General features: G+C 69.7%; 43 protein-coding genes, 1 tRNA gene, 2 rRNA genes and 2 pseudogenes (2 of these 48 cut by a window edge). 26 read left to right on the forward strand and 22 right to left on the reverse strand.

Going from position 1 to position 57,671, the window contains the following annotated elements; genetic code table 11:
• The 4 genes from BFN33_RS20630 to BFN33_RS20645 form a co-directional block, all read left to right on the forward strand.
• Positions 1 to 2,935 (forward strand): 23S ribosomal RNA (locus tag BFN33_RS20630); it begins 1,146 nt to the left of the window's first position.
• Positions 2,936 to 3,108: 173 nt separating this feature from the next.
• Positions 3,109 to 3,225 (forward strand): 5S ribosomal RNA (rrf, locus tag BFN33_RS20635).
• A 114-nt stretch (positions 3,226 to 3,339) separates the two neighbouring features.
• The gene (locus BFN33_RS20640; RefSeq protein WP_069761543.1) at positions 3,340 to 4,002 is read left to right on the forward strand and encodes a DegT/DnrJ/EryC1/StrS family aminotransferase; all 663 of its coding nucleotides are present in this window, start codon (positions 3,340 to 3,342) and stop codon (positions 4,000 to 4,002) included.
• Between the two features lie 75 nt (positions 4,003 to 4,077).
• Positions 4,078 to 4,153, forward strand: a tRNA-Thr gene (locus BFN33_RS20645).
• A 47-nt stretch (positions 4,154 to 4,200) separates the two neighbouring features.
• On the opposite strand, the gene BFN33_RS20650 is transcribed toward BFN33_RS20645, so the two are convergent.
• Entirely contained in the window at positions 4,201 to 6,954 is a 2,754-nt protein-coding gene (locus BFN33_RS20650; RefSeq protein ID WP_069761544.1) for a SpoIIE family protein phosphatase, read from the reverse strand.
• Positions 6,955 to 8,019: 1,065 nt separating this feature from the next.
• Between BFN33_RS20650 and BFN33_RS55515 the strand changes: the two are divergent.
• Positions 8,020 to 11,112: pseudogene (locus BFN33_RS55515) on the forward strand (HAMP domain-containing protein); the annotation flags it as partial.
• Positions 11,113 to 11,242: 130 nt separating this feature from the next.
• On the opposite strand, the gene BFN33_RS55520 reads toward BFN33_RS55515, so the two are convergent.
• Positions 11,243 to 11,473, reverse strand: coding sequence for a CxxxxCH/CxxCH domain-containing protein (locus BFN33_RS55520; RefSeq protein ID WP_370743304.1), 231 nt, complete (start codon positions 11,471 to 11,473; stop codon positions 11,243 to 11,245).
• A gap of 17 nt (positions 11,474 to 11,490) precedes the next feature.
• Between BFN33_RS55520 and BFN33_RS55525 the strand changes: the two are divergent.
• The 9 genes and pseudogenes from BFN33_RS55525 to BFN33_RS54370 all read left to right on the forward strand — a co-directional run.
• Positions 11,491 to 12,822: pseudogene (locus tag BFN33_RS55525) on the forward strand (ATP-binding protein); the annotation flags it as partial.
• A gap of 244 nt (positions 12,823 to 13,066) precedes the next feature.
• Positions 13,067 to 13,750, forward strand: coding sequence for a two-component system response regulator (locus BFN33_RS20660; protein WP_062035833.1), 684 nt, complete (start codon positions 13,067 to 13,069; stop codon positions 13,748 to 13,750).
• Positions 13,751 to 13,868: 118 nt separating this feature from the next.
• Complete coding sequence (locus BFN33_RS20665) at positions 13,869 to 16,592, forward strand: DNA translocase FtsK (protein ID WP_069761888.1); 2,724 nt, start codon at positions 13,869 to 13,871, stop codon at positions 16,590 to 16,592.
• Positions 16,593 to 16,837: 245 nt separating this feature from the next.
• Positions 16,838 to 17,680, forward strand: coding sequence for a helix-turn-helix domain-containing protein (locus tag BFN33_RS20670; protein WP_069761546.1), 843 nt, complete (start codon positions 16,838 to 16,840; stop codon positions 17,678 to 17,680).
• A gap of 90 nt (positions 17,681 to 17,770) precedes the next feature.
• A complete protein-coding gene (rimO, locus tag BFN33_RS20675; RefSeq protein ID WP_069761547.1) occupies positions 17,771 to 19,267 on the forward strand; it encodes a 30S ribosomal protein S12 methylthiotransferase RimO in 1,497 nt (498 codons plus the stop codon).
• Positions 19,264 to 20,103, forward strand: a complete 840-nt coding sequence (pgsA, locus tag BFN33_RS20680; RefSeq protein ID WP_069761548.1) for a CDP-diacylglycerol--glycerol-3-phosphate 3-phosphatidyltransferase — start codon at positions 19,264 to 19,266, stop codon at positions 20,101 to 20,103. The genes rimO and pgsA overlap by 4 nt, the downstream gene beginning before the upstream one ends.
• Positions 20,100 to 20,645: a CinA family protein gene (locus BFN33_RS20685; RefSeq protein WP_069761549.1), complete on the forward strand. Its 546-nt coding sequence runs from the start codon at positions 20,100 to 20,102 to the stop codon at positions 20,643 to 20,645. Before pgsA ends, BFN33_RS20685 begins: the two co-directional genes overlap by 4 nt.
• A 109-nt stretch (positions 20,646 to 20,754) precedes the next feature.
• Positions 20,755 to 21,135, forward strand: coding sequence for a helix-turn-helix domain-containing protein (locus tag BFN33_RS20690; RefSeq protein ID WP_057613316.1), 381 nt, complete (start codon positions 20,755 to 20,757; stop codon positions 21,133 to 21,135).
• A 208-nt stretch (positions 21,136 to 21,343) separates the two neighbouring features.
• Complete coding sequence (locus BFN33_RS54370) at positions 21,344 to 21,658, forward strand: hypothetical protein (protein ID WP_079140900.1); 315 nt, start codon at positions 21,344 to 21,346, stop codon at positions 21,656 to 21,658.
• Here the strand turns inward: BFN33_RS54370 and BFN33_RS20695 are convergent.
• The 3 genes from BFN33_RS20695 to BFN33_RS20705 all read right to left on the reverse strand — a co-directional run bounded on the left by BFN33_RS20695 (position 21,606) and on the right by BFN33_RS20705 (position 28,583).
• Positions 21,606 to 22,370: an SDR family NAD(P)-dependent oxidoreductase gene (locus BFN33_RS20695; RefSeq protein WP_069761550.1), complete on the reverse strand. Its 765-nt coding sequence runs from the start codon at positions 22,368 to 22,370 to the stop codon at positions 21,606 to 21,608. The two genes, BFN33_RS54370 and BFN33_RS20695, sit on opposite strands and share 53 nt — an antisense overlap.
• Before the next feature lie 32 nt (positions 22,371 to 22,402).
• Positions 22,403 to 23,257 carry an Fpg/Nei family DNA glycosylase gene (locus BFN33_RS20700; protein ID WP_069761551.1) on the reverse strand — a complete coding sequence of 285 codons (855 nt, stop codon included), beginning with the start codon at positions 23,255 to 23,257 and terminating at the stop codon, positions 22,403 to 22,405.
• Positions 23,258 to 23,642: 385 nt separating this feature from the next.
• Entirely contained in the window at positions 23,643 to 28,583 is a 4,941-nt protein-coding gene (locus BFN33_RS20705) for an ATP-dependent helicase (RefSeq protein ID WP_069761552.1), read from the reverse strand.
• Between the two features lie 177 nt (positions 28,584 to 28,760).
• Between BFN33_RS20705 and BFN33_RS20710 the strand changes: the two genes are divergently transcribed.
• From BFN33_RS20710 to BFN33_RS20720, 3 genes are read left to right on the forward strand one after another with little or no spacing between them, the layout of a single operon-like run.
• Entirely contained in the window at positions 28,761 to 29,612 is an 852-nt protein-coding gene (locus tag BFN33_RS20710; protein ID WP_069761553.1) for an AraC family transcriptional regulator, read from the forward strand.
• Between the two features lie 10 nt (positions 29,613 to 29,622).
• On the forward strand, positions 29,623 to 30,357 hold the full coding sequence (locus BFN33_RS20715) for an AzlC family ABC transporter permease (protein WP_069761554.1): 735 nt from the start codon (positions 29,623 to 29,625) through the stop codon (positions 30,355 to 30,357).
• On the forward strand, positions 30,354 to 30,662 hold the full coding sequence (locus BFN33_RS20720; RefSeq protein ID WP_069761555.1) for an AzlD domain-containing protein: 309 nt from the start codon (positions 30,354 to 30,356) through the stop codon (positions 30,660 to 30,662). Before BFN33_RS20715 ends, BFN33_RS20720 begins: the two co-directional genes overlap by 4 nt.
• Positions 30,663 to 31,363: 701 nt before the next feature.
• On the opposite strand, the gene BFN33_RS20725 is transcribed toward BFN33_RS20720, so the two are convergent.
• Positions 31,364 to 32,308, reverse strand: a complete 945-nt coding sequence (locus tag BFN33_RS20725) for a hypothetical protein (RefSeq protein ID WP_079140901.1) — start codon at positions 32,306 to 32,308, stop codon at positions 31,364 to 31,366.
• A gap of 80 nt (positions 32,309 to 32,388) precedes the next feature.
• Between BFN33_RS20725 and BFN33_RS20730 the strand changes: the two genes are divergently transcribed.
• Positions 32,389 to 32,583 (forward strand): DUF3046 domain-containing protein, encoded by a 195-nt coding sequence (locus BFN33_RS20730; RefSeq protein WP_069761557.1) that lies wholly within the window; start codon positions 32,389 to 32,391, stop codon positions 32,581 to 32,583.
• A 124-nt stretch (positions 32,584 to 32,707) separates the two neighbouring features.
• Positions 32,708 to 33,973 (forward strand): AI-2E family transporter, encoded by a 1,266-nt coding sequence (locus tag BFN33_RS20735; protein ID WP_079140936.1) that lies wholly within the window; start codon positions 32,708 to 32,710, stop codon positions 33,971 to 33,973.
• 11 nt (positions 33,974 to 33,984) lie between these two features.
• Here BFN33_RS20735 and BFN33_RS20740 read toward each other — a convergent pair whose 3' ends face one another.
• Together BFN33_RS20740 and BFN33_RS20745 are read right to left on the reverse strand one after the other, a co-directional pair.
• Positions 33,985 to 34,785, reverse strand: coding sequence for a hypothetical protein (locus BFN33_RS20740; RefSeq protein ID WP_069761559.1), 801 nt, complete (start codon positions 34,783 to 34,785; stop codon positions 33,985 to 33,987).
• Positions 34,785 to 35,189 carry a hypothetical protein gene (locus BFN33_RS20745; RefSeq protein ID WP_069761560.1) on the reverse strand — a complete coding sequence of 135 codons (405 nt, stop codon included), beginning with the start codon at positions 35,187 to 35,189 and terminating at the stop codon, positions 34,785 to 34,787. The genes BFN33_RS20740 and BFN33_RS20745 overlap by 1 nt, the downstream gene beginning before the upstream one ends.
• Positions 35,190 to 35,521: 332 nt before the next feature.
• Here BFN33_RS20745 and recA point away from each other — a divergent pair, with 332 nt between their 5' ends.
• Both recA and recX read left to right on the forward strand, forming a co-directional pair.
• Positions 35,522 to 36,646 (forward strand): recombinase RecA, encoded by a 1,125-nt coding sequence (gene recA / locus BFN33_RS20750; protein WP_069761561.1) that lies wholly within the window; start codon positions 35,522 to 35,524, stop codon positions 36,644 to 36,646.
• A gap of 4 nt (positions 36,647 to 36,650) precedes the next feature.
• Positions 36,651 to 37,625, forward strand: coding sequence for a recombination regulator RecX (gene recX / locus BFN33_RS20755; protein ID WP_069761562.1), 975 nt, complete (start codon positions 36,651 to 36,653; stop codon positions 37,623 to 37,625).
• A 232-nt stretch (positions 37,626 to 37,857) separates the two neighbouring features.
• Here the strand turns inward: recX and BFN33_RS20760 are convergent, their stop codons facing one another.
• The 8 genes from BFN33_RS20760 to BFN33_RS20790 all read right to left on the reverse strand — a co-directional run bounded on the left by BFN33_RS20760 (position 37,858) and on the right by BFN33_RS20790 (position 44,308).
• Positions 37,858 to 38,334, reverse strand: a complete 477-nt coding sequence (locus tag BFN33_RS20760) for a rhodanese-like domain-containing protein (RefSeq protein ID WP_069761563.1) — start codon at positions 38,332 to 38,334, stop codon at positions 37,858 to 37,860.
• Positions 38,331 to 38,864 (reverse strand): cysteine dioxygenase, encoded by a 534-nt coding sequence (locus tag BFN33_RS20765; RefSeq protein ID WP_069761564.1) that lies wholly within the window; start codon positions 38,862 to 38,864, stop codon positions 38,331 to 38,333. The genes BFN33_RS20760 and BFN33_RS20765 overlap by 4 nt, the downstream gene beginning before the upstream one ends.
• 76 nt (positions 38,865 to 38,940) lie before the next feature.
• Positions 38,941 to 38,988 carry a hypothetical protein gene (locus tag BFN33_RS55530; RefSeq protein WP_309506048.1) on the reverse strand — a complete coding sequence of 16 codons (48 nt, stop codon included), beginning with the start codon at positions 38,986 to 38,988 and terminating at the stop codon, positions 38,941 to 38,943.
• 116 nt (positions 38,989 to 39,104) lie between these two features.
• A complete protein-coding gene (locus tag BFN33_RS20770; protein ID WP_069761565.1) occupies positions 39,105 to 40,709 on the reverse strand; it encodes an FAD-dependent monooxygenase in 1,605 nt (534 codons plus the stop codon).
• Positions 40,710 to 40,886: 177 nt separating this feature from the next.
• Positions 40,887 to 41,789, reverse strand: coding sequence for an amino acid ABC transporter permease (locus tag BFN33_RS20775; protein ID WP_069761566.1), 903 nt, complete (start codon positions 41,787 to 41,789; stop codon positions 40,887 to 40,889).
• Positions 41,786 to 42,454 carry an amino acid ABC transporter permease gene (locus tag BFN33_RS20780; RefSeq protein ID WP_069761567.1) on the reverse strand — a complete coding sequence of 223 codons (669 nt, stop codon included), beginning with the start codon at positions 42,452 to 42,454 and terminating at the stop codon, positions 41,786 to 41,788. The genes BFN33_RS20775 and BFN33_RS20780 overlap by 4 nt, the downstream gene beginning before the upstream one ends.
• 108 nt (positions 42,455 to 42,562) lie before the next feature.
• Positions 42,563 to 43,411, reverse strand: a complete 849-nt coding sequence (locus tag BFN33_RS20785; RefSeq protein ID WP_069761568.1) for a glutamate ABC transporter substrate-binding protein — start codon at positions 43,409 to 43,411, stop codon at positions 42,563 to 42,565.
• Between the two features lie 120 nt (positions 43,412 to 43,531).
• Positions 43,532 to 44,308: an amino acid ABC transporter ATP-binding protein gene (locus BFN33_RS20790; RefSeq protein ID WP_069761569.1), complete on the reverse strand. Its 777-nt coding sequence runs from the start codon at positions 44,306 to 44,308 to the stop codon at positions 43,532 to 43,534.
• 301 nt (positions 44,309 to 44,609) lie between these two features.
• On the opposite strand from BFN33_RS20790, the gene BFN33_RS20795 reads away from it, so the two are divergent.
• Positions 44,610 to 45,296, forward strand: a complete 687-nt coding sequence (locus BFN33_RS20795; protein WP_069761570.1) for a response regulator transcription factor — start codon at positions 44,610 to 44,612, stop codon at positions 45,294 to 45,296.
• Positions 45,297 to 46,073: 777 nt separating this feature from the next.
• Positions 46,074 to 47,456, forward strand: a complete 1,383-nt coding sequence (locus BFN33_RS20800) for a HAMP domain-containing sensor histidine kinase (protein ID WP_069761889.1) — start codon at positions 46,074 to 46,076, stop codon at positions 47,454 to 47,456.
• Here BFN33_RS20800 and BFN33_RS20805 read toward each other — a convergent pair.
• The 3 genes from BFN33_RS20805 to BFN33_RS20815 all read right to left on the reverse strand — a co-directional run bounded on the left by BFN33_RS20805 (position 47,446) and on the right by BFN33_RS20815 (position 50,720).
• Positions 47,446 to 48,441 (reverse strand): TAXI family TRAP transporter solute-binding subunit, encoded by a 996-nt coding sequence (locus tag BFN33_RS20805; RefSeq protein ID WP_069761571.1) that lies wholly within the window; start codon positions 48,439 to 48,441, stop codon positions 47,446 to 47,448. The genes BFN33_RS20800 and BFN33_RS20805 overlap by 11 nt on opposite strands.
• Positions 48,442 to 49,009: 568 nt before the next feature.
• A complete protein-coding gene (locus tag BFN33_RS20810; protein WP_069761572.1) occupies positions 49,010 to 50,230 on the reverse strand; it encodes a cation:proton antiporter in 1,221 nt (406 codons plus the stop codon).
• 4 nt (positions 50,231 to 50,234) lie between these two features.
• Complete coding sequence (locus BFN33_RS20815) at positions 50,235 to 50,720, reverse strand: cation:proton antiporter regulatory subunit (RefSeq protein WP_069761573.1); 486 nt, start codon at positions 50,718 to 50,720, stop codon at positions 50,235 to 50,237.
• 161 nt (positions 50,721 to 50,881) lie between these two features.
• Between BFN33_RS20815 and BFN33_RS20820 the strand changes: the two genes are divergently transcribed.
• Positions 50,882 to 51,829: a HAMP domain-containing sensor histidine kinase gene (locus tag BFN33_RS20820; protein ID WP_176742427.1), complete on the forward strand. Its 948-nt coding sequence runs from the start codon at positions 50,882 to 50,884 to the stop codon at positions 51,827 to 51,829.
• On the forward strand, positions 51,829 to 52,482 hold the full coding sequence (locus BFN33_RS20825; protein WP_069761575.1) for a response regulator transcription factor: 654 nt from the start codon (positions 51,829 to 51,831) through the stop codon (positions 52,480 to 52,482). The genes BFN33_RS20820 and BFN33_RS20825 overlap by 1 nt, the downstream gene beginning before the upstream one ends.
• Here BFN33_RS20825 and BFN33_RS20830 read toward each other — a convergent pair.
• Both BFN33_RS20830 and BFN33_RS20835 read right to left on the reverse strand, forming a co-directional pair.
• Complete coding sequence (locus tag BFN33_RS20830) at positions 52,469 to 52,903, reverse strand: hypothetical protein (RefSeq protein WP_069761576.1); 435 nt, start codon at positions 52,901 to 52,903, stop codon at positions 52,469 to 52,471. The genes BFN33_RS20825 and BFN33_RS20830 overlap by 14 nt on opposite strands.
• Positions 52,904 to 53,004: 101 nt before the next feature.
• Complete coding sequence (locus BFN33_RS20835; protein ID WP_069761577.1) at positions 53,005 to 55,893, reverse strand: SpoIIE family protein phosphatase; 2,889 nt, start codon at positions 55,891 to 55,893, stop codon at positions 53,005 to 53,007.
• 169 nt (positions 55,894 to 56,062) lie between these two features.
• On the opposite strand from BFN33_RS20835, the gene rutA reads away from it, so the two are divergent.
• On the forward strand, positions 56,063 to 57,136 hold the full coding sequence (gene rutA, locus BFN33_RS20840) for a pyrimidine utilization protein A (protein WP_069761578.1): 1,074 nt from the start codon (positions 56,063 to 56,065) through the stop codon (positions 57,134 to 57,136).
• A 60-nt stretch (positions 57,137 to 57,196) separates the two neighbouring features.
• On the opposite strand, the gene argG is transcribed toward rutA, so the two are convergent.
• Positions 57,197 to 57,671, reverse strand: the 3' end of a protein-coding gene (gene argG / locus BFN33_RS20845) for an argininosuccinate synthase (RefSeq protein ID WP_062035887.1). 980 nt of this gene lie beyond the right edge of the window; only the last 475 of its 1,455 coding nucleotides appear in the window; the start codon falls outside the window, past its right edge; the stop codon is at positions 57,197 to 57,199.

The raw sequence follows: 57,671 nt of genomic DNA on the forward strand, positions 1-57,671 counted from the left end.
GTAAGACTTCGTGGAGGACCGAACCCACCAGGGTTGAAAACCTGGGGGATGACCTGTGGTTAGGGGTGAAAGGCCAATCANTCGTGACTGCGTGCCTTTTGAAGAATGAGCCTGCGAGTTTGCGGTGTGTTGCGAGGTTAACCCGGGTGGGGTAGCCGTAGCGAAAGCGAGTCCTAATAGGGCGTTTGAGTAGCACGCTCAAGACCCGAAGCGGAGTGATCTAGCCATGGGCAGGTTGAAGCGGAGGTAAGACTTCGTGGAGGACCGAACCCACCAGGGTTGAAAACCTGGGGGATGACCTGTGGTTAGGGGTGAAAGGCCAATCAAACTCCGTGATAGCTGGTTCTCCCCGAAATGCATTTAGGTGCAGCGTCGTGTGTTTCTTGCCGGAGGTAGAGCACTGGATAGGCGATGGGCCCTACCGGGTTACTGACCTTAGCCAAACTCCGAATGCCGGTAAGTGAGAGCGCGGCAGTGAGACTGTGGGGGATAAGCTCCATGGTCGAGAGGGAAACAGCCCAGAGCATCGACTAAGGCCCCTAAGCGTACGCTAAGTGGGAAAGGATGTGGAGTCGCAGAGACAACCAGGAGGTTGGCTTAGAAGCAGCCACCCTTGAAAGAGTGCGTAATAGCTCACTGGTCTAGTGATTCCGCGCCGACAATGTAGCGGGGCTCAAGCGTACCGCCGAAGTCGTGTCATTCATACACATAGGGCCAACGCCTGTATGGATGGGTAGGGGAGCGTCGTGTGCCGGGTGAAGCCGCGCCGGAAGGCAGTGGTGGACGGTTCACGAGTGAGAATGCAGGCATGAGTAGCGATACACACGTGGGAAACGTGTGCGCCGATTGACTAAGGGTTCCTGGGTCAAGCTGATCTGCCCAGGGTAAGTCGGGTGCCGGTAAGTGAGAGCGCGGCAGTGAGACTGTGGGGGATAAGCTCCATGGTCGAGAGGGAAACAGCCCAGAGCATCGACTAAGGCCCCTAAGCGTACGCTAAGTGGGAAAGGATGTGGAGTCGCAGAGACAACCAGGAGGTTGGCTTAGAAGCAGCCACCCTTGAAAGAGTGCGTAATAGCTCACTGGTCTAGTGATTCCGCGCCGACAATGTAGCGGGGCTCAAGCGTACCGCCGAAGTCGTGTCATTGCAGCAATACGCCCAACGGCGGCTGTGATGGGTAGGGGAGCGTCGTGTGCCGGGTGAAGCCGCGCCGGAAGGCAGTGGTGGACGGTTCACGAGTGAGAATGCAGGCATGAGTAGCGATACACACGTGGGAAACGTGTGCGCCGATTGACTAAGGGTTCCTGGGTCAAGCTGATCTGCCCAGGGTAAGTCGGGACCTAAGGCGAGGCCGACAGGCGTAGTCGATGGATAACCGGTTGATATTCCGGTACCCGCTGTGAAGCGTCAAACACCGAACCTATTGATGCTAAGGCCGTGAAGCCGTTCCGGACCCTTCGGGGAAAGGAAAGTGGTGGAGCCGCCGGACCAAGGTGGTAGTAGGTGAGTGATGGGGTGACGCAGGAAGGTAGTCCAGCCCGGGCGGTGGTTGTCCCGGGGTAAGGGTGTAGGCCGTGCGGTAGGTAAATCCGTCGCACACAAGGCTGAGACCTGATGCCGAGCCGATTGTGGTGAAGTGGATGATCCTATGCTGTCGAGAAAAGCCTCTAGCGAGTTTCATGGCGGCCCGTACCCTAAACCGACTCAGGTGGTCAGGTAGAGAATACCGAGGCGTTCGGGTGAACTAAGAGGACTTGCTCCTCGAGCTGGGGGTGGCCGCAGAGACCAGCGAGAAGCGACTGTTTACTAAAAACACAGGTCCGTGCGAAGCCGTAAGGCGATGTATACGGACTGACGCCTGCCCGGTGCTGGAACGTTAAGGGGACCGGTTAGTCCGATTTCGGTCGGGCGAAGCTGAGAACTTAAGCGCCAGTAAACGGCGGTGGTAACTATAACCATCCTAAGGTAGCGAAATTCCTTGTCGGGTAAGTTCCGACCTGCACGAATGGCGTAACGACTTCTCGACTGTCTCAACCATAGGCCCGGTGAAATTGCACTACGAGTAAAGATGCTCGTTTCGCGCAGCAGGACGGAAAGACCCCGGGACCTTTACTACAGTTTGATATTGGTGTTCGGTTCGGCTTGTGTAGGATAGCTGGGAGACTTTGAAGCTTGGACGCCAGTKSWKGTGGAGTCGTCGTTGAAATACCAGTCTGGTCGTGCTGGATGTCTAACCTGGGTCCGTGATCCGGATCAGGGACAGTGTCTGATGGGTAGTTTAACTGGGGCGGTTGCCTCCTAAAGAGTAACGGAGGCGCCCAAAGGTTCCCTCAGCCTGGTTGGCAATCAGGGTGTTGAGTGTAAGTGCACAAGGGAGCTTGACTGTGAGACCGACGGGTCGAGCAGGGACGAAAGTCGGGACTAGTGATCCGGCGGTGGCTTGTGGAAGCGCCGTCGCTCAACGGATAAAAGGTACCCCGGGGATAACAGGCTGATCTTCCCCAAGAGTCCATATCGACGGGATGGTTTGGCACCTCGATGTCGGCTCGTCGCATCCTGGGGCTGGAGTCGGTCCCAAGGGTTGGGCTGTTCGCCCATTAAAGCGGTACGCGAGCTGGGTTTAGAACGTCGTGAGACAGTTCGGTCCCTATCCGCTGCGCGCGCAGGAATATTGAGAAGGGCTGTCCCTAGTACGAGAGGACCGGGACGGACGAACCTCTGGTGTGCCAGTTGTTCTGCCAAGGGCATGGCTGGTTGGCTACGTTCGGGAGGGATAACCGCTGAAAGCATCTAAGCGGGAAGCCTGCTTCGAGATGAGTATTCCCACCCCCTTTGAGGGGTTAAGGCTCCCAGTAGACGACTGGGTTGATAGGCCGGATCTGGAAGCCCAGTAATGGGTGGAGGTGACCGGTACTAATAGGCCGAGGGCTTGTCCATATTTGCTCGCGTCCACTGTGTTAGTTCTGAGGCAACGACCGTTCTGGAAGCCCAGTAATGGGTGGAGGTGACCGGTACTAATAGGCCGAGGGCTTGTCCATATTTGCTCGCGTCCACTGTGTTAGTTCTGAGGCAACGACCGTGTCGTGTTTCCGGTCGTAACTTCATAGTGTTTCGGTGGTCATAGCGTGAGGGAAACGCCCGGTTACATTCCGAACCCGGAAGCTAAGCCTTACAGCGCCGATGGTACTGCAGGGGGGACCCTGTGGGAGAGTAGGACACCGCCGAACAATTATTCAAAGGGTTGGATCCTGAACTTCGGTTCGGGGTCCAACCCTTTTTTGTTGTGCGTCACTTGAAGTTCACGTTGCGCAACCACCATCCGAGGCATGGGTACTGCTGCAATGCTCAGGGCCGCCGGCGTCGGAGTCGGTGACGAGGTCGTGGTGCCGGCCTTCGGGAACGTCGAGGTCGCCGAGGCGGTGACACTCGCGGGTGCGCTTCCGGTGTTCGCGGACATACATCCGGTCAGCTACTGCCTTGACGCCTCCGCTGTCGAAGCGGCGGTAACTCCGCGGACGGCGGCCGTCGTTGTCGTACACCGATTCGGTCGACCGGCCGACATGGCGCGGCTGCTCGCGCTCGGTGAGCGGCACGGGCTGCTGGTGCTGCAGGAGGGCGAGTCCGAGGCGCCGTACGACGAGATCGCTCAGCGTCGGGAGCGGGCCTGCTACCTCGATGGGAAGTTGCGCGGGGTGCGCACGCCCGATGGTGGGGACGGGCACACCTATCAGCAGTACGTGGTGCGGGTGCCCGGTAACGGGCGGCCGGACCGGGACGCTTTCGCTCGGGCCCTGCGGGGCAAGGGGATTGACTGCCGGGTGCCGGTGAAGACGCCCGTGCACCGGCTGCCCGAGTTCCGGCGTTGTGTGTCGCTGCCCGAGACCGAGCGCGCCGCCGACGAGACGCTCGCGCTGCCGGTGGACGCAGCCTTGACCAAGCGGGACATGCAGCGGGTCGTGGCCGCGTGCAATGCGCTCGGGGGACTGCTTCAGCCTGCCTTCTGAGCGAGTTGGGAGCACCGGGCTGTTCGGGGTATGATCTATTCCGTTGCCGCGAGGGAAACCTCGAAAAGGCGACAGGCCCCCTTAGCTCAGTCGGCAGAGCGTCTCCATGGTAAGGAGAAGGTCAACGGTTCGATTCCGTTAGGGGGCTCCAGCCAAAAGGCCCCGCCCAATTGGGCGGGGCCTTTGTCGTGTTCTCTCTCAGTCCGTCTGCAGGCCCGGGACGCGCATGGCCAGAATCGCCATGTCGTCGGACGGCGCGTCGGAGGCGAAGCGCTCGACCGCGCGCATGATGCGGGCCGCGACCGCGCCGGCCGTCAGGCCCGTGCAGGTGGTGAGGACGTCGGCGAGGCCGTCGTCGCCCAGCATGCGGGTGCCTTCGCGGCGCTCGGTGACGCCGTCCGTGACGCAGAGGAGGACGTCGCCCGGGTCAAGGGTGACCGACTGCTCGTAGAGCTCCAGGTCCTCCATGACGCCGAGGAGCGGCTGGGGTTCGGCTGCCGGTTCGACGGTGCCGTCCTGGCGCAGGCGGAGCGGGAGGGGGTGGCCGGCGCAGACGACCTTCAGGCGGGCGCTGCCGTCCGCCTGCGGCCACAACTCGCCGTAGAGGAGGGTCAGGAAGCGACTGCGGGCGCCCTCGTCGAGGATCGCGGAGTTCAGGCGCTCCAGGACCGCCGGGCCGCTGAGGCCCTCGCGGGCGAGCAGCCTGAGGGCGTGCCGGGCGAGGCCCGTGACCGCCGCCGCGTTCGGGCCCGTACCGCAGACATCGCCGATGGCGAATCCGTAGGCGCCGTCGCTGATGGGGAAGACGTCGTAGAAGTCGCCACCGACCTCGTTGCCCTCGCCGGCCGCGCGGTAGATGACCTCGACCTCCACGCCGTCGATCTCCGGGAGCTCGGGTGGCAGGAGGCTGCGCTGGAGGGACTGGCTGATGGCTGTGCGCTCGGAGTACAGGCGGGCGTTGTCCAGGGCGAGGGCGGCCCGGCGGGACAAGTCCTCGGCCAGTTCCAGGATTTCCTGTCGGAAGTGTTCGTCCGCGGGCTTGCCGAGGGTCAGCATGCCGATGACGCGGTTGCGGGCGACCAGCGGGAGGACGACGGTCTCGCCGCCCACCGCGGAGGCTGTGGCGAGCGTGGGACCGATTCCCGAGGCGAGCTGGTGAGTGGGGCCGCCGCTGAGTCCGAGGCTGCGCATGGAGCTGCGCAGAGCCGCTTGGTGCGCGGCCTCGCCGGGGGCCGACCAGACGCGGGCACCGGGGGTGGGGACCGGGTCCGGAGGCTGGATCTTCGACAGCAACGACTTGATGCCGTCGATGAGTTCCTCGTCCTCGTGGAGGACGTACGACAGATAGGGATCCGAGGCCTGGTCGGCGATCGTGTAGACGGCGCACCAGGTGGCCAGGGTGGGGACGGTCATCTGGGCCATGAGGGCCAGGGTCTGGTCCCGGTCCAGGGTGCCGGCGAGGAGGTCGGAGGCCTCGACGAGGAAGCTCAGGGAGCCGCGGCGCAGGCGTTCGAGTTCGCCCAGCCGCGCCGACTCGACCGCCAACGCAATGCGGTCGGCGGCGAATTGCAGGCGCAGGGCCTCTTCGTTCGAGTATCTGCCGGGTCCCTCGGCGGCCACGCCGAGGGACCCGGTGAGGCGGCCCTCGACCTTCAGCGGGACGGTGACCACCGAGCGCATGCCGGTGCCGTTCAGGAGCGGTACGGCGCCGGGTACGGCCGCGAGGTCGTCGTGGACGGCCGGCATGCGGGCGGAGCCGTAGCGGCCGGGGCCGGCCTCGACGGGCACGCGCGCGAAGCGCTGGCGGGCGGAGGGCAGACCGGTGGAGGCGCGGACCTCCAGCTCGGTCTCGTCGTCGGTCGCGAGGAGCAGGAAGGCGGAATCGCCGTCGAGCATGTCGCGCGCGCGTTCGACAGTGCGCTGGAGGAGGCCGTCGAGGTCGTCCGGGGCCGGGGAGCCGATGAACACCTCGAAGGGGTCGGTGTTCTGGCCGTCGGAGGAGGTGTTCGTGTCGGAGGCGGGCACGCGCAACGGGGTCTGCAGGACGGCGCGCTCGTGGTCGCGCACCAGGAGGCAGACCGTGGAGGGTTCGCCGCCGGTGTCGCGGACGCGCAGGTGGGAGGCGTAGACAGAGGTGACGCGACCGTTGGCCGCTCTGATGCCGTAGCTGCCCTCCCAGCGCGAGAGCTGCAGGGCCTCGGCGATTCCGGTGCTGGTGCCCGGGGTGTGGGGCCAGGCCGCGAGGTCGGTCAGGGGCTTGCCGATGACCTGTTCGGCGGCATAACCGAAGAGTTCCTCGGCGTCCTCGTTCCACGAGCTGATGGCGCACGCACGGTCGATCTGGACGACGGCGACGCGCACGCGGCCGTCCGCCAGCGGGAGGAGGTCCGCGGGCAGGGACGGGCCTGCCGTGCGGGTGCCCACCGTGCGCTCGGGCAGATCGAGCTGGAACCAGACCTGCTTCTGGGTGGGCGTGTACTCGACGCCCCACCGGCCGGCCAGCGCGGCGCAGAGCTGGAGGCCGCGGCCGCCCTCGCGGTCGAGGTTGCCCATGTTGACGGCCTGACCCTGGAGGGGGATCTCGCGCTCGGGGTAGTGGTCGCCCACCTCGATGCGTACTCCGTCGTCGCTGCGCAGGCACAGAACGTCGGCGGAAGTGCCCGCGTGCACCACGGCATTGGTGACGAGTTCGCTGGTGAGGACCACCGCGTCGTCGACGATGTCGGCGAAGCCCCATCCCTGGAGGGTGTCGCGGACGAAGGAGCGGGCGGTCGCTACCGATCGACCGACAGGCTCGAAGCTGGCGGCCGCGCGCGCGGTGATCACAGAACTCCTCGACCGATTGTCGACGTGCAGGGCTGCCTGGCCGACCGGCTCGTGCCGCTGCTGCGGCAGGCCGTCCGTCGGCCGGGGGTCCGGGGTCTGTCCCCCGGGGACCAGTCCGGTGGTCATGTGTGCGGCCGCCCTCCGATGCCCGCTCGTGCTCGTGCCACCGTCCAGGCCGGACGGACCGGCTCGGCTGGACAGCCGCATGCAAGGTTACTTACCTTCGACGGCCATGCGGATGCCGGTCTGCAGTGTTTCCGTCCGGAGGGTGTGCGGACGATGTGCGAAGCTGCCGAACTGTTATGGCCGGGTTCAACCAGGGTGAAACACTGGGCAGGCTCCTGAAGAAGGTTCGGGCAGGCCGAGTGGCTTACGTGTACGGCGGGCAGCAGCCCGTGGTGCGGCTCTGTATGCCCGATTGAAATAACGCTGTAGTAAGCAGAAGCACGCGGCAGCCACCGGTGCGCCGCGCGGTAGCACCTGGGTACAGCAGTAACGGTCGACCCCTGCGGGAGGGACACAGTGGAGTCTGGCGCAGCGACGCGGGGCACTAAAACGCGCGCGAAAGGCGGACAGTCCCCGAGCAACCAGCGCAAACCGCGCAATGGGACCACGGCGGTGGACACGGCCGCCCTGAACCGGCTGCTGGCGGCACTGGTGTCGATGCGGGACGGGAACTTCCGCAAGCGGCTGACGGTGTCCGGCGACGGCGTGATGTCGGAGATCGCGGCGGTCTTCAATGAGGTGGCCGACCGCAATCTCCATCTGACAGGTGAGCTGTCACGGGTGCGGCGCATGGTGGGCCGTGAGGGCAAGCTCACGGAAAGGCTGGAAACAGGCGCCTGTGAGGGCTCCTGGGCGTCCGCCATCGATGCCTCCAACGCGCTCGTGGACGATCTCGTGCGGCCCGTCTCCGAGGTCGGCCGGGTGCTGTCCGCGGTGGCGGAGGGTGATCTGTCACCCCGTATGGAACTCAGGACGCAGGCGCCGGACGGTACGGGACATCCGCTGCGCGGGGAGTTCCTGAAGGTCGGGCGGACTGTAAACAACCTTGTCGATCAGTTGTCGACGTTCACCGACGAGGTCACCCGGGTGGCCAGCGAGGTCGGCACCGAGGGCAAGCTCGGCGGCCAGGCACGCGTGCGTGGCATGTCGGGTTCCTGGAAGGACCTGACCGAGTCCGTCAACACGATGGCGTACCGGCTGACGGCTCAGGTGCGGGACATCGCGCTGGTGACCACGGCGGTCGCCAAGGGTGATCTGTCGCGGAAGGTCACGGTTCACGTGGCCGGCGAGATGCTGGAGCTGAAGAACACCGTCAACACGATGGTGGACCAGCTCTCCTCCTTCTCCTCCGAGGTGACCCGCGTCGCGCGCGAGGTGGGCGTCGAGGGCGAGCTGGGCGGCCAGGCGCAGGTGCCGGGTGTGGCCGGGGTGTGGAAGGACCTCACCGATTCGGTGAACCTCATGGCCGGCAATCTCACGGCCCAGGTGCGCGGGATCGCGCAGGTGACGACGGCGGTGGCCAGCGGTGACCTGTCGCAGAAGGTGACGGTCTCCGCACGCGGTGAGGTCGCGCAGTTGGCCGACACGATCAACCAGATGACCGAGACGCTGCGGATCTTCGCGGACGAGGTCACCCGCGTGGCCAACGAGGTCGGTGCCGAGGGACAGCTCGGCGGGCAGGCGAACGTGCCGGGTGCGGCGGGAACGTGGAAGGACCTCACCGATTCGGTGAACACGGTCTTCCGGAACCTGACCACACAGGTGCGGGACATCGCCGCGGTGACGACGGCGGTGGCCAACGGTGACCTGTCGCAGAAGGTCACCGTCGACGTGGCCGGCGAGATGCTGGAACTGAAGAACACCGTCAACGGGATGGTGGACCAGCTGTCGGCATTCGGTGCCGAGGTCACACGCGTGGCGCGCGAGATCGGTGTCGAGGGTGAGCTGGGCGGCCAGGCGCAGGTGCCCGGGGCCGCCGGTACCTGGAAGGACCTCACCGACTCCGTCAACACGGCGTTCAGGAATCTCACCGGACAGGTGAGGAACATCGCCCAGGTCACGACGGCGGTGGCCAACGGCGACCTGTCGCAGAAGGTCACTGTGGACGTCTCCGGCGAGATGCTCCAGCTGAAGAACACCGTGAACACGATGGTGGACCAGCTGTCGGCCTTCGCCGACCAGGTGACGCGGATGGCCCGGGACGTGGGTACCGAGGGCCGGCTGGGCGGTCAGGCCGTGGTGCCGGGGGTGTCCGGTACGTGGAAGGAGCTCACCGACTCCGTCAACTTCATGGGCGGCAACCTCACCTCTCAGGTGCGGCAGATCGCCCAGGTGACGACCGCGGTGGCCCGGGGTGATCTGTCGCAGAAGATCGACGTGGACGCGCGCGGCGAGATCCTGGAGCTGAAGAACACCATCAACACGATGGTCGACCAGCTCTCCGCCTTCGCCGACCAGGTGACGCGGGTGGCCCGTGAGGTGGGCACCGAGGGACGCCTCGGCGGCCAGGCTCAGGTGCCCGGCGTCGCCGGTGTGTGGCGCGACCTCACCGACTCCGTGAACGGAATGGCAGGAAACCTTACTGCCCAGGTGCGCAACATCGCCCAGGTGGCCACCGCGGTGGCCCGGGGTGACCTGTCGCAGAAGATCGACGTCGATGCGCGCGGCGAGATCCTGGAGCTGAAGAACACCCTCAACACGATGGTGGACCAGCTCTCCAGCTTCGCCGACCAGGTGACGCGGGTGGCCCGTGAGGTGGGCACCGAGGGCATCCTCGGCGGGCAGGCCGAGGTGCAGGGTGTCTCCGGCACCTGGAAGGACCTCACGCAGTCCGTGAACTTCATGGCGAACAACCTGACGATCCAGGTGCGCAACATCGCCGAGGTCACCACCGCGGTCGCCAAGGGCGACCTCTCGAAGAAGATCACCGTCGACGCCAAGGGCGAGATCCTCGAGCTCGTCACCACCGTCAACACGATGGTCGACCAGCTGTCGTCCTTCGCCGAGCAGGTGACGCGGGTGGCCCGTGAGGTGGGCACCGAGGGCCAGCTGGGCGGGCAGGCGCGGGTTCCGGGTGTCACGGGCATCTGGAAGGACCTCAGCGACAACGTGAACCTGATGGCCAACAACCTGACCATGCAGGTGCGCAACATCTCCCAGGTCGCGAACGCGGTCGCCAACGGTGACCTCACGCGGACGGTGACGATCGAGGCGCGCGGCGAGGTCGCGCAGCTCGCCGACACCTTCAACACCATGGTGAAGACGCTGAGTTCGTTCGCCGACCAGGTCACCAAGGTGGCCCGCGAGGTGGGCACGGACGGCATCCTGGGCGGCCAGGCGCGGGTGCCCGGTGTGGCCGGCACCTGGAAGGACCTCACCGAGTCCGTGAACCAGATGGCGTCCAACCTGACAGGTCAGGTGCGGAACATCGCCATGGTGACCACGGCCATCGCCAAGGGCGACCTGACGAAGAAGATCGACATCGATGCCCGCGGTGAGATCCTCGAACTCAAGACCACCATCAACACGATGGTCGACCAGCTGTCGTCCTTCGCCGAGGAGGTCACCCGGGTGGCCCGCGAGGTGGGTACCGAGGGGCAGCTCGGCGGCCAGGCACGCGTGCGTGACGTCGACGGCACCTGGCGCGACCTGACCGAGTCCGTGAACGAAATGGCAGGAAACCTCACCCGGCAGGTGCGAGCCATCGCGCGCGTGGCGACCGCGGTGACCCGAGGCGACCTGAACCTGAAGATCGACGTGGACGCGTCCGGCGAGATCCAGGAGCTGCAGGACTACATCAACAAGATGATCGCCAACCTGCGCGACACCACGATCGCCAACAAGGAGCAGGACTGGCTCAAGGGCAACCTGGCCCGTATCTCGGCGCTCATGCAGGGCCGCCGGGACCTGGAGGACGTGGCCTCGCTGATCATGAGTGAGCTGACGCCGGTGGTGACCGCGCAGCACGGCGCGTTCTTCGTCGCGATGCCGCTCCTGGACGGCAAGGACCTGAGCGCCGAGGCCGAGGACCAGTACGAGCTGCGGATGCTCGGGTCGTACGGCTACTCGATGGGCTCGATGCCGACGTCGTTCCGGCCGGGTGAGGCGCTCATCGGGACGGCCGCCGAGGAGAAGCGCACGATCCTGGTGGAGAACGCGCCCAGCGGCTACCTGAAGATCTCCTCCGGTCTCGGAGAGGCACCGCCCGCGCAAGTGATCGTCCTCCCGGTGCTGTTCGAGGGCAAGGTGCTCGGTGTCATCGAGCTGGCTTCCTTCACACCCTTCACGCAGATCCAGAAGGACTTCCTCAATCAGATCGCCGAGATGATCGCGACGAGCGTCAACACCATCTCCGTCAACACCAAGACGGAGGTACTGCTGAAGCAGTCGCAGGAGCTGACCGAGCAACTCAGGGAGCGGTCGGCCGAGTTGGAGAACCGGCAGAAGGCCCTCCAGGCGTCCAACGCGGAACTGGAGGAGAAGGCCGAGCTGTTGGCCCAGCAGAACCGTGACATCGAGGTGAAGAACACCGAGATCGAGGAGGCGCGGCAGGTCCTGGAGGAGCGTGCCGAGCAGCTCGCCGTGTCCATGCGGTACAAGAGCGAGTTCCTGGCCAACATGTCGCACGAGTTGCGTACACCGCTCAACTCGCTGCTGATCCTCGCCAAACTGCTCGCCGACAACGCGGACTCCAACCTCACCCCGAAGCAGGTCGAGTTCGCCGAGACCATCCATGGGGCAGGCTCAGACCTGCTGCAGTTGATCAACGACATCCTCGACCTGTCGAAGGTCGAGGCGGGCAAGATGGACGTCTCCCCGACACGCATCGCGCTCGTGCAGCTCGTGGACTACGTGGAGGCCACCTTCCGGCCGTTGACCGCGGAGAAGGGCCTGGACCTGTCCGTACGGGTCTCTCCCGAGCTGCCCGCCACGCTGCACACCGATGAACAGCGCCTGCTCCAGGTGTTGCGCAACCTGCTGTCCAACGCGGTGAAGTTCACCGACTCGGGAGCCGTCGAGCTGGTCATCCGGCCCGCCGGGCGGGACGTACCGGTGGCGATCCGGGAGCAGCTGCTCGAGGCCGGCTCGCTGCGTGATCCGAGCGCCGACCTGATCGCGTTCTCCGTGACCGACACCGGGATCGGTATCGCGGCCAGCAAGATGCGGGTGATCTTCGAGGCCTTCAAGCAGGCCGACGGCACGACCAGCCGCAAGTACGGCGGCACCGGTCTCGGGCTGTCGATCTCGCGGGAGATCGCGCAACTGCTCGGCGGAGAGATTTACGCGCAGAGCGAGCCCGGTCGCGGATCGACGTTCACGCTGTATTTGCCGCTGCACCCCAGCGAACTGCCGCCGCAGGGCTACCAGCAGTCCATGCCCGCCCTGGAGGCCGGCGATCTGGTGGCGTCCGCGTCGGGGCACGGACGGGCCGGGGCCGAGGTCGAGACGCCGGCCGAGGTGAGGTCGTACCAGGAGACACAGAACGGCGCCGCGGCGCTCTTCCGGCGCCGTCGCAGGACCGCGCCCGCCCTCGAAGAGCGGATCGGACAGCCGGACCAGTGGTCGGCGGTGGAGCACCAGGCCGCGCCGCAGCCACGCCGGGGCATCCGGTTCGGCGGGGAGAAGGTGCTGATCGTCGACGACGACATCCGCAACGTCTTCGCGCTCACCAGCGTCCTCGAGCAGCACGGACTGTCCGTGCTCTACGCGGAGAACGGCCGTGAGGGGATCGAGGTCCTGGAGCAGCACGAGGACGTGGCGGTCGTCCTGATGGACATCATGATGCCCGAGATGGACGGGTACGCGACGACCAACGCGATCCGCAGGATGCCGCAGTTCGCCGGGCTCCCGATCATCGCGCTGACCGCCAAGGCGATGAAGGGCGACCGGGAGAAGGCGATCGAGTCGGGCGCCTCCGATTACGTGACCAAGCCGGTCGATCCCGATCATCTGCTGTCGGTGATGGAACAGTGGATGCGAGGGGAGTGATGAGAATCAGCGAAGTTCACGCGGAGTTGCTGACTCAGTGTGCCCGACGCCGTGTAGAAGTACGGGATTCGGGGAACCTTCTGGTCTCCCGCTACGTTTCTGCTACGTGCACAGTGACATCACGGTGACAGGGTGTGGCGACAGACAGGGTGCGGCTACGATGACCGGCACAAGGACGGGCGGCGAAAGGGAGTCGTCCCCAGCGGCGGCGCCCGGTGCACATCCGGGGCGAGGAGGGCGGGCCATGGTGCAGAAGGCCAAGATCCTCCTGGTCGATGACCGGCCGGAGAATCTGCTCGCGCTGGAGGCCATTCTCTCCGCGCTCGATCAGACACTGGTGCGGGCATCGTCCGGGGAGGAAGCACTCAAGGCACTGCTCACGGACGACTTCGCGGTGATTTTGCTGGACGTCCAGATGCCTGGCATGGACGGCTTCGAGACCGCGGCGCACATCAAACGGCGGGAGCGGACCCGGGACATCCCGATCATCTTCCTCACCGCGATCAACCACGGTCCGCACCACACCTTCCGGGGGTACGCGGCCGGGGCGGTGGACTACATCTCCAAGCCGTTCGACCCGTGGGTGCTGCGTGCGAAGGTCTCGGTCTTCGTCGAGCTCTACATGAAGAACTGCCAGCTGCGGGAGCAGGCGGCGCTGCTGCGGCTCCAGTTGGAGGGCGGCGGAGGCAAGGCGGCGGCAGGGGACGCGAAGGAGCCGGCGGGTCTGCTCGCCGAGTTGTCCGCGCGTCTGGCCGCGGTCGAGGAGCAGGCAGAGGCGCTCTCCAAGCAACTGGACGACGAGTCCGCGGACGCGGCCGCGGTGGCCACCGCAGCCCATCTCGAACGCAAACTCACCGGGTTGCGGCGGGCGCTGGACGCGCTGGAGCCGGGCACCGGGAGTTCGCCGTCGGTGTCTTCCCAGAACTGACGCCCGTCCACGGACCCCTTGAGCCGGCGTCAGTTCCACACCTCTCCAGGAGCGACACGAACGGGTGAAGCAGTAGGCACACGTGTCCGCGGTCGTCTCCACCGGTAACCTCGCACCTATGGCCTCACGTCCCTCCGCAGCCAAGAAGCAGCCCGCCAAGAAGGCTGCCGCTCCCGCGAAGGGTCCGGCGGGGAAGGCCGCGGTGAAGAAAGCACCAGCGAAGAAGGCGCCCGCCAGGAAGGCCGCGGCGAAGAAAGCCGCGCCGCCGAAGCCGGCGCCCAGCCCGACCGGGGGCGTCTATCGTCTCGTCCGGGCCGTCTGGCTCGGCCTGGCCCATGCCGTGGGCGCGGTGTTCCGCGGGATAGGGCAGGGCGCGAAGAACCTCGACCCCGCGCACCGGAAGGACGGCGTGGCGCTTCTGCTGCTCGGCCTCGGCCTGATCGTCGCCGCCGGTACCTGGTCGAACCTGCGCGGCCCGGTGGGTGACCTCGTCGAGATCATCGTGACCGGCGCCTTCGGCCGGCTCGACCTGCTCGTGCCGATACTGCTCGCGGTCATCGCCGTCCGGTTCATCCGGCACCCCGAGAAGCCCGAGGCCAACGGCCGCATCGTGATCGGCCTGTCGGCGCTCGTCATCGGCGTGCTCGGGCAGGTCCACATCGCCTGCGGCGCGCCCGCCCGCAGCGACGGCATGCAGGCGATAAGGGACGCGGGCGGTCTCATCGGCTGGGGAGCGGCGACCCCGCTGACCTACACCATGGGCGAGGTCCTCGCCGTACCGCTCCTCGTCCTGCTGACGGTCTTCGGGCTGCTCGTCGTCACGGCCACCCCGGTCAACGCCATCCCGCGGCGGCTGCGGGAGCTCGGTGTGCGGCTAGGGATCCTCCCCGACCCGGCGGAGGACGAACTCGGCGAGGACGACGAGCGCTACGACGAGCAGTGGCGCGAGGCACTGCCCGCGCGCGGTCGCAAGCGAGGTCCCGCGCCCGAGTCGTACGACCCCGACGGAGCGGAGCAGGAGGCCCTCACACAGCGCCGTGGGCGCCCCAGGCGCTCCGCGGTGCCGCAGCCCGCGATGGACCGGCGGATGGACGCCGTGGACATCGCCGCGGCCGCCGCCGCCGACCTGGACGGCGTCGTCATGCACGGCCTGCCGCCCTCGGCGCTGGTCGCCGACCTCACCCAGGGCGTCAGCGTGGGCGACCGTTTGGAGACGACCCCGGTACCCACCCCCGTCCCGGCGGCGCGGCCCAAGCAGGACGCGCGGCCGAAGCAGGAGAAGCTCAAGGTCGAGGTCGCCGACCTCACCAAGCCCGCTCCCGAGGCCCCCGGCGAACTGCCCCCGCGCGCGGAGCAGCTTCAGCTGTCCGGCGACATCACCTACGCGCTGCCCTCGCTCGACCTCCTGGAGCGCGGTGGCCCCGGCAAGGCGCGCAGCGCGGCCAACGACGCCATCGTCGCCTCGCTGACGAACGTCTTCACGGAGTTCAAGGTCGACGCCGCCGTCACCGGCTTCACGCGCGGGCCGACGGTCACCCGCTACGAGGTCGAGCTCGGCCCCGCCGTGAAGGTCGAGCGGATCACCGCGCTGGCCAAGAACATCGCGTACGCCGTCGCCAGCCCGGATGTGCGGATCATCAGCCCGATCCCCGGCAAGTCGGCGGTCGGCATCGAGATCCCGAACACCGACCGCGAGATGGTCAACCTCGGTGACGTGCTGCGGCTCGCGGCGGCCGCCGAGGACGAGCACCCCATGCTGGTCGCGCTCGGCAAGGACGTCGAGGGGGGCTACGTGATGGCCAACCTGGCGAAGATGCCGCACGTGCTCGTCGCCGGTGCCACCGGTTCCGGTAAGTCGTCGTGCATTAACTGCTTGATCACTTCCGTCATGGTCCGTGCGACCCCCGAGGACGTGCGCATGGTCCTCGTCGACCCCAAGCGTGTGGAGCTGACCGCCTACGAGGGCATCCCGCACCTGATCACGCCCATCATCACCAACCCGAAGCGGGCCGCCGAGGCGCTCCAGTGGGTCGTACGGGAGATGGACCTTCGCTACGACGACCTGGCGGCGTACGGCTTCCGGCACATCGACGACTTCAACGAAGCCATAAGGAACGGCAAGGTCAAGCTGCCCGAGGGCAGTGAGCGCGAGCTCCAGCCCTACCCGTATCTGCTGGTGATCGTCGACGAGCTCGCCGACCTGATGATGGTCGCCCCGCGGGACGTCGAGGACGCGATCGTGCGGATCACGCAGCTCGCGCGCGCGGCCGGCATTCACCTGGTGCTCGCCACGCAGCGCCCTTCCGTGGACGTCGTCACCGGTCTGATCAAGGCGAACGTGCCGTCGCGGCTCGCCTTCGCCACCTCCTCGCTCGCCGACTCGCGGGTCATCCTCGACCAGCCCGGCGCCGAGAAGCTGATCGGCAAGGGCGACGGGCTCTTCCTGCCGATGGGGGCCAACAAACCCACCCGTATGCAGGGCGCCTTCGTGACCGAGGACGAGGTCGCGGCGATCGTCCAGCACTGCAAGGACCAGATGGCGCCGGTCTTCCGGGACGACGTCGTCGTGGGCACCAAGCAGAAGAAGGAGATCGACGAGGAGATCGGCGACGACCTCGACCTGCTGTGCCAGGCGGCCGAGCTGGTGGTCTCCACACAGTTCGGGTCGACCTCCATGCTCCAGCGCAAGCTGCGGGTCGGGTTCGCGAAAGCGGGGCGTCTGATGGACCTCATGGAGTCCCGGGGCATCGTCGGGCCGAGCGAGGGATCCAAGGCTCGTGACGTTCTTGTGAAGGCTGACGAGCTGGACGGAGTGCTCGCGGTGATCCGCGGGGAGGCTTAGAGGGAGTCCGGAGCGGATGAGGCCACCGATGTTCGATCGTGACTCACCCGTAAGGGATCATTGAGCAACCGTTTCCCTTCGGCGCACGTCAAGTTGAGGGAAGCGAAAAGCTGCTGCTCCACCATCGGCGTGTCCGGCCATTCCGATGGCGTACAAAGTCCTACCGCCCGGTTGCCCCACCCTTTCGCACCCCCCCTAGACTGAACCTCCAGCACAGGTGGCTTAAACGCTCGAAAGGCGCCCCCGTGTCCATCGGCAACTCCCCTGAAGACGAGCGTCCGTTCGAAGACGACCGACAGGAAGACCGCCTCTCCGTCGGCCACGCCCTGAAACAGGCGCGGATCGCGGCTGGGTTGACCGTCGACGACGTCAGCAACGCCACCAGGGTCCGCATCGCCATCGTGCATGCCATCGAGGCGGACGATTTCGCCCCCTGCGGGGGCGATGTGTACGCCCGGGGCCACATCCGGACCCTGGCCAAGGCCGTCCATCTGGATCCGGCCCCCCTGCTGGACCAGTTCGCCGCCGATCACGGCGGCGGGCGTCCGGCCCCGACCCCGGCCGCTCCGCTGTTCGAGGCGGAACGCATCCGTCCCGAGCGCCGCGGGCCGAACTGGACCGCGGCCATGGTCGCCGCGATCGTCGCCGTGGTCGGCTTCGTCGGGTTCACCGCCTTCAAGGGCGGCGACGACGGCGGGACGACCCAGGTCGCCGACGGCACCACGCCCGCCACCAGCAAGTCTCCGACGCCCAAGTCCGACAAGACCACCAAGCACCCGAAGCCGACGCCCACGCCGACCGACAGTGCCATCGCGGCGGCCCCCCAGGACAAGGTGACCGTGCAGGTCAGCGCCGCCGACGGAAAGAGCTGGATCCTAGCCAAGGACCACAACGGCCGGACCCTCTTCGACGGACTGCTCACGCAGGGCGACACCAAGACCTTCCAGGACAGCGACAAGATCAACCTCGTCCTCGGTGACGCCGGGGCGATCCAGCTGTACGTGAACGGCAAGAAGATCGACGACGACTGGCAGCCCGGGGCCGTGGAGCGCCTGACGTACACGAAGGGCGACCCGCAGGTCGGATAGGGATCCGTTCGTTCTGCCGTCACGGGGTTGGCCAAGATCGGCCAACCCCGTCGACGTGGGGTGTCAGTAGGACGAAGTAGTCTTGAGCCCATGCCTGAACGCCGTACCGTCGCACTTGTCACTCTTGGCTGCGCCCGCAACGAGGTGGACTCGGAGGAGCTCGCAGGCCGTTTGGAGGCGGACGGCTGGGATCTCGTGAACGACGCCGCCGACGCGGACGTCGCCGTCGTCAACACCTGTGGCTTCGTCGAAGCCGCCAAGAAGGACTCCGTCGACGCCCTCCTCGAGGCCAACGATCTCAAGGGGCACGGCAGAACCCAGGCCGTCGTGGCGGTGGGCTGCATGGCCGAGCGGTACGGCAAGGACCTCGCCGAGGCGCTGCCGGAGGCGGACGGCGTGCTCGGCTTCGACGACTACGCCGACATCTCCGACCGGCTGCAGACGATCCTCAGCGGCGGCATCCACGCCGCGCACACCCCACGCGACCGGCGCAAGCTGCTGCCGATCAGCCCCTCCCAGCGGCAGGAGTCGGCGGCGTCCGTCGCGCTGCCCGGCCACGGGCCGGCCGCCGAAGCCCCCGAGGCGGCTCCCGCCGACCTCCCGGAGGGGCTCGCTCCTGCTTCCGGTCCCCGTGCGCCCCTGCGCCGCCGCCTGGACGGTTCCCCGGTCGCCTCCGTGAAGCTGGCCTCCGGCTGCGATCGGCGCTGCTCCTTCTGCGCCATCCCGTCCTTCCGCGGCTCCTTCATCTCGCGTCGCCCCTCGGACGTCCTCAACGAGACGCGCTGGCTGGCCGAGCAGGGGGTCAAGGAGATCATGCTGGTCTCCGAGAACAACACGTCGTACGGCAAGGACCTCGGCGACATCCGTCTCCTCGAGTCCCTCCTGCCCGAGCTCGCCGAGGTCGACGGCCTGGAACGCGTGCGTGTCAGCTATCTCCAGCCGGCCGAGATGCGGCCGGGCCTGATCGACGTGCTGACGTCCACGCCCAAGGTGGTGCCCTACTTCGACCTGTCCTTCCAGCACTCCGCCCCCGACGTGCTGCGCGCGATGCGTCGCTTCGGCGACACCGACCGCTTCCTGGAGCTGCTCGACACCATCCGCGGCAAGGCTCCAGAGGCCGGGGTGCGCTCCAACTTCATCGTGGGCTTCCCCGGCGAGACCGAGGCCGACCTCGCCGAGCTGGAGCGGTTCCTGAACGGCGCGCGACTGGACGCCATCGGCGTCTTCGGGTACTCCGACGAGGAGGGCACCGAAGCGGCGACGTACGAGAACAAGCTGGACGAGGACGTCGTCGCCGAGCGGCTGGCACGTGTCTCCCGGCTCGCCGAAGAACTCGTCTCGCAGCGCGCCGAGGAGCGCGTCGGCGAGACCGTGCACGTCCTGGTCGAGTCCATCGACGGCGAGGGCGTGTACGGCCGAGGCGCGCACCAGGCGCCGGAGACCGACGGCCAGGTGCTGCTCACGAGCGGCGAAGGTCTGAGCGTCGGTCGTATGGTCGAGGCGAAGGTGGTCGGTACGGAAGGTGTCGACCTGGTGGCCGAGCCGCTCGACGGCTCGCTCGGGTGTAGTGAGGAGGCGGGCAGATGACCGGAGTTCCGGCGTCCGCTGCGGGTGGCCCCTCCGCCGCGAAGGGCGGACCGGCGGGCGGCGTCTCGAGTGCCGCCTCCGGTGTGGCCCCCAGCGCTCCGTCGGACGCGGTCTCCGCTACGGCTGCCGAGGTACGCGCGAGTGCCGTCCCCCCGGCGGGTGTCGTTGCCGGCGCGGCTTCCGGGGCCGGCGTCGACTCCGGTTCGAAGACCGCGCGCGGTGGGAAGATCGCGGCCGCGGCGGTCAACCAGGCCAGCGTCTGGAACGTCGCCAATCTGCTGACCATGCTCCGGCTGGTCCTCGTGCCCGGCTTCGTCGCCCTGATGCTGGCCGACGGCGGGTACGACCCGGCGTGGCGCTCGTTCGCCTGGGCGGCCTTCGCGGTCGCCATGATCACCGACCTGTTCGACGGACACCTGGCGCGCGCCTACAACCTCGTCACGGACTTCGGGAAGATCGCCGACCCCATCGCCGACAAGGCGATCATGGGGGCGGCGCTGATCTGTCTCTCCGGTCTCGGCGACCTGCCGTGGTGGGTCACGATCGTCATCCTCGGCAGGGAACTCGGGATCACCCTGCTGCGTTTCCTCGTCATCCGGTACGGCGTGATCCCGGCGAGCCGTGGCGGCAAGCTCAAGACCCTCAGCCAGGGCATCGCCGTAGGGATGTACATCCTGGCGCTGACGGGATGGCTGGCCACCGCGCGGTTCTGGGTGATGGCTGTGGCGGTCGTACTGACGGTCGTGACGGGGCTCGACTATGTGAGACAGGCCATTGTGCTGCGCAGGCAGGGAATCGCCGAGCGCAAGGCGGCGTTGGAGGAGACGGAAGCGTGAATTCCCCGGCCGCCCAAGTGGTGCAACTACTCACCGTGAAGGGTCAGACGCTCGCGGTCGCCGAGTCGCTCACCGGCGGACTGGTTGCGGCGGAAATCACAGCGGCTCCCGGGGCGTCGCAGGCGTTCAGGGGGTCGGTGACCGCCTATGCCACCGAACTGAAGCATGAGCTGTTGGGTGTCGACGCCACCCTGCTGTCCCAGCGAGGCGCGGTGGATCCGCAGGTCGCGGCCGAGATGGCGGCCGGGGTGCGCAAGGCACTCGGCGCCGACTGGGGCATCGCGACCACCGGAGTCGCGGGCCCGGAACCGCAGGACGGCAAGCCCGTCGGGACGGTTTTCGTGGCTGTCGACGGGCCGTCCGCGGGTGCTTCCGACGCAGCGGGTGGCGGGAAAGTGACCGCGCTGCGGTTGAACGGCGACCGCGCGGAAATTCGTATGGAGAGTGTACGGAGCGTACTCGCACTGCTCCTGGAAGAGCTTGCGAGCGAACAGACCGGGAATGAGCGGGCACAGGATACGGAACGGAACGGGGGGTTTTGATGTTTGCAGCCCTGAGTGAACACGACATCGCTCCCCGCACGGCCGCGGCGCAAGGCGGTACGGTGGGGCGTGAAGGATGCGGCTACGCGGTCCGAGGAGGGAGCCACCGATGATTCTGCTCCGTCGCCTGCTGGGTGACGTGCTGCGTCGGCAGCGCCAACGCCAGGGCCGTACTCTGCGCGAAGTCTCCTCGTCCGCCCGAGTCTCACTCGGCTATCTCTCCGAGGTGGAGCGGGGGCAGAAGGAGGCTTCCTCCGAGCTGCTGTCCGCGATCTGCGACGCGCTGGACGTACGGATGTCCGAACTCATGCGGGAAGTGAGCGACGAGCTCGCCCTCGCCGAGCTGGCCCAGTCCGCTGCGGCCACGCCCAGCGCGCCGGTACCGGCAGGGGTGCGCCCGATGCTGGGTTCCGTCTCGGTCAAGGGTGTGCCACCGGAACGGGTGACCATCAAGGCGCCCAGCGAAGCCGTCGACGTCGTAGCGGCGTGACGCTCACGCTTGGTGTGCCATGAGCTGACGGCACGCCGAGAGCAAGTCTGCGAGGCCCCGGACGGGCTTCTCCAGCTGGACTGGAGAGGCGCCGGTCGGGGTTTTCGTGCATCTTGGAGCGACGGCCGCTTCGGTGCGTCCGTGTGCCCTTGGTGCGCCCTCCCCGTGGGTGCGGCGGCGGTCTAGCGTCCGGGCTGGAGGTGGCTGCATGGCGGGGCCGGCAGTACGCCGGGGGGTGACTCTCGGGCTCGGGGCACTGTGGTGGTGGGCCGTGGCGCGGCTGGTGCTGGCGCCGGACGCCGGGGGGCTCGAAGGAGCGATCGCGGCGGGCGGATGGGGGCTGAGCCTGCTGCCGGTGCACTGTGTGCCGAAGGGGCGGGCCGCGGGAGCCGTGGGTGCCGGGCGATGGCGTCAGGCATGGCGGGCGGGGAGGCCTTCGGGGGCCGGGCGCTCCGGTGGGGCGGGTGCGGCTACCACGGCATCGCCACCCCGCCGTTCGGGCGGACGATCTGGCCCGTCGTGAAGGACGAGGCGTCGGAGGCCAGGTAGAGCACGGCGTGGGCGATGTCCTCCGGTTCACCGACGCGTCCGAGCGGTGACATGCGGGACATGAGTGCCTCGGTGTGGGCCTGTGCCTGCTCGTCGTGGCGGTCGGTCATGGGAGTGCGGATCCAGCCGGGTGCGACCGCGTTGACCCGGATGCCGTAGCGGCCGACCTCGGTGGCCAGGGTCTTCGTGAGCTGTACCACGGCTGCTTTGGCCGCGCCGTAGCAGAGCAGCCCGGGTCCGCCGGTGTCCACGGCGCCGGAGGCCATCGTGACGATGCTGCCTCTCGTCTCCCGCTCCAGCATCAGGCGGGTCGCCTCCTGGCAGGCGTGGAGCACGCCCTTGAAGTTGACGTTCAGGACGCGGTCGAGGTCTTCGTCCCTCGTCTCCAGGACCGGGCTGCTGTGCATGATTCCGGCGACCGCGGCCAGTACGTCGAGGCGCTCGCAGGAGGTGATGGCCTGGTGGAGCTGTTCGCGGTCGGTGACGTCGAGGGGATGGGTGGGGGCGGTGCCGCCCGCGTCCTTGATCAGGGCCGCCGTCTCGTGCAGTCCCGACGCGTCGAGGTCGGCGCAGTGCACGGTGGCGCCCGCCTCGGCGAGCAGGACGGCGGTCGCACGGCCGATGCCACTCGCGGCGCCGGTGACGAATGCGGTGCGTCCGGTGAGGTCGTACGCGCTGACGGCCATGGAGCGACGGTACGAGCGTTTCTGACGGAGCGTCAATTGGTCGTATGGCGTGAGGTTCTGGAGTGTGTTCCGCTCGGTGCCCTGTGGTGGGGGCTCGGGGCGGGGCCGGTTTGGCAGTGCGGGCACCAGTACGTGGGACGTTCGCGGGAGCCGTCGCCCTGGTCGGCGACGCGGATGGAGGTGTGGCAGCGCAGGCACGGGCGGGGCGCGCGGCCGTAGACGAACAGGTCCTGGCCGCGGCGGCCGGTCGTGCTGCGGACCGGGCGGTCGCGGTTGACCTCCAGGAGCTTCTTGGCGAGCGCGGGGAGCTGAGCGGCGCGGTCCGCGGGGAGGGCGCCGATGGGGAGCCAGGGGGTGGCGCCGAGAAGGAAGCAGAGTTCGCTCTTGTAGACGTTGCCGATGCCGGCGAGATTGCGCTGGTCGAGGAGGGCCTCGCCGAGGGGGCGGGCGGGGTCCTGGAGCAGGTTCGCCAGGGCCGCCTCGGGGTTCCAGTCCGGGCCCAGGAGGTCGGGGCCGAGGTGGCCGACGGCTCTGTGCTCGTCCGAGGTGCGCAGGAGCTCCAGGACGGGGAGGCGGTACCCGACGGCTGTGCGGTCGGCGTTGGCCAGGATCGCGCGGATCTGGTGGGTGGGGCCGCCGGTCCAGCGCTGGTTGTCCGCGTACACCTTCCAGGAGCCGTCCATGCGGAGGTGGGAGTGGAGGGTCAGACCGCCCTCGATACGGGTGAGGAGGTGCTTGCCGCGTGGGGTGACGTCGAGGACTCGGCGGCCCGTGAGGTCGGCTGTGGCGTATTTCGGCACCCTCAGGTCGCTGCGGGTCAGCACCTTGTCCGCGAGGGCGCTGTGCAGGCGTCTCGCGGACTGCCAGACCGTGTCTCCTTCGGGCATGGGTCAAGGGTGGCATGGGGGAGGGGCGCGGTGGGGCGAGGGGGCGTGGGGAGGGTGCGGGTGGTGGCTTCGCCTTCGGTCGGTTACACGCGGACACCGCGTGCGGGTGTCGTCTTCACGTCCGGGCGGCTCGGGTGTGCTGAGGTTGGCGGGGGCGGGGTGGGTGGCGGTGGCTTGGCGGCCGCGGGCGGAGAGAGGGTCGTCATGCGCGTAGGCGTAGGCCGCGCGTGGCATGGGGGCGGGGCGAGCGGGGGTGGAGCGGGTGTGCGTGGTGGCTTTGCCTTCGGTCGGTTCGGTTCACCTGCGCCACCCGTGGGGGTGTCGTCGTCGCGTCCGGTGGCTCGGGCGTGCTCGCTGTCGACGGCCGCGGGGGTGGAGAAGGCCGTCATGCGCGCAGGCGCAGTCCGCGAGGGGTGGCGATGAAGCCCGCTGTTTCCAGGAGGGTGCCCAGGGGGGAGGTCAGGGCCGAGGTGCCGTTGATGCGTTCCACCGTGACCGTGCCGAGGGAACCGGCCTTGGCGGCCGCGGCGAGCGACTCCGCCGCTGTGTGCAGGCGGGGGTCGTCGGTGGGTGTGGTGTCGGGGGCGGAGGGCCAGGCCAGGAGGGTCTTGCCGCCCCGCTCCATGTAGAGCGTGAGCTCGCCGTCCACGAGGACCACGAGGGAGCCCGCCTTGCGGCCCGGCTTGTGGCCGGCCTCGGTCGGTGGATCGGGCCAGGGCAGGGCGGCGCCGTAGGCGTTGGCGGGGTCGGCGGCGGCGAGGACCACGGCTCGGGAGGCGTCGGATGAGTTGTTCCTGCGACTGCCGAAGCTGGATCCGTATCCGGGGGTGGCTTGCCAGTGCTGGGGGGTGGGCTGGGGCGGGTAGTCGCGCGGTGAGATGTACTCGTCGCGGGATGCGGGGGACGGGGAACCGGCGGTGAAGTCGGGGCCTGATCCGGGGCCGGGGCCGTCGGGGTTGTCGAAGGCGCGGGTCCAGTCCCAGTCCTCGTTCGCGAGGTCGCCTTGTGCGAGGCCGTTGGGGGTTTCGGGTACCGAGCCGGAATCCCAGATGTCGGGAGTGCCGCTGTCCGGCACCGGCTCCCCGCGGTCGCGGGCGTTGGATACCGCGCGGAGACGGTCGACCGCGCCGTCCATGGCGAACTGGGCTGCGCCGAGGCCCTCCACGACGTAGCCTCGGCGGGCCTGGCCGCTGTCCTCGAAGGCGGAGAGGATGCGGTACGTCGCCGAGAAGCCGCCCTCCACGCCTTCCGCCGAGACGGCCCCCCGGGTGACCACGCCATGCCGGTCGAGGAGAGTGCGGGCCAGGGCATGGGCGCGCACGGTCGGATCGGCCTCGCGTGCCGGGAGCAGCGACCAGCGGCCGGCGACGGTCGGCGGGCCGGTGCGGGAGGCGGGGCGGGCCGCGGCCGTGAGGGAGCCGTAGCGGCCGCGGGGGATCGTGCGTTTGGCGCGGTGAGCGGTGGAGCCGGCGGTGCGACCGGAGCCCAGGAGGGAGCGCATGGGGGTGAGGGTGTCGTTGGTGAGCCGCCCGGACCAGGCCAGGTCCCATACGGCGTCGGCCAGTTGGGGATCGGTGGCGTCGGGGTGGGTGGTGGCGCGCACCTGGTCGGCGATCTGGCGGAAGAACAGGCCGTAGCCACCGGTGAGGGCGTCCAGGACGGACTGGTGCAGCGCCGTCAGCTCCAGAGGGTGGGGCGGTGGCAACAGGAGGGGGGCCGCGTCCGCCAGGTACAGGGAGACCCAGCCGTCCTTTCCGGGCAGGGCGCCCGCCCCGGCCCACACGATCTCTCCGGCGGCGGTGAGCTCGTCGAGCATGGCCTGGGTGTAGTTCGTGACGCGTGACGGCAGGACGAGCTTCTCCAGGGCGGAGGCGGGCACGGACGCGCCCTGCAACTGCTCGACGGCACGCACCAGTCCGTCGATGCCGCGCAGGGAATGGCCCTTGCCGATGTGCTGCCACTGCGGCAGGAACTGGGCGAGGGCCGGTGGCGGCACCGGTTCGAGTTCGTGGCGCAGGGCCGCCAGGGAGCGGCGGCGAAGACGGCGGAGCACCGTGGCGTCGCACCACTCCTGGCCGATGCCCGCCGGGTGGAACTCGCCCTGTACGACCCGTCCGCTCGCCGCCAGGCGCTGCAACGCGCCTTCCGTGACCGCCGTGCCCAGCCCGAAGCGGGCGGCGACCGTCGCCGAGGTGAAGGGGCCGTGAGTACGGGCGTAGCGCGCGAGGAGGTCACCGAGGGGATCCTTGACCGGCTCGGTGAAGGCCTCCGGGACGCCGACCGGCAGCGCTGTGCCGAGCGCGTCGCGCAGGCGGCCCGCGTCCTCGATCGCCGCCCAGTGGTCGGCGCCGGCGACACGGACCTTGATCGCGCGGCGGGCTCCTGCGAGCTCCTGCGCCCACTGCGGCTCGGCGCCCCGCTCGGCCAGCTCGGCGTCCGTGAGCGGGCCGAGGACACGGAGGATGTCCGCGACGCCCTCGGCGTCCTTCACGCGGCGGTCCTCGGTGAGCCACTGGAGCTCCCGCTCCAGCTCGGTCAGCACCTCGGCGTCGAGCAGCTCGCGCAGCTCCGCCTGGCCGAGCAGCTCGGCCAGCAGACGGGAATCCAGCGACAGGGCCGCCGCGCGGCGCTCGGCGAGCGGCGAGTCTCCTTCGTAGAGGAACTGGGCGACGTAGCCGAAAAGCAGGGAGCGGGCGAAGGGGGAGGGCTCGGGAGTGGTGACCTCGACCAGGCGGACCCTGCGGGATTCCAGGTCACCCATCAGCTCGACGAGGCCGGGGACGTCGAAGACGTCCTGGAGGCATTCGCGTACCGCCTCCAGGACGATGGGGAACGAACCGAACTCGCTCGCCACCTGGAGCAGTTGGGAGGCCCGCTGGCGTTGCTGCCACAGGGGGGTGCGCTTGCCGGGGTTGCGGCGTGGCAGCAGGAGCGCGCGGGCGGCGCACTCGCGGAAGCGGGAGGCGAACAGGGCCGAGCCGCCGACCTGGTCGGTGACGACCTGGTTGACCTCGCCCTTGTCGAAGACGACGTCCGCGGCGCCCACCGGAGCCTGTTCGGCGTCGTACTCCGTGCCGCTCCTGGTCGGCTCCCGGTCGAGGAGGTCCAGGCTCATCATGTCGGCGTCGGGCAGCCGAAGGACGATGCCGTCGTCGGCGTGCATGACCTGGGCGTCCATGCCGTAGCGCTCGGAGAGCTTGGCGCCGAGGGCGAGGGCCCAGGGGGCGTGGACCTGGGCGCCGAAGGGGGAGTGGACGACGACCCGCCAGTCACCGAGTTCGTCGCGGAAACGCTCCACGACGATGGTGCGGTCGTCGGGGACGTGGCCGCAGGCCTCGCGCTGCTCGTCCAGGTAGGACAGGACGTTGTCCGCCGCCCACGCGTCCAGGCCCGCGGCAAGGAGTCGCAGGCGGGCGTCCTCCTTGGACAGGGAGCCGACCTCGCGGAGGAACGCGCCCACCGCGCGGCCCAGTTCGAGGGGACGGCCCAGCTGGTCGCCCTTCCAGAAGGGGAGCCTGCCGGGGACGCCGGGGGCGGGGGAGACCAGGACGCGGTCGCGGGTGATGTCCTCGATGCGCCAGGAGCTGGTGCCGAGCGTGAAGACGTCACCGACGCGGGACTCGTAGACCATCTCCTCGTCGAGTTCGCCGACCCTTCCGCCTCCCTTCTTGGGGTCGGAGCCGGCCAGGAAGACGCCGAAGAGGCCGCGGTCGGGAATGGTGCCGCCGGAGGTGACGGCGAGGCGCTGGGCGCCGGGACGGCCGGTGATGGTGCCGGCGATGCGGTCCCAGACCACGCGCGGGCGCAGTTCGGCGAAGGCGTCGGAGGGGTAGCGGCCGGCGAGCATGTCGAGGACCGCGGTGAAGGCGGACTCGGGGAGGGCGGCGAACGGGGCCGCCCTTCGGACCGTGGCGAGGAGGTCGTCGAGCTGCCAGGTGTCCATCGCGGTCATCGCGACGACCTGCTGGGCGAGGACGTCCAAGGGGTTGGCGGGGACCTTGAGGGACTCGATGGAGCCGGTGCGCATGCGTTCCGTGACGACCGCTGCCTGGACCAGGTCGCCCCGGTACTTCGGGAAGACCACGCCGGTGGAGACTGCGCCGACCTGGTGGCCGGCGCGGCCGACGCGTTGCAGGCCGGAGGCCACGGACGGGGGCGACTCGACCTGGATGACGAGGTCCACCGCGCCCATGTCGATGCCGAGTTCCAGGCTGGAGGTGGCCACCACGGCGGGGAGGCGGCCCGCTTTGAGGTCCTCCTCGACCAGGGCGCGCTGCTCCTTGGAGACCGAGCCGTGATGGGCGCGGGCGATGACCTGGGGTGCGCCCTGGGCCGCGCCTGAACCACCCATGAGTTCGGCCGGGGCGTGGTGTTCGTCCAGGGGCTCACCGGTGGCACGCTCGTAGGCGATCTCGTTGAGGCGGTTGCAGAGGCGTTCCGCGAGGCGGCGGGAGTTCGCGAAGACGATCGTGGAGCGGTGGGACTGGACGAGGTCGGCGATGCGCTCCTCCACATGGGGCCAGATGGAGGGGCGTTCCGCGCCTTCGTTGCCCTCGGCGACCGGGGATCCGCCCAGTTCGCCGAGGTCTTCCACCGGGACCACGACCGAGAGGTCGAACTCCTTGCCGGACTTCGGCTGAACGATCTCCACCTTGCGCTGGGGGGAGAGGTAGCGCGCGATCTCGTCCACCGGGCGGACCGTGGCGGAGAGGCCGATGCGGCGGGCCGGCTTCGGGAGGAGTTCGTCGAGGCGCTCCAGGGAGAGGGCCAGGTGTGCCCCGCGCTTGGTGCCGGCCACGGCGTGGACCTCGTCGAGGATCACCGTCTCGATGCCGGTCAGCGCGTCGCGGGTCGCCGACGTCAGCATCAGGAACAGGGATTCCGGGGTGGTGATCAGGATGTCCGGAGGACGGGTGGAGAGGGCTCGGCGCTCGGCTGGAGGGGTGTCGCCGGAGCGGATGCCCACCTTGACCTCGGGCTCGGGGAGGCCGAGGCGGACGGATTCCTGGCGGATGCCGGTGAGGGGGCTGCGGAGGTTGCGCTCCACGTCGACGGCGAGCGCCTTGAGGGGAGAGACGTACAGGACTCGGCAGCGCTTCTTGGGGTCCGCGGGTGGGGGTGTGGAGGCCAGCTGGTCCAGGGCGGCGAGGAAGGCGGCCAGGGTCTTGCCGGAGCCGGTAGGGGCGACGACGAGTACGTCCGAGCCCTCTGCGATGGCCTGCCACGCGCCGGCCTGGGCGGTGGTGGGCGCGTCGAAGGCACCCGTGAACCATCCGCGGGTGGCGGGTGAGAAGCCGTTCAGGGCTCGGTGTGCTGGGCTGACCATGCGTCCATCCTGCACCCCGGGACTGACAATGCCCCTGATCTGCGGGTTGCCCCCAGTGGTTGAGCGGGGGACGCCTGCGGCGGTTGACCGGCGATGATGCCCGCGGCGACGGTGGGGGTGCCCGTCCTCGCTGCCTTGATCCACTCAGGGCGCGGGGCACCGCGTGACAATGGACGCATGGCGGGTTTCGGGGAGCGGGCGCGGCACTGGCGGTATGCCGAGTTGCCCGACGTTGACCTGCTGCGAGCCCGGTATGTGCGGAAGACGTTCGTGCGGCATACGCATGAGCACTTTGTGATCGCCGCCATCGCGGACGGGGTGGAGGTCTTTCATCATCGGGGGGCCGATCAGTACGCGGGGGCCGGTGCCCTTGCGCTGGTCAACCCCGACACGGCTCATACGGGGCGGGCTGGGGTCCCTGAGGGATGGCGGTACGGGGCCGTGTATCCGTCGCCCGAGGTGGTGGCCGGCATCGCGGCTGAGACCACTTCGCTGCGGGGCACGCCCGGATTCGTGCGGCCGGTGCTCGACGATCCGTATGCGGTGGGGTTGGTGCATCAGGTTCTGCGGGCCGCGGATGAGGGCAACGCGCTGGCCGCCGACACGTTGTTGCGGGTCGCCGTGACGCGGTTGCTGCGGGTGAACGGCGGGACGTTGCCGCAACGGGATGTGCGGAGCGCGGGCGCTCGGATCGCTGTACGCGCGCGTGCCGTGCTGGAGGAGCGGATGGCCGCGCCGCCGACTCTGGAGCAGCTGGCCGCTGATCTCGGGGTCGGTCCCTTCGCGTTGCTGCGTGCTTTTCGGGGTGTCTACGGGATGCCGCCGCACACCTGGCTGACCAATGCCCGGGTGCGGCGGGCTCGGCGGTTGCTGGATGCGGGGGCCGGCCCGGCCTCGGCCGCCGTCGAAGTGGGGTTTACGGACCAGTCTCATCTGAACCGGCATTTCACACGGATCGTGGGTGTGCCTCCGGGGGCCTATCAGCGGGAGCGCAAGAACGTACAAGACCGCCCGGGCGGTTGCTCCTAGCGTCCGAGGCGTGGCAGAAGAACAGACAGCGCTCACAGATACGCACGCCGATGGAGGCAGGCCGGACGCCTCCGTCGTACGGGACGCCCTCGGGGTCGGGGTGGCCGTCGGACTGTCCGGGTTCGCCTTCGGGGTGACTTCGGCCGGCAGCGGGCTCACGCTGACGCAGACCTGTGCGCTGAGCCTCCTGGTGTTCACCGGTGCGTCCCAGTTCGCGCTCGTAGGAGCGCTCGCGGCCGGCGGAGGCGATGTTGCAGCGGTCGCCGGGGCCTTCTTCCTGGGGGCGCGCAACGCCTTCTACGGGCTGCGGCTGTCGCAGTTGCTCGCCCTCCCGCGCGTGCTGCGTCCCTTTGCCGCCCAGTGGGTCATCGACGAGACGGCGGCTGTCTCGCTGGCTCAGCCCACGCGGCGCAGTGCGCGCATCGGGTTCGCCGTCACGGGGCTGAGTCTGTACGTGCTGTGGAATCTGACGACCTTGCTGGGAGCCTTGGGGGCCGACGCGATCGGGGACACCCGTGCGTGGGGGCTGGACGCGGCCGGGCCCGCCGTCTTTCTGGCCCTTCTGGCGCCCATGGTGAAGAGCGGCACCGAGCGGGTTGTGGCCGGGCTCGCCGTGCTGCTGGGGCTCGGGCTGCTTCCTGTGCTGCCCGCCGGGGTGCCGGTGCTGGCGGCCGCTCTTGCCGCGCCTCTTGTCCTGTGGGTGCGAGGACGTCGTGAGCGGGCGCGAGGGGAGGAGGGACGGTGAACGTCTGGATCGCCATCGGCGCCACCGCTCTCGGTTGTTACGCCGTCAAGCTCCTCGGGCTGCTCGTGCCCGCCGGAATTCTCGATCGGCCTCTGGTGAGGCGCCTTGCCGCATTGCTGCCGGTGGCGCTACTGGCCGCGCTCACCGCGCAGCAGACCTTCGCCGACGGGCGGGTGCCGGTGCTCGACGCCCGGGCCGCGGGGCTTGCCGCGGCCGCCGTCGCACTGCTCCTGCGGGCGCCGTTCCTGCTCGTGGTAGCGGCCGCAGTGGTCGTGACGGCGGGGGTGCGGGCCGTCGGGGGGTGACGGCGGTGGAGGGTGGGCCATGGAGGGTCGTTGCGGCGGGGCTCGGCCGTGCGGGCGTGGCGGTGGAGGCTGGGGTCAGGGGTCAGGGGTCATGGGGTTATGGGGGGCGGCGGGGGTCCGGCCCATCGGGTCCGTGGCCGGTGGGGGTCCGGCCATGGGGGCGTGGCGGTGGAGGTCCGACCATGGAGGGGCGTGGCGGTGGAGCTCGGATGCTCATGCGGCCTGACGGCCGGGGGCGGCCCTGCGGGTGCTGAGGTGGACGTCCGGCCACGGAGGGTCGTGGTGGCGGAGGTTGGGTCATGTGGTTGTGGCGGCGGAGCTCGGTCCATGGGGCCTGATGGCGGGAGTCGGCCATGCGGGTGCTGCGGCGGGGGTCCGGACATGGAGGATCGTGGTGGCGGAGGTTGGGTCATGGGGTTGTGGCGGCGCAGCTCGGCCCATGCGGCCTGACGGCGGGAGTCGGCCGTACTTGCGCTGCGGTGGACGTCCGGACATGGAGGGCGATGGCGGCGGGGTTCCGGGCCATCGGGTCCGTCGCAGGGGAAGTTTCGGCCATGCGGATGTGACGGCGGAGGTTCGGAGCTCAGGGACCTGAGACGTCGCCGTCAGGTGCGTGCTGGTGTGGCCGTCGTACGGCGTGGCGGAGCTGGGACGCCTCGACGCGGTCGTCGCCCAGGCCGGAATCTGCCCTCTGGAGCGGCTCAGCCCACCTCGCGGCCGTACGCCCGCAGTGTGCGCAGGGCCTCGATCGTCGCCATGGGGCGCGCTTCGAGGGCCGTGGACGGTGCCCACTGGCGTCGGCGGACCGGCCAGCCGCCGTCCTCCTGCTGCTCGGCGGCGAGGTGGTCCAGCGATCGGGACATCTCGGTGTCGGTGAACCACGCGCGCGCGAGGGAGCCCGGCGTCTTCGCGTAGTCGTGCGGGAAGTGGTGCTCGGCCGGGCCGTAACCGGGGGAGACGGGGAACGCCTCGAGGTTCGAGGGGTCCAGCGCGGCCAGACGTTGCTCGCGCACCAGTCGGCCGAGACGGTCGGCGGCCGCCTCCGCGCGCGGGCGGTCGGGTACGGAGTCCAGGAAGGTCACGGCGGCCTGGATCTCATGCGGGTGGGACACCTGGAGGGACTCCACCGCCTGCCAGCAGAAGTCCGTGGCCCGGAACAGCCAGGCGTGCCACACGTCATTGCGGTGCAGCAGACCGACCACGGGACCGGTGGTGAGCAGATCGCTCGGCGGGCCGTCCACGACCGGCATGAAGGGGGCCGTCGGATAGCCGCGCTGGACGGGAGTGACCGCCGGCAGGGCGCCGTCCGGAGTGGACACGGAGGTCAGATACCGGCACACGCGCTCCACGCGCTGTCCGCCGCAGCGTCCGACGGCGTCCAGGACCCGCAGGGCGTGACCGGTGTGCAGGGGCTGGCTGACCGGACCCCGCAGATCGGGCTCCAGCGCGTGACCGTACCCACCGTCGGCGTTGCGGTACGCCTCCAGGGCCGTCTCCACCGGATCGGGGCCGGCGTTCAGGAAGTGGTACGCGAACAGACGCTGTTCCAGCACGCGCGCGGTGAGCCAGACAAGGTGCTCGGCGCGGAAGAGCGGGGAGTGCGCCGGTGGCGTCTGGGGGAGTGGGGAAGCTCCTGTTTCGGGCATGCGTCAGACCGTAGGACGGAAAGCGTTCTCGGTAAGCGGTCCCGGCCGAGGCCCACCCTCAGGGGCGGGATACTGGAGTCATGCGGTTGACGGTCTTCTGGCAGCGGATGGCGGAACACTTCGGTCCGGGGTACGCCGACACCTTCGCGCGCGATCACGTGATGACGGAGCTCGGCGGGCGCACGGTGCACGAGGCGCTGGACGCCGGCTGGGACGCCAAGGACGTGTGGCGCGTGGTCTGCACCGTCATGAACGTTCCGGCCGAGAGACACTGAGGCGGCGTGGACGTTCCGAGAAGAAGTGCCGATCGGGCGTGAACATCTCACGAAACAGGCACTGACCGGTCACGAAGATCGCAGGACGGCGCCGATTGTCAGTCGCGTGGGCGAGACTTGCTCCGTGGCACCCACTGACGAGTCCGGGCAGGCAGCCCAGCACGCATCTCCGCTCGGCACGACGCCGCCCACCCGGCCCCCGGCCGACGGCGCCGGGCCGAACGCCCGCATGCCGCGCTGGCTGCCGCGCGCCATGGTGCTCGCGCTCGCCCTCATCGCCGTGTTCCAGCTCGGCAGTTGGGCCTTCCACCAGCTGATAGGCCTGCTCACCAACATTCTCATCGCGTTCTTCCTGGCCCTGGCCATCGAACCCGCGGTGAGCAAGATGGCGGCGCGCGGCATGCGCAGGGGGCTCGCGGCTTTCTTCGTCTTCTTCGCGGTGCTGATCGTGGCCGCCGGCTTCGTCACGCTGCTCGGTTCCATGCTCGCGGGCCAGATCATCAAGATCGTCGAGGACTTCCCGGACTACCTCGACTCCGTCATCGCCTGGATCAACGGACACTTCCACACCGATCTGAAGCGGGTGGACGTCCAGGAGGGCCTGCTGCGCTCCGACTGGCTGCGCAACTACGTGCAGAACAGCGCCACCGGCGTCCTGGACGTCTCCGCCCAGGTCCTCGGCGGGCTCTTCCAGTTGCTGACGATCGGGCTGTTCTCGTTCTACTTCGCGGCGGACGGCCCGCGACTGCGCCGCGCGATCTGCTCCGTCCTGCCGCCCGCCCGCCAGACCGAGGTGCTGCGCGCGTGGGAGATCGCCGTGGACAAGACCGGCGGCTACATCTACTCGCGCGGTCTGATGGCCCTCGTCTCCGGAGTCGCGCACTTCATCCTGCTCCAGGCCCTGGACGTGCCGTACGCGCCCGTGCTCGCCGTCTGGGTCGGCCTGGTCTCCCAGTTCATCCCGACCATCGGCACCTATCTCGCGGGCGCCCTGCCCATGCTGATCGCCTTCACGGTCAATCCCTGGTACGCGCTGTGGGTGCTGGTCTTCGTGGTGATCTACCAGCAGTTCGAGAACTACGTGCTGCAGCCCAAGCTGACTTCGAAGACCGTCGACATCCACCCCGCGGTCGCCTTCGGCTCGGTCATCGCGGGCACCGCCCTCCTCGGCGCGGTCGGCGCCCTGATCGCCATCCCGGCGGTCGCCACGCTGCAGGCGTTCCTGGGGGCGTACGTGAAGCGGTACGACGTCACCGACGACCCCCGCGTCCATGGGCACCGGAAGCGGGGCGAGGGGCCCTCACCGGCCACGCGCGTGCGTGCGCTGTGGGAGCGGCGGCGGCCAGGAACCCAGGCATCGGGCGACGGTGACGGTGACGGCTCGTCCTGAGGGCGCCGGGCTCAGTAGGCGAGGGCGGCCCACACCCCGGCGACGATGACGGCTGTGACGTAGCAGCCGATCGCCGCGTACAGGATCCGTCGCCGTAGCGGTTCGCTCCAGGGCGTGCGGGACAGCAGCCAGACCAGCGCGGGCAGGACCAGGACCGCGTGCAGGCTCACGCCGTGCAGTGGCTTGAGCGGGGCGGTCGAGTGGTAGGCCGCCTCCTGGTGGCCGGTGCGGGTGAGGACGACACCGCGCGCGATCATCGCGGCACCCGAGGCGAGCGCGACGAGCAGGATCGCGAACCCGGACCGCACCGCGAGGTCCATCCCCGCCGGGCCCGAGGGCCGGTGACGGAAGGAGTCGACCGCGAAGACCGTCAGCAGCACCACCAGGACACCGCCGCCCACCGCGAGCGTCATGGACACCGCCGTGTCGAAGGGCGTCTCCATGTCGAGGTGCGAGGGCACCCCGCGCCACGCCTGGAGGGTGATGCCGCCGACCTCCACCACACAGTCGGCCGCGAAGACCGCGAGCAGCAGGGCGCGCAGCCGGGGTCCGACACGCAGATACGACGTGACCCAGGCGACCGCGATCAGGGTCACCCCGAAGGACACCCCGAACGTCACCGGCTTGCGCCAGGAGACCGGCCCGTCCCAGGGGCCGCCGTCCACGGCGAACACCACCAGGTGCGCGAGCCCGGAGAGGACCAGGAGGACACCGGTGGCGTGGCAGAGACGCTCCACGCGGCGTCCGTCGCGGGCCCGCGGCACCGACGTCCGTGCAGGCGCCGCGGGCGCTTCCGTCGGGACCGGGTCCATCAGTGCCCTGTTCCCTTCCGGGCCAGGGTGGCCGCGGCCCCGGCGATCACCAGGGTGGCGAGCGCGACGAGTTGGGCTGCGGTCGAGGCGATGAGCGCGGTGTCACCCGAGGAGAGGTGGTCGCCGGTGTTCGGGGTCAGGATCGCGCCCATGCCGATGAACAGGCCCGCACCGAGGGCGAGACCGGTCGTCCACCGGTTTGTGCGCCAGGCCACCAGCCCTGCCACCACGAGCGGGATGACGAGTCCGGGCGGGACGGCGGGATAGTCCGCTCCCGCGGCGATCTGGCCGGCGATGGACGCGGCCAGCAGGAGCAACGCGGACAGGGTCGTGACGACGGCGGGAGGACGTGCCGTGCCGGTGTCGTTCCGGGTGGTCTCTGAGGCGCTCGTCGCGGTCTTCATGGCATCAGACTGGCGAGAACGGCCAGCCCGGTCGTCGTACCGCCGAAGGCACCTGAAGTACGCCGCGGGAAGTAGCCGGAGCGCGGCGGAGGAAGCCGCCGGAGCGTGCCACAGGAAGTGACCCGGGTGCCGTGTGGTGCGCTTGACACGAAAATCGAACATCCATTCTTATGGAAGTTCCGGCGAAGTCAACGGCGGGCGTTTCGGCATGGTTTGCATGGAGAAGCGCCCTAGTTATCCACAGGCTGGACGGGCGTCGGGACGCATTGTCAGTGGCAGGCGTTAGCGTCTTTGACGTGAAGCGATCGACTCAAGCAAATCGGGTGGAACCCATGGCAGGAACCGACCGCGAGAAGGCGCTCGACGCCGCGCTCGCACAGATTGAACGGCAGTTCGGCAAGGGTGCCGTGATGCGCCTGGGCGAGCGGCCGAACGAGCCCATCGAGGTCATCCCCACCGGGTCGACCGCACTCGACGTCGCCCTCGGCGTCGGCGGCCTGCCGCGTGGCCGGGTGGTGGAGGTGTACGGACCGGAGTCCTCCGGTAAGACGACCCTGACGTTGCACGCGGTGGCCAACGCCCAGAAGGCCGGCGGCCAGGTCGCCTTCGTGGACGCGGAGCACGCCCTCGACCCCGAGTACGCGAAGAAGCTCGGCGTCGACATCGACAACCTGATCCTGTCCCAGCCGGACAACGGCGAGCAGGCTCTGGAGATCGTGGACATGCTGGTCCGCTCCGGCGCCCTCGACCTCATCGTCATCGACTCCGTCGCCGCGCTCGTCCCGCGCGCGGAGATCGAGGGCGAGATGGGCGACAGCCACGTCGGTCTGCAGGCCCGTCTGATGAGCCAGGCCCTGCGGAAGATCACCAGCGCGCTCAACCAGTCCAAGACCACCGCGATCTTCATCAACCAGCTCCGCGAGAAGATCGGCGTGATGTTCGGCTCCCCGGAGACCACGACCGGTGGCCGAGCGCTGAAGTTCTATGCCTCGGTGCGGCTCGACATCCGCCGCATCGAGACCCTGAAGGACGGTACGGACGCGGTCGGCAACCGCACCCGCGTCAAGGTCGTCAAGAACAAGGTCGCGCCGCCCTTCAAGCAGGCCGAGTTCGACATCCTCTACGGGCACGGCATCAGCCGCGAGGGCGGTCTGATCGACATGGGCGTGGAGCACGGCTTCGTCCGCAAGGCCGGCGCCTGGTACACGTACGAGGGCGACCAGCTCGGCCAGGGCAAGGAGAACGCGCGCAACTTCCTGAAGGACAACCCCGACCTGGCCAACGAGATCGAGAAGAAGATCTTGGAGAAGCTGGGCGTCGGCGTGCGGCCCCAGGAGCCGACCGCCGAGCCGGGTGCGGATGCCGCTGTGTCCGCTGCCGCGGACGACGCCGCGAAGGTGCCGGCTACGGCGGCTGCGAAGGCGACGAAGGCCAAGGCTCCGGCCGCCAAGAGCTGATCCTGTGACACGGCGAACCGACTGGGCCGAGTACGAGGACGCCCCGCGAGGGTGGGGCGGAAAGGGTGACGGGGGTTCTGCCGGGCCGGGCGGCGGCAGGGACGGTGCGGAGGGGGGACACGGCCGCTCGGTGTCGTACGGCATGGGGCGGATCGGCGACGAGCCGCTGGGCGGCGCGGACGGGGGATACGGCCACGCGACGTCGTACGGCGTCGAGGGGACGGGCGGCGATGACCTGACGTACGGGGCCGGTCGGTCCCACCGCGGCGGGACGTACGGCGACGGTGGGCCGAGCGGCGACGAGTCCGGTGACGGGGCGGCGCGTGGTTCCGGGACGTTCGGCCGGGGCTCGCGCCGGGGCGGTCAAGCCCCGGGCGGTTCCCGGGGTCGGCGGCAGCGTCGCCGCGGCTTCGGGGAGTCGCCCGGCGAGGACGGAGGCGGCCTCTCCTTGTCGAGGGCCGAGAAGGGGGAGCCTCCGGCGGACCCGGTGGAGCGGGCGCGGGCGATCTGCCTGCGCCTGCTCACCGGGACCCCGCGCACGCGGAAGCAACTGGCCGACGCCCTGCGCAAGCGGGAGATCCCGGACGACGCCGCCGAGGAGGTGCTGTCGCGGTTCGAGGAGGTCGGACTGATCAACGACAGCGCATTCGCGGACGCCTGGGTGGAGTCCCGGCACCACGGCCGGGGGCTCGCCCGGCGGGCGCTCGTCCAGGAACTGCGGACCAAGGGCGTCGACTCCACGCTGATCGACGCGGCCGTCTCGCAGCTCGACTCCGAGCAGGAGGAGGCGACGGCCCGCGAACTCGTCGACCGCAAGCTGCGCGCGACGCGCGGCCTCGACCGCGACAAGCGACTGCGCCGCCTCGCCGGCATGCTCGCCCGCAAGGGCTACCCCGAGGGCATGGCCCTGCGGGTGGTCCGGCAGGCGCTGGAGGAGGAGGGCGAGGAGACGGAGTTCCTCGGCGACGAGGGGTTCTGAGACCGGGGAGTTTCAGGAACAGGGCCTGAGCGTCGTGACGCCGGGTCGGAAACGGGCTATGCCCCGCGCGAGGGGGAGCATCACCGGTCAGGACCGGGTCTCCCCCGGTGGGCAGCGGGGAGAGCCGGCCGTCACCGGCATCGTCGCCCCGCTGTGCGACGAGGACGGCGAAAAGATCGTGAACAACCAGGTGCGCCCTGCCACCGAGCGGACCACGGACCCGGTCCCGCCCTTACTGCCCGCCCGGCGTCGGCTGACGTCCCGGCACTCCAGGAGCCGCCGTCCCGACGGCCCGGGCGGTGACCGGCAGCCCCGCCGCCCGCCAGGCCTGGAAACCGCCGACCAGATCGGTGGCCCGGCGCAGCCCCAGCCGGTGCAGGGACTCCGCCGCCAGGCTGGAGGCGTACCCCTCGTCGCACACCACCACGACCCGCAGATCGTGGCCCATGGCCTCGGGGAGACGGTGGCTGCCCCGCGGGTCGAGGCGCCACTCCAGCTCGTTGCGCTCGACGACCAGGGCACCCGGGATCAGCCCGTCGCGCTCGCGCAGGGCCGCGTAACGGATGTCCACCAGCAGGGCCTCACCGGCCTGGACGGCGTCAAACCCCTCCTGGGCTCCGACCCGCTCGTAGCCCGCGCGCACCCGCTCCAGCAACTCGTCGATGCCGGGCGGCTGTTCGGCCGTACGACCGACAGGCGGGGCGCTCACTGCCAGTCCTCCGGCCGCTCCACGTGCTCCAGCCGGAGGATCTGGCCCGTGCGGCTGTAGCGGCGGATCTGGGGGAGGGGCGGGTAGTAGGCGTGCACGGAGATCGCGTGGACCTCGGTGGACTCGTTGAGGACCTCGTGGACGTGGTGCTGTCCGAACGAGCGGCCCTTGCCGGCCGGCAGTCGTCGCTCGCGGTCCACGTCCTCGGAGAGTTCGAGGGTCTTCCAGCCGTCGGCGGGCAGCCGGGCGGCGAGGGAGTTCTCCTTGAGCTCCCCGGCGGCGATGGTGAAGGCGCCGACCGACTCGGCGTGGTCGTGCCAGCCGGTGCCGGTGCCGGGCGGCCAGCCGATCAGCCAGGCCTCACTGCCGCCGGGCCCCTCCAGGCGCACCCAGGTGCGGCCCTCCGGGTCGAGGGGGAGCGAGTCGATCAGCTCGGCGTCGGCGGCGGTGCGCCGTACGAAGTCGAGGAGGTCGGCCTGGGTGGGCGGCGCGACGGAGGCCACCGAGGGGAACGCGGGGGAGGCAGACACGGACACCGTCCTGAGAAGAGTTCGCGAGGGCGTGCCGTGGCACAGGCACGGCACGCGGGAAAGTGAAGAGGCGAATTCAGCAGGACGGGCGACACACGCAGCCCGCATAGCGGACGAGGTCCATATGGACCCTCCGCCACAGGCGCACACAGGTGTCGGTCACGATCCGGAGTACACCATGAGGGCCCGCGGCGTTTCAACTCACCGTCACTATGTGGACGCACAGTGACGGTGAGCATGTCAGCGCGAGCCGGCCCCCGCGTTCGCCTCGGCCTTCGCGGGCGGCCCGCCGAGCGCCGTCTCCGCCGCCGAGTACAGGTCGGCCGGTCGGACTCCGCTCAGCGCGGTGACGAGATGGCCGTCGGGCCGTACGAGAAGGACCGTGTGCGGGGCCGCGCCCGGGTACTCCTCGGCGACCAGGAGTTCGGCGTGGTGCGGCAGCGCGGTCACCGACGCGGCCAGACGGGGCATGATTCCGGCGGTCACCCAGTGCTTGCGCTCCCACACGCCGGTGCCCGGCGCGACCAGTACGACCAGCAGCGCGCCGCGGCCCAGGCGCTCCCGCAGCCGTACGAACGAGCCGTCCTCGGCGGTGACCCGCACATCCGCGACCGCGGACCCGGGCAGGGTGTCGACGGGCACCTCTCCTTCGAGGTGCCGGGGTGCGAGGGGCGAGTCGGCGTACGCCCCCGGCGCGCCGAGCGGGCCGCGCCCCAGGTGACCGTCCGCGAGCAAGGCGTCGTGACCGCGTGCCGAGCCGGGGACGACCGAGCGCAGCCCCCCGCCGCCGCGCAGCAGCGGCAGCGCCTGGTCGGCGGCGCGCAGCCGTCCGGCGACGACCGCGCGTCGCTCGGTCTGGTAGCTGTCGAGAAGCGCCTCGTGCGACCCGTGGTGCCAGGCCAGGGCGAGCTTCCAGGCGAGGTTGTCGGCGTCTTGGAGGCCCTCGTCGAGGCCCTGCGTGCCGAGCGCCCCGAGGCAGTGCGCCGAGTCCCCGGCGAGAAAGACCCGGCCGGCGCGCCAGCGGCGGGCCAGCCGGTGGTGCACGGTGTGGACTCCGGTGTCGAGGAGTTCGTACGGCGGTGTCGAGCCGCCCGTCCAGCCGGCCAGGGTGTCCCGGACGCGTGCCACCAGCAGGTCGGGCGTGACCAGGTCCTTGCCCGGCGGCAGCAGCCAGTCCAGGCGCCACACGCCGTCGGGGAGCGGGCGGGCGGTGATCTCCCCGGCCGACGGTCCCGACGTCCGCCACGGCGGCATCCGGTGGAGCAACGCCCAGTCCTCCCAGGGGAGTTCCGCGCGCAGGGCGGCGACCGCGTGGCGCTCGACCGCCGTACGGCCCGGGAAGCGGATGTCCTCGAGCTTGCGCACGGTGGAACGCGGGCCGTCGCAGCCGACCAGGTAACTGCCGCGCCACCAGGTGGCCTTGGGGCCGCGGGTGTGGGCGGTGACGCCCGAGGGCTCCTGCTCGATCGTGTCGAGACGGCTGTCGGTGCTGAGCCTGATCAGTCGCTGCTCGGCCAGGGCGGCGCGCAGGGCGCCGGTCAGGACGTGCTGCGCGAGGTGCAGCGGGGCTTCTCCGGCCTCCTCGAAGTCGACCTCGCGCATCACCTGCTTGCGGCGCATCGACCGCCATCCGGCCCAGTGCACACCGAGCTCGTCGACCGGCACTCCGGTCAGCCGCGACATGAGAGCGGCGGTGTTCTCGTGCAGTACGGCGGTCCGGGCCAGTCGGGGTTCGTCCTTGCCAGGACCCTCGTCGAGGACCACGGAAGGCACCTCCTGACGCGCCAGCGCCAGGGCGAGCGTGAGCCCGACGGGCCCCGCTCCGACGATGATCACCGGGTCCACGGCGCGGCGCCCCCTGCCCGCAGCGGAATGCCGGGAGATGTATGTGAACAGGAGGTTGGGGCAGGGTGCACGATCACAGAACGTATGCAACCCATTGCCGGTGCTTGCGTCAAGTGACGGAGGGCAGTGGCGATCATGCCACTGCCCTCCGTGCCTCTCAGGCCGATTGACGGGCCATCAGGCCGAGGCGCCCGTCCCGAAGCCGCCGCCCACCTCGGCGGCGTTGAGATCATCCACGTCCCCCGCGCCGAGCACCGCCCCCGTGCTCCTCTTGCTGCGCCGCAACCTGCCCTCCAGCCAGCTCGCGAAGCTGGTGAGGGTGAAGTTCAGCGCGATGAAGATCAGCCCCACAACGATGAAGCTGGGGACGACGTTGGCGTAGTTGGCCGCCAGCGTGCTGCGGGAGTTGAGCAGTTCGGTGAAGCCCAGCATCACGCCGCCCAGCGCGGTGTCCTTCACGATGACGACCAGCTGGCTGACGATGGCCGGGAGCATCGCGGTGACGGCCTGCGGGAGCAGGATGCTGGACATCGTCTGGCCCTTGCGCAGACCGACCGCGTAGGCCGCCTCCGTCTGCCCCTTGGGCAGCGAGAGGATGCCGGCCCGGACGATCTCGGCGAGCACCGAGGCGTTGTAGAGCACGAGGCCGGCGACAACTGCGTACAGGGGCCGCTGCTCACTGCTGACGTCCGTGTACTGGACGTAGAACTGGTTGGCGAACAGCATCAGCAGCAGGACCGGGATCGACCGGAAGAACTCGACCACCGTGCCTGCCACGCCCCGCACCCAGGCGTGGTCGGACAAACGGGCGATGCCGAAGACCGCGCCCAGCGGCAGGGCGATCACCATGGCGATCGCCGCGGCCTTGAGGGTGTCGCCCAGGCCCGGCAGGAGGTACGTCGTCCAGGCCTCACCGGTGGTGAAGGGCTCCCAGAGGCTCCACTCCAGCTGGTTCTTGTCGTCCATCTTCTGCCACACCCACCACAGCAGGAGGGCGAGGAGGACGGCGAAGACGATCGACAGGAGGACGTTGCGCCGTTTGGCGCGGGGTCCCGGGGTGTCGTAGAGGACCGAGCTCATCGCTTCACCGCCAGTCGCTTGGCGAGCCAGCCGAGGAGGAGGCCGGTCGGCAGGGTCAGTACCACGAAGCCGAGCGCGAAGACCGCGCCGATGGCGAGCGTCTGGGCTTCGTTCTCGATCATTTCCTTCATCAGGAGGGCGGCCTCGGCCACGCCGATCGCGGCCGCCACGGTGGTGTTCTTGGTCAGCGCGATGAGCACGTTGGCCAGCGGGCCGATGACCGAGCGGAAGGCCTGCGGCAGCACCACGAGGCGCAGGGTCTGGCTGAAGTTCAGCCCGATCGCGCGAGCCGCCTCGGCCTGGCCGAGCGGCACCGTGTTGATGCCGGAGCGGATTGCCTCGCAGACGAAGGCCGCGGTGTACGCGATGAATCCGAGCACCGCCAGCCGGAAGCTCAGGGCGTCGAAGTCGTCCGCCGCGCCCAGCGTCATGCCGAAGATGTCGGCGAGGCCGAGCGAGGAGAAGACGATGATGACCGTGAGGGGGATGTTCCGGACGATGTTGACGTACGCGGTGCCGAATCCGCGCATCAACGGGACCGGGCTGACCCGCATCGCGGCCAGCAGGGTGCCCCAGATCAGGGAGCCGACGGCGGACAGGGCGGTGAGTTTCACCGTCATCCAGAACGCCCCGAGGACGTCGTAACCTTCAAGAAAGTCGAACACGATCTCCCGCGCTTCCGGGTGTGTGGCGTGTGTGTTGCGTACATGGACGGGCGCGGCGCGCCGCCGCCCTGATCGCGACGGGCGGCGGCGCGCCGGTGCGTGCCTGCGTTACTTGACGATGACGCCGATCTTCGGGGCGGGCTCGTTCTTGTAGCCGGCCGGGCCGAAGTTGTCGTCGACCGCCTTCTGCCAGGAGCCGTCGCTGACCATCTTCTCCAGGGCTGCGTTGACCTTGTTCAGGGTCGCGGTGTCGCCCTTCTTCACACCGATCCCGTAGTTCTCGTTGCTCAGCTTGAGGCCGGCGAGCTTGAACTGGCCCTTGTACTTGTCCTGCGCCGCGAAGCCCGCGAGGATCGAGTCGTCCGTGGTCACCGCGTCCACGGCGCCGCTCTGCAGGCCGGCGATGCACTCGGAGTAGCCGCTGTACTGCCTCAGCTGGGCCTTCGGGGCGAAGTCGTCGTGGACGTTCTGCGCCGAGGTGGAGCCGGTCACGGAACACAGCTTCTCGCCGTTGAGGTCCGTGGCCTCGCTGATCTTGGAGTCCTTCTTGACCAGCAGGTCCTGGTGGGCCAGCAGGTACGGGCCGGCGAAGTCGACCTTCTTCTTGCGCTCGTCGTTGATCGAGTAGGTGGCCGCGATGATCTTCACGTCGCCACGGGAGAGCGCGTTCTCACGGTCGGCGCTCTTGGTCTCGACGAACTCGATCTGGTCGGCCTTGTAGCCGAGCTGCTTGGCCACGTACGTCGCCACGTCCACGTCGAAGCCGGAGAAGGAACCGTCGGGCTCCTTCAGGCCGAGGCCGGGCTGGTCGTACTTGATACCGATCTTGATCTTGCCGCCACCGCCACTGGAACCCGAGCCGGAGCTGTCGTCGTTGCTGTCGCCGCCGCAGGCGGTCGCGGACAGGGCGAGGGCGAGAACGGCGGCCGAGGCGGCGGTGACCTTGCGGAGCTTCATGGTGAACATCCTTTGGGTGGTGAAGAGACGAGGCCGTCGGTGGTCGATCCGGGTGGCACGTCAGCGGTGTGTCACGTCAGCGGTGAGGCGCGTCAGCGGTGTCACGTCAGTGGCGTCACGTCAGTGGTGAAGGATCTTCGACAGGAAGTCCTTGGCACGGTCGCTGCGCGGGTTGCTGAAGAACTGGTCGGGCGCAGCCTCCTCGACGATCCGTCCGTCCGCCATGAACACCACGCGGTTTGCAGCCGATCGTGCGAAACCCATCTCGTGCGTGACGACGATCATTGTCATGCCGTCGCGGGCGAGCTGCTGCATGACCTCCAGCACCTCGTTGATCATCTCAGGGTCGAGCGCCGACGTGGGCTCGTCGAAGAGCATGACCTTGGGGTCCATCGCCAGGGCGCGGGCGATGGCGACACGCTGCTGCTGACCGCCGGACAGCTGGGCGGGGTACTTGTCCGCCTGCGTGGCGACGCCGACCCGGTCGAGCAGGGCGCGGGCCTTCTCCTCGGCCTGCTTCTTGTCGGCCTTGCGGACCTTGATCTGGCCCAGCATCACGTTCTCGAGCACGGTCTTGTGCGCGAAGAGGTTGAAGGACTGGAAGACCATTCCGACGTCGGCGCGCAGCCGGGCCAGTTCCTTGCCCTCCTGGGGCAGCGGCTTGCCGTCGATGGCGATCGAACCCGTGTCGATCGTCTCCAGGCGGTTGATGGTGCGGCACAGGGTGGACTTCCCGGACCCGGAGGGTCCGATGACCACGACGACTTCGCCGCGGGCGATCGTCAGGTCGATGTCCTGGAGTACGTGCAACGCGCCGAAGTGCTTGTTGACGCTCTTCAGGACGACCAGTTCGCCGGTCGCGGCCACAGCATCCTTGGCCACCGATACTTCGGTCATCGCTCTCTGGCTCCGTCCTCCTCGGTTTCGGAGGACAGTAGTAACCCCATGCGACCAGCGTCATTAGTCTTGAGGGGAATCTGAGCATCACGATCCGATAGCAATCGGACACGTGTCGTAGCACTTGCCGGCAGTGCCCATATCGGCCGGGTAACGGAACCGCCCCGCAACCGGAACGCCCTTGACGCCGTCCTCATCCATCAGCATGACTGCACGGTGCGCACGCGGGTGCGCGCACGCACATTTCTACCTGTTCACTACACATTCAGATAGTACGTCCGATGGACCAAAGGGGGCCGGGGTGAGACTTCTCCTCGTCGAGGACGACAACCACGTGGCCGCCGCGCTGTCCGCGGTGCTCGCCCGGCACGGTTTCGACGTCACGCACGCCCGCAGCGGCGAGGAGGCCCTCCAGGCGCTCGTCCCGGAGGTCGACGGCTTCGGTGTCGTGCTCCTGGACCTCGGACTGCCCGACCAGGACGGCTACGAGGTGTGCGGCAAGATCCGCAAGCGCACCAGCACTCCGGTGATCATGGTCACCGCTCGCTCCGACGTGCGCTCCCGCATCCACGGTCTCAACCTCGGCGCCGACGACTACGTGGTCAAGCCGTACGACACCGGGGAGTTGCTCGCCCGCATCCACGCCGTCAGCCGGCGCACCGTCCACGAGGACGCGCCGGGCGGCGGGGACACCGCGCTGGTCCTCGGTGCCGTGCGGATCGAACTGCCGACCCGTCAGGTCACCGTCGACGGCACGGTCGTCCAGCTCACCCGCAAGGAGTTCGACCTTCTGGCGCTGCTCGCCCAGCGGCCCGGTGTGGTCTTCCGGCGCGAACAGATCATCAGCGAGGTCTGGCGCACCAGCTGGGAGGGGACCGGCCGCACGCTGGAGGTACATGTGGCGTCCCTGCGCGCGAAGCTGCGGATGCCGGCACTGATCGAGACGGTGCGGGGCGTGGGGTACCGGTTGGTGGCGCCGGGGGTGTGAGGCCGCGGGGCTGCGGAGCGCGAGGGTTGGGCTTCGGGAGTGCGGTGCGAGGGCTTGGGTGAGGGTGGGGTGCGGGGCTGGGCCGGCGTAGGGGGTGCGGTGACGGTTTCGGCTGATGGTCTGGGGTGAGGATGCGTCGAGGTGGGGGCACGATCTGGCGTGAGTGGTGGCGGTGAAGGCTCCGCGTGAAGGTGTGGCCGAGCGGCCGCAGTGAAGGGCTGTGGATGGAGGTGCGGGGCGCGGAGCTGTGCGAGGCTCGGGGGCAGGGATTTCGGAGCAGGAGAGGGACGGTGTCTGTGGGCGCGGGTGAGTGCGGCGGCGAGGGCGCCCGCGTGCGCGGTGGTGCCCTTGGACGGCTCGGTGCGCGTGCCCGGGGCGATTCGGTCGAAGGTGTCAGGCGGTACCGGGGCGCGGTGCGGCGGAGGCTGGGCGCTGTCCGGGACGGGGTGCTGTTCGAGTCTGCTTGCGCCGTCAGGGGCTGGACGTGAGTGAGGACCGGAGCCAGGGTGCCGTTCCCGTCTGCGCGAGCCGTCCGGCCGTGGTGGGGCGAGGACTGGGCGGGTCCTCGTTGCCGCCGCCACGACGGGTCGCGGTGGGCGGGATCCCGACCGAGGGCGTCGTCCACGTCTGCGTGTGCCGTGTGGTTCTGATGCGGCAGGAGCCGGGTGTGGACTGCATCCGCGACTGGGGTGCCGCCCGTGGGGATCTGGTGCTGCAGCGTCGGGGCGTGCACGTGTGGTCGGGCTCGCGGATTCGGTGCGGGGCGTAGGCGGGGCCGTGCGTACACGTCTTCTTCCGCTGCTCATCGTGCTCATGGCCGCCGTGCTGCTGGCCCTGGGCGTGCCGCTCGCGATCGGTGTCGCCTCTGCCCAGCAGCAGAAGGTCGTCGTCGACCGGATCGACGACACCGCGCACTTCGCCGCGCTCGCCCAGTTCGTCACCGATGCCTCCGACGAGCGACTGGAGACGCTGGAGAGTGAACTCGCCAGCTACTACAGGGTCTACGGCATTCGTGTCGGTGTCTTCTACGACGGTGACGTGCCCATGGCCACTGCGCCACGCGGATGGTTCCTCCCCCAGAAGGGCGAGGTGCGCGACGCGTTCGGCGAGGCGCTGCTCAGCCGCCGAAGCCAGGACCCCAAGCAGGTCTGGCCCTGGCAGCGGGGCCGGCTGGTCGTCGCCTCGCCGGTGATCCGGGACGGCGACGTCATCGCGGTCGTCGTCACCGACTCGCCCACCGGACCGATGCGTTCACGGATCCTGCACGACTGGCTCGTCATCTTCGCGGGCGAACTCGCCGCCATGCTGCTGGCCGTCGGCGCCGCGCTGCGGCTGACCGGCTGGGTGCTCAGGCCCGTGCGGGTCCTCGACGCCACCACCCACGACATCGCCACCGGCCGCCTCAAGTCCCGGGTGGCGGCGGCCGGGGGACCGCCCGAACTCAGGCGACTGGCCCGCTCGTTCAATGAGATGGCGGACAACGTCGAGGATGTGTTGGAGCAGCAGCGGGCCTTCGTCGCCGACGCGTCCCACCAGTTGAGGAATCCGCTCGCCGCCCTGCTGCTGCGGATCGAGCTGCTCGCCTTCGAACTTCCCGAGGGGAACGCCGAGATCGCCTCCGTGCAGACGGAGGGCAAGAGGCTGGCCCAGGTCCTCGACGACCTCCTCGACCTCGCGCTCGCCGAGCACACCGAGGCGGACCTCAGGATCACCGACATCGGGGAACTCACCGCCGAGCGGGTCGCCGCCTGGACCCCCACCGCCGAGGCCAAGGGAGTGCGGCTGGTGGGGAGTTGTCCGCCCACCACCGCCTGGGCCGACCCAGTCACCCTCTCCAGCGCCCTCGACGCGGTCATCGACAACGCGATCAAGTTCACGCCCGAGGACGAGATCGTCGAGGTCACGGTCGCCGCGGACGGGGACACCTCGACCGTCGTCGTCGCCGACCGCGGACCCGGGCTCACGGATGAGGAACTCGCGCGCGTCGGCGACCGGTTCTGGCGCAGCGGGCGGCATCAGAACATCAAGGGGTCCGGTCTCGGGCTGTCCATCTCGCGGGCGCTGCTGGCTGCCGGGGGTGGGGCGATCTCGTACGGCCACCATGAGCCGCACGGGCTCGTGGTCACCGTCTCCGTGCCCCGCAGCCGCCCTACGGTTTGACCGAGCGGTAGTAGCGGCGGGCGCCCTCGTGGAGGGGGACCGGGTCGGTGTAGATAGCCGTGCGTACGTCGACCAGTTGGGCGGAGTGGACGTCGCGGCCGATGCCGTCCCTGCTCTTGATCACGGTCCGGGTGAGCCACTCGGTGAGCTCGGGGTCCATGTCCTTGCGGGTGATCAGCAGGTTGGAGACGGCCATCGTCGGGACGGTCCTGTTGTTCTGGACGGACGGGTACGCCGACGCCGGCATGTTGGTGGCGCGGTAGTAGCGGGTGGGCTCGCCCTCGGCGTGCAGCTTCGCCACGAGGGAGGGTTCGATCGGGACGAAGCGGAACGCGGAGCGTTCGGCCAGCTGCTTCAGTCCGTCGGTGGGCAGGCCGCCGGACCAGAAGAACGCGTCCAGGCCGTGGCCGAGGAGCTTGGGGCCGGTGTCGATGCCCTCGGCCCTCGGCTGGATGTCCTTGTCCGGGTCGATGCCGGCGGCGTCGAGCACGCGGTCCGCTATCAGTCGTACGCCGGAGTTGGGGACGCCGATGGAGACCCGCTTGCCTTTCAGGTCGGCCAAGGTGCGGATGTCCGAGTCGGACGGGACGACGAGCTGTACGTAGTCGTCGTAGAGGCGGGCCACGCCGCGGAGCTGGTCGGCGCCGGGGTCGCCGTTCTGCTGGTAGGTCTCCACCGCGTCGGCCGCGGCGATGGCGAAGTCGGCCTTTCCGTTCGCCACGAGTCTGACGTTCTCCTGGGAGCCCGCGCTGGTCTCCAGTTTCACCTTCAGGTCCGGCATGTCCTTGCGGATCTCGTTGTCGAGGAGCTCGCCGTACTTCTGGTAGACGCCTGCCTTTGTGCCCGTGCTGAAGGTGATCGTGCCGGCTGGGGGGTCCTCGCCCAGGGGGAGCAGCCACCACAGGAGCAGGCCGAGGGCCACGACGGTGGCGGCCGCGGTCTGGAGCGCCTGGCGGCGGCTGAGGTGGGGGAACGGCTTGGGCATGCCGGTGATCCTGCCAGGGGGAGGGAGGGCTGACCAGTGCCTCCGGCGGTGGGGCGGGGGTTCGGTGCGGGTTGGGTGGGGGCGGGCGTTTTGCGCAGTTCCCCGCGCCCCTGGGTGCCTGCGGCGGCCTGTTTCTGTCCGGTGGGGGCTTGGGTAGCGCGTGCGGGTGTGTGGTGGGTCGGGGCCGGGGTGGGGGGTGTCCGTCCTCGGTCCGGCGGCTCGGTCCCTTGAGTAGGGCTCGGTGACGGACGCCGGCCGCTGCGGGCGGACACCCCCCACCCCGGCCCCTGCGCGCCGTACGCGGCTGCCCGCCCGTCGTGGCGGGCGGTGCGGCGGACGGTTCGTCGTTGCTTGCGGTGCGGCGAGTGGTCCGTCGTGGTGCGTGAGGTGGGGATCGGTCCGTCGTGGCGCAGGTGACTGCAACTCCTCAGGGGCGCGGGGAACTGCGCGACCAGCCCCCACCGGGCCGCAGTCGCCCGACAACCTCACCCGGCACCCCGCTAGGCGTCCCGCTCAAGCCCAGCGCAGCTGCCCGCCGGGAACTGCGCGACCAGCCCCATCGGAACCCCTAGGCGCCGTCCCGCCCCACCGACGCCTCCGCCACCCGTGAACCGCTCTCCGTCGTCGGGGACTCGCGGCGGGTTGTCAGTCTTGTTGCCAGTGGTTCTGTGTAGCGGGCCGTGAGGGGGCCGAGGATGACGAGGATGAGGACGTAGGCCGTGGCCAGGGGGCCCAGGGAGGGTTCTATGCCGGCCGACACCGCCAGGCCCGCGATGACGATGGAGAACTCGCCGCGGGCCACCAGGGCGCCGCCCGTGCGCCAGCGGCCCTTCGGGGAGATTCCGGCTCGGCGGGCCGCCCAGTAGCCGGTGGCGATCTTTGTCGCCGCGGTCACCAGGGCCAGGGCCAGGGCGGGGAACAGGACCGGGGGGATGCTCGCCGGGTCCGTGTGGAGGCCGAAGAAGACGAAGAAGACCGCGGCGAAGAGGTCCCTCAGGGGGCTCAGGAGGGTGTGGGCGCCCTCTGCCACCTCGCCCGAGAGGGCGATGCCCACGAGGAACGCGCCCACCGCTGCCGAGACCTGGAGTTGCTGGGCCACGCCCGCCACGAGGATCGTCAGGCCCAGGACCACCAGCAGGAGCTTTTCCGGGTCGTCGCTCGAGACGAAGCGGGAGATCAGGCGGCCGTAGCGGACCGCGACGAAGAGGACCAGGCCCGCTGCTCCCAGTGCGATGGCCAGGGTCAGGCTTCCGGCCAGCAGGCCTGCTCCGGCGACGAGGGCGGTGACGATGGGCAGGTAGACCGCCATCGCCAGGTCCTCCAGGACCAGGACGCTGAGGATGACCGGGGTCTCCCTGTTGCCGACTCGGCCGAGGTCGCCCAGGACCTTCGCGATGACGCCCGAGGAGGAGATCCAGGTGACGCCCGCCAGGACCACCGCGGCCACCGGGCCCCAGCCCAGCAGGAGCGCGGCTGCCGCTCCCGGGAGGGCGTTGAGGGCGCCGTCGACCAGGCCGGAGGGGTAGTGGGCCTTGAGGTTGGTGACCAGGTCGCCGGCCGTGTACTCGAGGCCGAGCATCAGGAGCAGGAGGATGACGCCTATTTCGGCGCCTATCGAGACGAACTCCTCGCTCGCGCCCAGGGGGAGCAGGCCGCCCTCGCCGAAGGCCAGGCCGGCCAGGAGGTAGAGAGGGATCGGGGAGAGGCGGAAACGGGCGGCGAAACGGCCGAGGAGACCCAGGCCGAGGATGATCGAGCCGAACTCGATCAGCAGGACCGCGGAGTGCACGCGTTCACTCCCGCCCGAGGATCGCCGCGGCGGCGTCCACGCCCTCGCGGGTGCCCACGACGATGAGGATGTCGCCGCCCGCCAGGCGGAAGTCCGGCGCGGGGGAGGGGATCGCCTCGGCGCGGCGCAGGGCCGCCACGACGGACGCGCCGGTGTCCGTGCGCATCTTCGTGTCGCCCAGGACCCGGCCGTTCCAGCGGGAGCCGGCCGCCACCTCGATGCGCTCCGCCACCAGGCCCAGGTCCGAGGTGTAGAGCAGGCTCGCGCTGTGGTGGGAGGGCTTCAGCACGTCGATCAGGGCGCCCGCCTCGGAACCGGTCAGGCGCAGCGACTGGGCGCAGGAGTCGGGGTCGTCGGCCCGGTACACGCTCACGGTACGGGCACCGTCGCGGTGCGCCACCACGGAGAGATGGCGGTCCTCGCGGGTCATGAGGTCGTACTGGACCCCGATCCCCGGCAGCGGCGTCGCCCTCAGGCGTGGTGCAGACACGTTTCTTCCCCTTGTGGTTCGTGTGATCACGGGTGCCGGGTTGGCATGCTGCCAGGTCCCCGTACGGTGGCGATATGGGTGACGTGACGGATATACGCGAGCGGCGGGGCCCGGCGACGCTGGCTCCTCGGGCGTCGTACGAGAGGAGTGAGGGTCGGGCCGTGTCGCTGTTCTGGCGGATCTTCTCGCTCAACGCCGCGGGCCTCGTCGTCGCCACCGCGCTGCTGCTGGGCCCGGTCACGGTGTCGACGCCCGTCCGGCAGGGAGAGGTCGTGGTCGTCCTCGGCGGGCTCGCTCTGCTGCTGGCCGCCAACGCTGTCGTGCTGCGGGTCGGGCTCATCCCGCTCCAGCGCCTCGGGCACGCCATGGCAGCCGCCGATCTGCTGCGTCCCGGGGTGCGTGCGCCCGTCTCCGGTCCTTCCGAGACGGCCGCGCTGATCACGACGTACAACACCATGCTCGACCGGCTGGAGGCCGAGCGGGCGACCGGCGCGGCCCACGCGCTCTCCGCGCAGGAGAGGGAGCGGCATCGCATCGCGCGGGAGCTTCACGACGAGGTCGGGCAGACGTTGACCGCCGTGCTGCTCCAGCTGAAGCGGGTTGCCGACCGGGCGCCGGAAGAGCTGCGGGAGGAAGTGGGGCAGGCGCAGGAGGCGACCCGGGCCGGGCTCGACGAGATCCGTCGGATCGCTCGGCGGCTGCGGCCCGGGGTGCTGGAGGAGCTGGGGCTGCCGAGTGCGCTGCGGTCCCTGGCGGCCGAGTTCACCACGCACGGGCTGACCGTGCGCCATCACGTCGGCGGCGATCTGCCCCTGCTGACCGAGGAGTCGGAACTGGTCGTCTACCGGGTGGCCCAGGAGGGCCTGACCAACACCGCGCGGCACTCCGCCGCCGACCACGCCGAAGTGCGGCTCCAGCCGGTCGCCGGGGGTGTCGAGCTCCTCGTGCGCGACAACGGCAGTGGGCTGGGCGGGGCGGTCGAGGGAGCCGGGATACAGGGCATGCGGGAGCGGGCGCTGCTGGTCGGCGCGGTGTTCTCGGTGGCGCCGGGGCCCGGACGCGGGACGGATGTGCGCTTGCGGATACCGGTCGTGGCAGGGGTGCGCTGATGTCCGGGCCGACCCGTGTGCTGCTCGCCGACGACCACACTCTCGTACGGCGGGGGGTGCGGCTGATTCTGGAGGGGGAGCCGGACCTCACGGTCGTGGCCGAGGCGGGCGACGGCGCGGAGGCGGTGGAGCTGGCACGCGCGCGTGAGGTCGATCTCGCCGTACTGGACATCGCCATGCCACGGATGACCGGGCTCCAGGCGGCTCGCGAGTTGTCCCGGCGGCTGCCGGACCTGCGGATCCTGATCCTGACGATGTACGACAACGAGCAGTACTTCTTCGAGGCCCTCAAGGCCGGGGCGAGCGGATACGTCCTCAAGTCCGTCGCCGACCGCGATCTCGTCGAGGCGTGCCGGGCCGCCGTACGCGACGAGTCCTTCGTCTACCCCGGCGCCGAGCGGGCCCTCGTCCGCTCCTACCTCGACCGGCTGCACCGTGGTGACGACCTGCCCGCGCGGGCCGTCACCGAGCGCGAGGAGGAGATCCTCAAACTCGTCGCCGAGGGGCACACCACGAAGGAGATCGGCGAGCTGCTGTTCATCAGCGCGAAGACGGTCGAGCGGCATCGGGCGAATCTGCTGCACAAGCTGGGGATGCGGGACCGGCTGGAGCTGACGCGGTATGCGATACGGGCGGGGCTCATCGACCCTTGATACGGGACTGCGGCTGGGTGGCCCGGCGCCGCCGCACCGCGTACGCACCGGCGAGCCCGACCCCGCCGAGTGCCAGTGCCACCCCGATCGCCCGCTCGAAGCCGGCCGGGCCCACGCTGCCTCCGGAACCGCCCTGGACACCGAGCGTCGGAAGAGCCGTGGCCGGACGAGGCGTGGCCGCACTCACGGCCGAGGTGTCCCTGTGCGGCAGCACCTCACAGGCGATGCCGTCGTCCCGTCCCCGGTCCTCGTCGAGCCGGTTCGGGTCGGTGGGGTCGAGGTCGAACACCGCCTGCGCGTCCTCCTGGTAGACGAAGTCGGCGCAGTCGCGGTCGCCTTCAGCGTGTGCGACGCCGGTCAGCGGTCCTGCGGTCGCCAGGAGCGCCACCGCGGCGCCGGTGAGCGTGATGCGTATTCCCATGGGTCGTGCCTTTCGGGTGGGGCCTGAACAGCCGTCACCGCGACCCTAGGGACGCGCCCCGGCGTCCGGCCCGTTGTGCTGGGCCGAACGGGCGCGCGTCGTCACAGGAGTTCGTCCCAGTCCTCGTCGAAGTCCGCGGGGTTCAGGAAGAGCACGTCCGGCGGCTGGTCCGGGCCCCGCAGCGACTGTTCCGTCCAGATGCACTTGCCCGTGGGGGTGTAGCGGGCGCCCCAGCGGGTGGAGAGGGCCGAGATGAGCTGCAGACCCCGGCCGCCCTCGTCGGTCTCCGTGGCGCGGCGGATACGGGGCATGGTCTGGCTGCCGTCGTAGACCTCGCAGATCAGCTCGGTGGTGTGCAGAAGGCGCAGGCGGACGGGACCGCGGGCATGCCGGACGACGTTGCCGACCAGTTCGCTGACCAGGAGCTCCGTGGTGGAGGACAGGTCGTCCAGGTCCCAGGCCGAGAGCTGTTCGCGAATGTGGCGGCGGGCCTGGCTCGCCGCCTTCGGGTCCTCGGGCAGGGACCAGCCGGCCATCCGGTCGGCCGGCAGCGCGTGCAGACGGGCCACCAGGAACGCCGCGTCGTCGGCCGCCTGCTGGTCCGTCGGCAGGAGACCCGCCGTCAACGTGTCACACAGGCGTTCAAGGTCTACGACGGTCCCGTCGGCGTGGGCGGCGCCGAGCAGCCGCGCCAGCTCCGCCATGCCCTCGTCGATCTCCCGCTTCGCCGATTCCACCAGCCCGTCGGTGTACAGCACGAGCAGACTGCCCTCGGGCACCTCCAACTCGGCCGTCTCGAACGGCGGCTTGGCGGCTCCCAGCGGGGGATCGGCGTCCGGCTCGGGGAAGTGCACGGTTCCGTCGGGCCGTACGAGAGCCGGCGGTGGATGGCCGGCCCGGGCGATGGAGCAGACCCGGGTCGTCGGGTCGTAGAGCGCGTACAGACAGGTGGCGTACGACGCCTCGCCCATGGCGCCCACGATGTCGTTGAGGTGGCCGAGGATCTCGCCGGGCGGCAGCTCCAGGTCGGCCAGGGTGTGCACCGCGGTGCGCAGCCGGCCCATGGTGGCCGCCTCCGGCAGACCGTGGCCCATCACGTCGCCGACGACCAGCGCGACCTGGCCGCCGGACAGCGGGATGAGGTCGTACCAGTCGCCGCCCACGTCCGCGCCCGGTCCGGCCGGCAGATAGCGCGCGGCCGCCGTGCAGGCGGGCAGGTCGGGCAGCGCCTGGGGGAGCAGACTGCGCTGGAGTTCCCGGGACCGGGTGTGCTCGGCGTCGTAGAGCCGGGCCCGCTCCAGGGACTGGGCGACGAGGGCGGTGATCGTGGTGAGCAGCGCGCGCTCCTCGTCGTCGAGCAGCCGCGGCCGGTCGAAGGAGACCACGCACACCCCGAAGGTGTGCCCGGACGCCGTCAGCGGCAGGAAGGCCCAGGACTTCTTCTCGCCATGGGCGGGGAGGCCGGCCAGTTCGGGATAGCGGGCGGCGTACTCGTGGGCCGAGGACACGAACAGCGGCAGGCCGGACTCGATCGTGTCCCAGGCGGGGTCGCCGGTCGCCGCCCGGGAGCGGCTGTCGAGGAGGGCCATGAAGTCCTGGGGGTAGCCGACCGCACCGACGTGGTGGAGCCGGTCGCCCTCGCTGACCTGGACGATCAGCCCGGAGGCGGCGAACGGCGGCAGCACCCGCCGGGCGACCGCGTCCACCACGTCCCGTGACGTCGTCGCCTTGGCGAGCTCCGTGGTCAGTTCGGCGATCCGCTCCGCCCGTTCGGCCGCGGCCCGTTCCGTCGCCTGCCGCTCCTCCGCCAGCCGGCGCTTCTCCGTGACGTCCTGGAAGTAGAGGGTGCGGCCGTCGGGCCCCGGCACCAGCCGTACATGCACCCGACGCCGGCACTCCGCGACGTACACGTCGAACCCGGCGGGCTTCTCCTGGGCCCCGGCCTCCAGACAGCCCTCCTTCAGGCCCGGGACCTGTCGGGTGGCCGGCAGGTCCCAGAGCAGACGCCCGAACAGTTCCTCCTCGGAGAAGCCGAGGAAGCGTTCCGCCTCCAGGTTGGCGAAGGTGATCCGCCACTCGTCGTCCACCGCGAGGAAGCCGTCGCTCATGTGTCTCAGGGCCCTGCTGAGGGCGTCGCGCGCGGTGCGCGACTCGTTGCTCTCCCAGCCCACGCCGATCATCCGGAGGGGCTCGCCCTGCTCGTCGTAGGTGGCCCGGCCGCGGGCCTGTGTCCAGCCCCAGGTGCCGTCCAGGCGCCGTACGCGGTACTCGGCCTCGTAGACGCTGTGGTCGAGGATGGCCTGCTGCGCCGCCGCCAGCGTGGGTGCCAGGTCGTCGGGGTGGACGATGCGCATCCAGTTGTCGATCCGGCCGGTGAAGTCGGTCGGGCGGGTGCCGTACAGCGCCAGGGCGGCCTCGTCCCAGATCAGGTCACCGTTGCGGATGTCCCAGTCCCACGAGCCGACCTGGACCTCCTTCAGTGCCTGCCGGAGCCGCTCGCCGCCCAGTTCCTCCTGAGAGGGGCCGGAGGGCGGTGGTGCCTGGGCCATGCGGTCCTCGGTCCAGGCGACGACGTCCCGCAGGAAGTCCCAGTGCCGAGGACTGGGTTCGCCCCGCTCGTCGGCCAGGACGGTCAGCGCGCCGATGCTGCGCCGGCCGCTGAACACCGGGAGGGCGGCGAGGCCGGTGCCGGGCCAGGGCACCTCCTGCGGTGTGTCCTGGGACAGCGGCACCCAGACGCCCTCGCCCTGCTGGAGCGCGCGGGCCGGGGCCAGAGAGCCCTCCTGGTCGACGATCTCCCAGGAGCGGGTGAGGGCGGGCGGCAGACCGACGGACGACACCAGGCGCAGCGCGGACATCGGGCCGCGCAGGTGCATGGTCCCGCCGAGCGCGCTCAGCTCGCCGACCGCATGCCCGAGCGCCAGCCGGAAAACCTCGCTCTCCGTCGCACCAGGGGTGACCGTGCCGAGAAGAGCGAGCCGCGCGTTCATGGAGGGAACCTATCGTTCCCGTTTCCGTTCGAAACCTGCTTCACCGTTTCCGACGAGCTGCTTCCCGTCCCTCCGTTACCTCAACTCCCCATCTTTCACAGGAAGTTGCCGAAATCCCGGCCGTGTACCGTGCCGTCGGAGGGGGCAGTCTCCGATCATGAGGAGTGGCATGGACATCGGTGTCTTCATCCCCATCGGCAACAACGGCTGGCTGATCTCGAAGAGTTCCCCGCAGTACATGCCGACCTTCGAACTCAACAAGGCGGTCGTGCAGAAGGCCGAGGAACACGGGTTCGACTTCGCCCTGTCCATGATCAAACTCAAGGGCTTCGGCGGCGAGACCGAGTTCTGGGACCACTGTCTGGAGTCGTTCACGCTGATGGCGGGGCTGGCCGCGGTCACCGAGCGGATCAAGCTGTACGCCTCCACGCCGATCCTCGCCCTGCCGCCGGCGATCGTCGCGCGCATGGCGGTCACGGTCGACTCCATCGCCCCCGGGCGGTTCGGCGTCAACATCGTCACCGGCTGGGCGCCCGGCGAGTACGCGCAGATGGGCGTGTGGCCGGGCGACGAGCACTTCGGCAACCGCTACGAGCGGGCCGTGGAGTACGTGACGGTGATGAAGGAGCTGTGGAGCGAGGGCGTCAGCAACTTCAAGGGCGAGTTCTACGAGATGGACGACTGCGTGCTCTCGCCGCGGCCCACGGACGGGCACATCGACATCGTGGCCGCCGGACAGAGCGGCACGGGCATGCGGTTCGCCGCCGGGCACGCCGACTACAACTTCATCCTGGGCAGCGGGGTGAACACGCCGCTGGCCTTCTCGGACAGTGCGGCCACGCTGGTGCAGGCGGCGCGGGAGACCGGCCGTGACGTCGGTGCCCTGTCCCTGTTCATGGTCATAGCCGACGAGACCGACGAGGCCGCCCGCGCGAAGTGGCAGGACTACCACACGGGCGCCGACCACGCGGCCCTCGCCTACATGGCGGGGGAGTCGGCCACCGACACCACCGCCGACGACTCCTCCACGGCCCGGACCATCGTGCTGCCCGAGGGAGCCGTGAACTTCAACATGGGTACGCTCGTCGGGTCGTACGAGAGCGTCGCGCGCATGCTCGACGAGATCGCCGGGGTCGACGGGACCAAGGGGATCATGCTGGTCTTCGACGACTTCCTCGAGGGCATCGAGAGGTTCGGCACGCGGATCCAGCCGTTGATGCGATCACGGGACGGGCGGACATGAGAAGAGGCCGGTGCGCGCTCGCACCGGCCTCGCTCACGAGGTGACCTGTCCGGAGGTGCCTCAGTCCGTGCCGAACTCCATCGCCGCCCGGTCCAGCAGGGCCTCGTCCTCCGAGACCTCGCCGCGGGAGGCGATCGCCTCGGCGCCGCCTTCGGGGAGTTCCGGCATGGTGCCGATCAGGCCCGTGGCCGCCGCCTGGGAGGCACCGATGGTGGGGCTGCCGGTGCCGATCAGGCCGAGGCCGGCGTACTGCTCCAGCTTGGCGCGGGAGTCGGCGATGTCGAGGTTGCGCATGGTGAGCTGGCCGATCCGGTCGACCGGGCCGAAGGCCGAGTCCTCGGTCCGCTCCATCGACAGCTTGTCCGGGTGGTACGAGAACGCCGGGCCCGTGGTGTCGAGGATCGAGTAGTCCTCGCCGCGCCGCAGACGCAGGGTGACCTCGCCGGTGATCGCCGCGCCCACCCAGCGCTGGAGCGACTCGCGGATCATCAGGGCCTGCGGGTCCAGCCAGCGGCCCTCGTACATGAGACGGCCC

The sequence above is a fragment of the Streptomyces sp. LUP47B genome (genome assembly GCF_001746295.1).
Classification (GTDB): domain Bacteria; phylum Actinomycetota; class Actinomycetes; order Streptomycetales; family Streptomycetaceae; genus Streptomyces.

What these genes read in the sequence shown, in the direction of transcription:
- BFN33_RS20640 (WP_069761543.1), top strand. Translation starts at nt 3,340, where the DNA reads ATGCTCAGGGCCGCCGGCGTCGGAGTCGGTGACGAGGTCGTGGTGCCG.
- BFN33_RS20650 (WP_069761544.1), bottom strand. Translation starts at nt 6,954, where the DNA reads ATGACCACCGGACTGGTCCCCGGGGGACAGACCCCGGACCCCCGGCCG.
- BFN33_RS20660 (WP_062035833.1), top strand. Translation starts at nt 13,067, where the DNA reads ATGGTGCAGAAGGCCAAGATCCTCCTGGTCGATGACCGGCCGGAGAAT.
- BFN33_RS20665 (WP_069761888.1), top strand. Translation starts at nt 13,869, where the DNA reads ATGGCCTCACGTCCCTCCGCAGCCAAGAAGCAGCCCGCCAAGAAGGCT.
- rimO (WP_069761547.1), top strand. Translation starts at nt 17,771, where the DNA reads ATGCCTGAACGCCGTACCGTCGCACTTGTCACTCTTGGCTGCGCCCGC.
- pgsA (WP_069761548.1), top strand. Translation starts at nt 19,264, where the DNA reads ATGACCGGAGTTCCGGCGTCCGCTGCGGGTGGCCCCTCCGCCGCGAAG.
- BFN33_RS20690 (WP_057613316.1), top strand. Translation starts at nt 20,755, where the DNA reads ATGATTCTGCTCCGTCGCCTGCTGGGTGACGTGCTGCGTCGGCAGCGC.
- BFN33_RS54370 (WP_079140900.1), top strand. Translation starts at nt 21,344, where the DNA reads ATGGCGGGGCCGGCAGTACGCCGGGGGGTGACTCTCGGGCTCGGGGCA.
- BFN33_RS20695 (WP_069761550.1), bottom strand. Translation starts at nt 22,370, where the DNA reads ATGGCCGTCAGCGCGTACGACCTCACCGGACGCACCGCATTCGTCACC.
- BFN33_RS20700 (WP_069761551.1), bottom strand. Translation starts at nt 23,257, where the DNA reads ATGCCCGAAGGAGACACGGTCTGGCAGTCCGCGAGACGCCTGCACAGC.
- BFN33_RS20705 (WP_069761552.1), bottom strand. Translation starts at nt 28,583, where the DNA reads ATGGTCAGCCCAGCACACCGAGCCCTGAACGGCTTCTCACCCGCCACC.
- BFN33_RS20710 (WP_069761553.1), top strand. Translation starts at nt 28,761, where the DNA reads ATGGCGGGTTTCGGGGAGCGGGCGCGGCACTGGCGGTATGCCGAGTTG.
- BFN33_RS20725 (WP_079140901.1), bottom strand. Translation starts at nt 32,308, where the DNA reads ATGCCCGAAACAGGAGCTTCCCCACTCCCCCAGACGCCACCGGCGCAC.
- BFN33_RS20730 (WP_069761557.1), top strand. Translation starts at nt 32,389, where the DNA reads ATGCGGTTGACGGTCTTCTGGCAGCGGATGGCGGAACACTTCGGTCCG.
- BFN33_RS20740 (WP_069761559.1), bottom strand. Translation starts at nt 34,785, where the DNA reads ATGGACCCGGTCCCGACGGAAGCGCCCGCGGCGCCTGCACGGACGTCG.
- BFN33_RS20745 (WP_069761560.1), bottom strand. Translation starts at nt 35,189, where the DNA reads ATGAAGACCGCGACGAGCGCCTCAGAGACCACCCGGAACGACACCGGC.
- recA (WP_069761561.1), top strand. Translation starts at nt 35,522, where the DNA reads ATGGCAGGAACCGACCGCGAGAAGGCGCTCGACGCCGCGCTCGCACAG.
- BFN33_RS20775 (WP_069761566.1), bottom strand. Translation starts at nt 41,789, where the DNA reads ATGAGCTCGGTCCTCTACGACACCCCGGGACCCCGCGCCAAACGGCGC.
- BFN33_RS20785 (WP_069761568.1), bottom strand. Translation starts at nt 43,411, where the DNA reads ATGAAGCTCCGCAAGGTCACCGCCGCCTCGGCCGCCGTTCTCGCCCTC.
- BFN33_RS20790 (WP_069761569.1), bottom strand. Translation starts at nt 44,308, where the DNA reads ATGACCGAAGTATCGGTGGCCAAGGATGCTGTGGCCGCGACCGGCGAA.
- BFN33_RS20805 (WP_069761571.1), bottom strand. Translation starts at nt 48,441, where the DNA reads ATGCCCAAGCCGTTCCCCCACCTCAGCCGCCGCCAGGCGCTCCAGACC.
- BFN33_RS20825 (WP_069761575.1), top strand. Translation starts at nt 51,829, where the DNA reads ATGTCCGGGCCGACCCGTGTGCTGCTCGCCGACGACCACACTCTCGTA.
- BFN33_RS20830 (WP_069761576.1), bottom strand. Translation starts at nt 52,903, where the DNA reads ATGGGAATACGCATCACGCTCACCGGCGCCGCGGTGGCGCTCCTGGCG.
- BFN33_RS20835 (WP_069761577.1), bottom strand. Translation starts at nt 55,893, where the DNA reads ATGAACGCGCGGCTCGCTCTTCTCGGCACGGTCACCCCTGGTGCGACG.
- rutA (WP_069761578.1), top strand. Translation starts at nt 56,063, where the DNA reads ATGGACATCGGTGTCTTCATCCCCATCGGCAACAACGGCTGGCTGATC.